The organism is Chryseobacterium viscerum (assembly GCF_002899945.2).
GTDB lineage: Bacteria > Bacteroidota > Bacteroidia > Flavobacteriales > Weeksellaceae > Chryseobacterium > Chryseobacterium viscerum.
The window spans coordinates 57,672-115,342 of sequence record NZ_PPEG02000008.1; the positions used below are offsets into that span (position 1 = coordinate 57,672).

Sequence of the window (57,671 nt, forward strand, 5' to 3'; positions counted from 1 at the left end):
GATTATCACAATAAAAATATAGCAGAGGTATTTTAAAAACTCTTTAAAACGAACTTTTTCATATACATACAGCAAAGCATACGCTAATGGAATTTTAACCAAAAAATACCCCAGCTCCAGAATAAGGGTATTCTGAAGTCTTATTTGCCATTTGAAATCCGGAAACTGATACCTGGACCAATAAAAGTCAAGGTAAACTTCCAGAATATAATACAATATCCAAAAAAGCAAATGAATGCGCAGCTTAGATCTAGGGTCTGATTTCAAGCTTATGATGATTTAATAGCACAAAGTACTGATTGTTCAATCAAATATAGAAATATAAGTCTACGAAATGAAGATAATGATATACAAACTCCCTTTTTAATGGTAAAAATTGAAGTTTTTATAGGAAGTCTAAACGTTCTTTTTATTCAGAAATTTTAAATCAACTTCAGGATACATAAGATTAAAAAAACTGAAGATCAGTAAGATATTGAAATCAATCCCATTAGTTCCTCCCCCTACTACAAACCAGCCGTTCTGCCAGTGTACATAATAGATTCCGAAAGCAAAAATGAGTATATTAAAAATAGCCACTGGTTTGATGCATCTATCGATCCAAATCAATGGAACTGAGAGAAGATGTATCAGTTTCAATGCCCAGGCTATATAAACCCCTGCAGGATAGAATCCTATACTGTCCAGATAGATACGTCCAAAATTATTGACATCTCCACTAAAAATAGAAATCACACTGTGCATCATCAAAATAACCGAAAGTGCCGAACGAAGGAAGAAATTCTTTTTCATAAGACCAAAATTAATGAATGAATAGAAAGCCCCTTTAATTTTGTATATCAACAACTTTGAAACAGATACGAAATTATATTCTTTGTGTATGAACTGCATTTTAATGAAATAGAGCTAATAATAAATAATTTTTAATATTTCATGTTTTGGTGATATAATTGAAATAATTTATTATATTTACAATCATAATAACCATATACATGAAAAATACACGATCATTTTTAATTACAGCTACTCATAGAACTTAAATAGACTATTTTATCAGATACAATGATTTATTCCCTCATGGTCATTGGTCTGTTTTCACAATGATGTTTTCAAATTATTTTGTACACAAGATTCTAATACACAAATACTTCTTTTCAACTAAAAAGAGCAGTAATTTATTTACTGCTCTTTTTAAATATCTATAAGATTTTATCTATTAATTCTGACTTAAACTTTTCTTTAAAAATTCATCCAGATCCTTACTATGAAGGTTTTTGGCAACAATAGTTCCCTGTCCATCGATGATGACATTAAAGGGAAGTTCATCAATCTCGTAAAGTTTAGCAACAGGACTTTTCCAGAATTTTAAATCACTTACCTGTATCCAGTTGATACCGAATCTATTGATGGCTTTCTGCCAGCTTTCTTTATTCTTATCTAAAGAAACCCCCAGAATTTCAAACGTGTTGTTTTTTATCTGCTCTGAATAGGTATCATAAATTGCTTTCAGTTGGGGCTGTTCTTCTACACAGGGAGCGCACCATGTAGCCCAGAAATCGATTAGAACCAGCTTCCCCTTTAACGTTGAAAGTGAAAATAAAACTCCGTCTGCCTTAGTCATTGTAATTTCAGGAGCCTTCTTTCCTATTTCTATTTTAGTTTGAGAAAAAATAGTTCCTGAGAAAATCGTTAAAAATAACACGATAAAACCGGTCTTCATATTAATCATTTGTAGGATAATCTTTGTCTAGCCAATCTGTTTTGATATTTTTCGGAAGATTTAATAGTTTCGCATTTTTGAATCCCATTTCCATCAGCAATGCAAAAGCAGGGCGTATATTAGGACATTTCACGAAAGGACAGCATCCACAATAGATGACAATTTCTTTGTCTTTAGAAACATTTTTAAGATAATTTCTTAGTTTTTCCAGATTTTCAGGCTCGTGGGTAGGCCCGATATCTACAGAACCTTTGATGATGGCTTCAGGTCCTACTGAAATGATGACCACCTCTTTTGTTTTATTTTTTAAAATTCTGGAAGCCAGCAGCGCGGGGTCCATCAGCTGGCTGTCTTTCCATGGATCCTGTTTTTGCTGTGCCTGGCTGAAAAAAGAACAGACAAAACAAGCAATGATAAACAAATACTTCATACTTCTATTTTTCACAAAGATAAAAATGTTTTATTGAGCGATCTGTACTGGATACAGGAAAATTAGGATCCACGGTAGATTTTGTAGAAATCAGAATTTTTTTGGAGTTACATGAATTACATTTGAAGCTCCCGGTTCTATGACAAATTGAGTCCCTCCTTCCCTTTCATTTTCCCTGCCTTGTATGGCTGATCCTGTAACCAGAGTTAATTTCCCCTGAAAAACTGGATGTGGTGGTGATAGTGGAATTTCAATTTCCTCTTCTTCGAGCTGTATAATAATAGATTCTGCGTCAATACGCTGGCGTGTTCCGTCCTTTGCAACAGCGAATGCTTGATATGTATGGGGTGTATTCATTTTTTGTTTTTAAAAGTGTTTATTTAAAACCTTAACAAATATAAAAATACGGTTCTTATTGATCAGGGATAAGAGTTTTTTGTATTTTAGTGGTAAGATTGATGAAAATCCTTTGTTGATCATGGTTTCCGAAAAAAATAATATTGTTTTATGAAAGTGAATTTTCCGGCTCATTGGGTTGAATTTATAAAAGTTTTTACAAAAAAATTTGAAAATGAGATCGTGTATGATATTGTGCGCGTATTTCGAAGCAAAGAAGATGTTCAGGAACGATATGATACGTATCAGTTTGAAGAGTTTCTTCCGGGTTATATTCCTGTTGCTGATGATTCGGGGGGACAGGTTGCTTTAATTTCCAAAAAAGAAAATGATACCAAGGTTTATATAAGCTCCTACGGTGTTTTGCAGGAAGAACTACTGAAAGTATTGGATCGTGATTTAATGCACTGGATGCAGCAAAGGTTTCCATTTGAGAGAAAACAGATTTCACTATCAACCGAAGATCTGGAGAAAAGAGCAATCGAAAATAAGAATCTGTTTCAACGGATTTCTTCCTATCCTGCTATTATACAATTTCTCAAAAAGGCAGTTGCCTCAGAAATTCTCCTATTCCCTGAAAACTACGCAGTGGCAGATCAAATCTATTATTTTCAGGATGGCTATCACTATAATTCCGTTGAAAATAAAGTGCATAGCAGTAATGCTTCCGGTGATTTTAAGCTTGATTGGGTTGTATTGGGAACCAATTATTTTGCAGATCCCTTCTTTATTGATCTAAATGAACATGCTATCGGTTTTCCAGTGTATTTTGCCTATCATGGGCAGGGTTTCTGGGAACCTATAAAAGTGGCTGAAAATTTAATTTCCTTTCAAAAAATGTTAGATGATGTGTATGCTGCAAGATTTGATAAAGAGGCACTGACAGAATATTTCAGTCAGTATGAGGATATTAATAATCCTTTCTGGGGAGAAGTTTGTGAAACCATAGAAAATATGGAAGAAACGGAAGAGGACACTGCGGAAGAGGAAACCACAACATCATACTGGCAGAAGGCCAATTTATACATTACTGATATCGGACCCAATAAAATGAAAATTATTGCTTTGCTGAAAAAAGAACACAAACTGTCTGGATCAGAAGCATTGGAGCGAAGTAAAAGCAATAGAATTCTATTCCGAACAGGATATTACCAATGGTTGCAGCATGATGGCAAAGACCTGGAGGATTTAGGAGCTCAGGTAGAATTTGAAATCTTAGAATAAAAGACCTACAAATGATATGCTATTGATAGTTCTTTTATCTCATTGGAGAACAAATATTTTATACATTTATATCAAAGTATCATTCAATAAAAATACCTGAAAAATGGAAGAAAAATTCCAGCCTGATGCCATTATCATAGGAACCGGACTGGCAGGGCTTACTGCTGCGATGGAAATTACCAATGCAGGAAAAAAAGTACTGCTTTTGGATCAGGAAACGGAGCAGAACATAGGTGGACAGGCTTTCTGGTCTTTTGGAGGCTTATTCCTGATTAATTCTCCGCAACAAAGGAAAGTGGGAATCAAAGATTCTTACGAACTGGCTTTGCAGGACTGGAAAGGGACTGCAGGCTTTGACCGCCCCGAAGATTACTGGCCCCGCCAATGGGCTGAAGCTTACCTGAAATTTGCTGCAGGTGAAAAATATGAATACATTTCTAAACTGGGAATCAAACTGATGTTTATGGTAGGCTGGGCAGAACGAGGTGACGGCTCTGCAACAGGTCATGGAAATTCTGTGCCCCGCTTTCATGTCAGCTGGGGAACTGGTACAGGTGTCGTAAAACCTTTTGTAGAAAAGGCGTACAAAGCTCAGGAAAAAGGATTGCTGCAAATGAAGTTCAGGCACAGAGTGACAGAATTATTGGTGGAAAATGGAAAAATAAAAGGTCTTAAAGGAGATATCCTTGAAAATGACACTCAGGAAAGAGGGGCTCCTACCAACAGAAACGTGATCTCGCAGTTTGAGTACACAGCACCGAATATTATTATAGCTTCCGGAGGTATTGGTGCCAACCATGATCTGGTCAGGAAAAACTGGCCCGAAAGATTGGGAAAAGCACCGGAAAATATGGTGTGCGGAGTGCCTGCCTATGTAGATGGGAAAATGATTGGTATTGCTGAAAATGCAGGGGCTCATATCATTAATCCTGACAGAATGTGGCATTATACGGAAGGTATACAGAACTGGAATCCCATCTGGCCCAAGCACGGAATCCGGATATTGCCGGGACCTTCTTCCTTGTGGTTTGATGCAAAAGGTAAACGTCTGCCCGCTCCTTTTCTTCCCGGATTTGATACGTTGGGTACATTAAAATATATCCAGGATACTGGTTTTTCTTATTCGTGGTTTATCCTGACCCAGAAAATTATCAAAAAGGAATTTGCCCTTTCCGGATCAGAACAGAATCCGGATATTACGAATAAAGACTATGTTCTTTTCCTAAAGAGGATTTTCGGTAAAAAGGCACCAGGACCGGTAGAAGCTTTTAAAGAGCATGGAAAAGACTTTATCGTATCGGATAATCTGGAAGGTTTGGTTAAAAGAATGAATGAATTAACGGGTAATAATCTTTTGGATTATGAAAAGATAAAAGCTCAAATTGAAGCCAGGGACAGAGAATTGAACAATACATTTTCAAAAGACACTCAGGTCAATTATATCCGGAATACCCGGAATTATTTAGGAGATAAACTGGGGCGTGTGGCCTCTCCTCATAAGATTCTCGCTCCTGAAAATGGACCTTTAATTGCGGTACGCCTTAATATTTTAACCCGTAAAACACTGGGCGGAATAAAAACCAATCTCAAAGGACAGGTATTAAGAGATGATGACAGTATCATTGAAGGATTGTATGCGGCCGGAGAAGTGGCTGGTTTTGGCGGTGGCGGAATGCATGGCTACCGGGCATTAGAAGGAACTTTTCTGGGAGGCTGTATTTTTTCAGGAATGAAAGCCGGAAAGTATATTGCCGGACTTCCATAAGATAATTAAGTAAAAATATGAGTAATTATTTTGACCATAAAGTCATTTGGATCACCGGAGCTTCATCAGGTATTGGAGAAGCGTTGGTGAAAGATCTGGCAAAGAACAGCAGTGCAAAAATCATCCTTTCTTCCAGGAAAGATGAACAGCTTCATTCAGTGGCTAAAAAAGCGGGATTGAACTCTGACCGATATGCTGTAATTGCTTTAGACCTGAAGAATTATAAGGAAATGCCGGATATGGCAGCGAAAGCAGCAGAACAGTTCGGAAAGATTGATATCCTGATTAATAATGCAGGGTTATCACAACGCTCTTTGGCTATGGAAACAGATATTGAGGTAGATAAACAGCTGATAGATATTGATTATATCGGAACTGTAGCCCTTACTAAAGCGGTTGTACCGTATATGATCAGAAACAAAGGAGGACAGATTGCAGTTGTATCGAGTCTGATGGGGATATTCGGGGCTCCTATGCGAAGCGGATACGCTGGTGCAAAACATGCACTGCATGGTTTTTTCGATGCGCTCCGGGCAGAATTATTTGATAAGAATATTAAAATCACCATTATTTGCCCAGGGTTTATTCAAACGGATATTTCTGTACATGCCGTTACCGGAGATGGTTCTGTGCAGGGAACAATGGATGATGCCACAATGAATGGAATGCCTGCAGATGTTTTCGCAAAAAAAATGCTATATGCCATTGAAAAGCAGAAAATACAAAAAGCTATAGGCGGTAAAGAAGTGATGGCTGTTTATCTGAAAAGATTTCTTCCCAATCTTCTGGCAAAAATAATCCGTAAAGCGAAAGTGGTTTGATAAAATATAAGATTAAAAAGCACGGTCCAGTCATGAAACGTGCTTTTTAATCAATAAAATAACAGGAGGAAGCTTTTATGGTAATACTAAAAGGTTTTCACCCATCCTATCCCCACGATTTTATTTTGGTAAAATGGCATTACCATGTTGGATGAAAATGTATTTTTACTTTTATTTTTTCCTCTCAGTAAATTGTCTATTCTTGGAAACAGCCAATATGCGAGTTCTGTAGAAAGAATTCCAAAACCGGCTCCTGCAACCACATCTCCCAGCCAGTGCTTGTCATTCAGCATTCTGTATACTCCTGTAAATACGGCAAAAGGATATCCCGAAAGACTCAGCCAGAAATTGGTGTCTTTATATTCCCGGAACATAAACTGCGCTGAGGAAAACGCTGTAGCAGCATGCCCTGAGGGAAAAGATAACGTATTGGAACCGTCAGGCCTTTCTTCCTTCACAAGATATTTTAATGGCATGGTAAACGCTGCTGCAATCAGTTGTGAAGAAGCATAGATAATAGTACGGTCTCTGAGGTTATGTTTCCCTTTTATTCCTACAGCATTCAGCCCATATACCATCACAGCAGGAGCATATTGGGTATAATTATCCAGGTTCATACGGGTAGGCTGATGTTCATTGATTTCAAATCTTGTGGATTGATTAAGCTTCTTCAGATTATTCATCGTTAAACCTGCCACTCCATAAGCAATGAATGCTCCAGGAATGATCAGACTTTTATAATTCAGCGTGTTTTTTTGCCTTCCGGAAGTCATCATACTGTCCTGTACAGGTGTCTGAACTGTTATCGTGTCATTGGTGTTCTGAGCATTGACTTTGCTGGCCAATGAACTCAAAACCATCATATAAATAAGTGTTTTTTGAAAGTGCTTTTTCATCCTAAATCACATTTATAATTTTTCAATTCTGTATTAAAATTTATAGCTGTATCCCAGTCGAACGACCTGAGTTTCATAATAATCATTGCTGGTATAAGCGAATCCATTTCCCTGGATAGATTTTTTTATGACCATTGTATTCAATACATCCGAAGCATTCAAAAACAATTCACCTTTCCCTTTCTGAATGGCTTTTTTCACTCCTACATCCATCGAAAATCTGGATTGTATCTTTCCCTGCGGAATAATATCCGGAGCCAGATAAACAAGGGTAAACTGAGCATCTAATCCTTTTGTAAAATGAAAAATATTATTCATCTTGATATTTCCTGAAATCGCAGTCTGCTGATCTGCAGAGAACGTATTGGGCTCGGGATACAGGTTTTGTACGGTAAATGCATTGATCTGATTGCGGTAAATATTTCCATTCACATTAAAGGAATAGACACCGGATATCTTTTGGTTCCATATGGTTTCGATTCCTGTATTATAGCTTTTTCCTGCATTCTGGAATAAGGCATAAATAAGATTGCTGTTCGGTACAATACTTGAGATTCTGGTGATTGTTCCATTAGCAAAACGATGGTATAATGCAGAATACAGATACCCATTATCCCAATTGTGTTTATATCCAAGTTCAACAGAATTTGTAAACTGGGGCCTTAATGCCGGATTCCCTACTTTAATGATTTCAGCATCATCATACTTTGGGAAAATCCTGATATCTACTTCATTGGGGCGGTCTACCCTTCTGTTGTAAAAGACAGAGAATTTATTGCGGTCATCCAGCTTGTAAGCCAGCCTGAAATTCGGGAAAGGCTGCGTATAATTATATCCATCACTTTGATAAGTAGGATGATTTGGATTGACGTCATATTGAATTCTTACGTATTCCAGCCTGAGTCCCAGTTCTGCTTCCCATTTCTCATTTTCGAAAATGTAGTTTCCATACACCGCAGGAATAAATTCTTTATAATCGGCTTTCCCTCCGGCATAAACATCCAAAACGGAATTGACCCCGGGAATAAAATTCATATTGGTAGGGATGCTTCTGCTTCTCAGCTTAATCCCTGTTTCTATTCTCCCGTATTTCAACGGTTTTACATAATCTACATTGAAATCATAAACCTGTTCGTCAGATAATAATTTAAAAGCATCTGCCCCTGTAGAAGCGGGAAGATAGTTATCATAAAAATATTTTTCATCCTCTCTGTGGAATGTATAATTGAAACCTACATTCAGGACATGCCCGGCATCTTTGAACTTATGCTGATAGGAAGCGGTTCCCATCACGGTTGTTTTCAGTTCGTCTTCCAAAAACTGCCACAGGCGGAGACGCTGGGAGAAATCTCCATTAAAAAAAGGCTGATCTCCTCTATCAATGATCTTTTCACTTCCATACATTCCTGAAAAAGTTATTGTATTTTGTGAATCAATGGTCCAGTCTATTCCGGCTTTGGTGGTAAAGAAATTGGTATTTCTGTTTCTTTTCAGCTGAGAATTAATAACAGTTCCATTATCATAAGTACGCGTTACAAATTCATTCTTGTTAAGTGTTTCAGTATATAGATTATCGGCTTGTAAAAATATATTGACTTTGTTTTTTCTATAATTGATAGATAATGAAGGATTAATCTTTGGTGTCAGCGTATACTGCGGTCTTATCGTGGGAAGATTTTCTTTTCTTACCCAAAGCGAACCTAAGCCCGTGGTAAATCCTGCTTTCCCATTCCATCCGTTCTGTTTATTCTTTTTCATGATAATATTGATGATCCCTGCATTCCCATTGGCATCGTATTTCGATGAAGGATTGTTGATAATTTCAATTCTATCAATTGCAGAAGCAGGAATATTATCCAATCCGGTCTGGCTTCCAAAACCTGTAAGAGCGGTCTGTTTCCCATCAATCAATACCGTTACCTTATCATTTCCCCTTAGCTGTACTTTACCATCCTGTACAGTTATTCCAGGAAGATTTTGCATGCTTTGTAATACGGATCCTCCACTTTGGCTGATGTTGTCTGCTACAGAATATGTTTTTTTGTCTAGCCGGCTGTCAATTTCATTCTTTTTGGAAGCACTAATGGTGATAGCTTCTATCGTAGTCTCACTATCCTGTTTCTGAACGAGTTCAATAGCAGGGATTTCAAGAAACTCAGAAAGGCTTCCGATGAAAACAGGCTGTACTTGTGAATGATATCCCGCAATGGAGGTTTCTAGAAGATAATGATCCGGCTTTATGCCTGTAAGAGAAAATCGTCCTTCTTCATTAGTAATCGTTCCCACTGTAAATGCGCTGTCTTTTTCTTTTTTTAAAATGATGTGGGCATAAGCTAATGCGGTCTTATCTTTATTGGCGACTTTTCCTGATAACGTTACAGAGGTTGTCTGTGCAGAAACTATGGAGGAAATTACCATGCAGGTTGGAAAAAATAACAATTTTGTTCTATTCATTTTACTCATCTTTATTTTCTTAATAATCTTCTTTGGTATAGGTGAATTATTCGTGCTGAAAAGGTAACTCCCTGTTGTGCTTTCTTTGAGAAATAATAATCAACAGAATCATCAATGTGAGGGATATCAGAGATGCATTGAGGGTTCCAAGGTCAAGTCCCCCTTTGGCTAAAGGCTTGGTTAAAAGATCCCCGAAGGTTGCACCAAATGGTCTTGTAAATACAAATGCAATCCAAAACAGGACAACGTGATTGATTTTCGTAAAGTAATGCATCACCACCACAACTAATATAATCAGTCCGGTTACCAAGGCTCCTGTCAGATATCCAAGTCCTAAATTATCGCTCAGAAAATCCCCAAATGCAGTTCCCAGACTATTGGAAAATAGTATAGCGGTCCAATAATAGAATTCTTTATTTCTTTCAAAAATCGGATATACTTCAAGGTTGCCGTACCTTTTGTACCATAAGAACAAGGAAATCAAAAGTCCTGAAAGAAGGATTAGGCTGCCTGCAAAATATCCGGTTTTTAAAGTTCTGTCGATACAATCTGAAATTTCGGTTCCTAATGTAGTTGTTCCTATAATCACCATCCAGTACACCGAGGGAATATATTTTTTCACCTGAAGCTGTATTGTTAGAATGATGATAAAAAATAGCAGGGTAACCAAAATTCCTATGACATATCCCAGATTAAGTGTCATGGATATAAAATCACCAAGCGTTTCTCCTAATGTAGTTGCTACAATTTTCATCAGCCAGAAAAGAAGGGTTACGGCTGCAACTTTATTTGCTGTTCTCATTCTGATTTACTTTTATATTGGATAAAGGATACTGTAGAATTAAAAGTATCTGCAACTGGAGGAAAAAAATCAGTGATTCGGGCAGCAGAATTTTCCCAACAGGAATTGGAATAAACACCGTTTTGTTTCCACAAATAGTGATGATTTGGCAGACAAAGGTCTTTTCCTGCGAATAAAAGGGCAATTTTTAAAATCATTTCTAAATAATATATATACCTCAGTATGTTTTCTATACAAAGGTGCAATCCGATTTAGAAGAAATTTAGAATTGTCTGAAGCAGGATATTTTTTAACTATAAATTAACAGTGAAAATATGTTGATTATTCTCAAATCTGTAACTGATATTCCAATGATGAAACTTACTTATTTCCTGTATAATGGAAAGCCCCAGCCCGCTTCCGCTGGTATCTATTGAAAGTTTTGAAAATCTTTTGAATAGTAAATCTGTTTTCAGTTTTTCCATCCCGGAATTAGAAATTTCAAAGGAAGAACTGTTCAGGTGGATATTGATGGTGCCTCCTGGAGAAGTATGACGAATCGCGTTGAGGATGAGATTATTGATCAGTATTTCAGTGAGAATGCTGTTTCCTCTAACCACTACATTATGGGAGATCTCTTTCTGAACAGAAATATTTTTTTGTTCAATATGTTCCCCGAGAATCTCAATACTTTGATGAAGCATATGATCAAAGGAAATAGTTTCTGAGCTGTCAAACTGGTTATTATCAATTTTAGCAAGAAGCAAAAGATTTTTATTGATGCGGGAACTTCTCGTAAGTGCTCTATTTATATCTTCTGCAATCCGATACTGTTTTTCAGTAAGATCCTGATCCTGAAGCAAAAGATCCAGCTTATTCTTGATAATGGCGAGCGGAGTTTGCAGCTCATGGGAAGCATTTTCTGTAAATTCTTTCTGAGTTTTATAAGTAGAAATATTACGTTCTATCAGCCTGTAAAGAGATTGATTAAGTTCTTCAAATTCAGTAGTATCAGAAATCGGAAATTTCAGTGTATTCTGACTGTTAAGTTTAAAAGTTTTCAGCTGATCCAATGTATCCCTGAACGGTTTCCAGATAGATGAAGAAAGTTTTCTGTTCAAATATAAAAGCCCAACTACAATGACTATAAAGAAAAATATGGTGATCATAGCAATCACAGCGATTGTCTCATGAGATTCTTCAATATTGGTCTGTATCGTAAAAAGATAAGGTTTGTGATGAAGATAAATTACCTTTTTAAGACATCTATAGCGCTCTTTTTTCTGCTCTGATATAAAAGGAAGGTGCTTTTCATACGTATATATCGTATCTCTTTTAATCTGGCTGGAAGAGATTTTCTCAATATTCGTTTCAGGCTGAATATGGTTCCATAGTTCAAGACTTTTTTCCAACGCTTCATCAGACAGCTTTAGTTGATTGAACTCATAAGCTGTTTTCTCAACAATAATCTGATTATGCTCATCCAGCTCACTTTTCCAGATCGTATCCACTACAAAATAATACACAGGAATACTTATCATCAGTACAATAAGTACGTAGATAAGAAAGGGTTTCGTGGTTTTGGTAAGTAGAGGCTTCACAGTAATGATGAATTATAAATGATGAGTTATGAGTTCTTTTTTTTTTGATTTATTTTTTGATGTAATGATAATGCTTCGGATTATTTTTAATATTTATATCTGTAAAGATTAATAATCCTAATAGCAAAACTAAAACTTTTCTCTTTCAGTACATTTTTCTTTTCACTCATAATTTATAATTCATAATTATTTAAACTTCCCACTTATACCCCGTTCCATACACCGTTTTTAGATAATGCCCGCATCCGGCATCATACAGCTTTTTCTTAAGGTTTTTTACGTGTGCATAAACAAAATCATGATTATCAAGCATATCTGCAAAATCTCCGGAAAGATGTTCAGCTAATGTACTTTTGGAAATTACTTTATTTTTGTTGCCGATAAAATAAATTAAGAGATCAAATTCTTTCTTAGTCAGTGAAATGACTTCATCATTTACCGATACTGTTTTTGCCAGCAAATCAATCTGAAGTTCATTTTGCGTTACCACATTAGAGCTGCTGAACTGTTTTCTCCTGATAATAGAATATACCCTCGCCATCAGCTCCGAAAGATGAAAAGGTTTGGTAAGATAATCATCAGCACCCAGTTTCAGCCCTTCAATTTTATCATCAAGCGCATTTTTGGCAGAAATAATAATGACACCGTCCTGTTTCTGCTGTTTTTTTAATTCTTCCAGAATCTTCAGACCATTCCCATCCGGAAGCATAATGTCCAATAAAATGCAATCATATACAAACGTTTCTATTTTGTTCATAGCCTCACCAAACGTACTGGCAGATTCACAGAGATAATGCTCTCCGGACAGATATTCGGAAATACTTTTGGCAAGCTCTGCTTCGTCTTCAACGATTAGAATTTTCATGCGATAAAACTATTATTAAAATTCGAAGAAATTTTGAACTCAAAATAAAAGTTAATCATAATATAGCAAAAAACACTGGAATCACGTTATAAAACATTGATTTACAACTTTAAATAAATATTACCTTTTTTAAGTTTAAGAAAGAATACCCACATTTTGGAAAGCCCTTTTTATGATTTTTTATTATATATTTCATAAATTTACGGTGCTGTATCAATCTGATGATAGTGTAAAATGTTTCGAAGGTGAAAATTCACAACAAAAAAAAATACCTAAGCTTCCTTAAATTTAAAAGAGATTTCCAGAAATACGGATTAGAAAAAGCACGCAGTTATGAGCTCATCCTGCATTGGCTGAATAACAGATTGAGCAGAAATCAATTTCTCGTTCTTTCAGGGATTTTGGTAGGCTGTACTGCAGGTCTTGCCGGAGTTATTCTGAAAACCCTGGTACACAATATTCATTATTTCATTACCAATAAAGTTCATTTTGAATATCAGATACTATTCTATATTGTTTTTCCTTTTTTAGGAATTGTTCTGACCACGATGATTGTTCTGACCTTGTTTAAAGGACAGGACCGTAAAGGTATTGGAGCCATTCTCTATGAGATTGCACAGAATTCCAGTATTGTAGCTTCTGTTAAAATGTATTCGCAGGTGATACAGAGTGCGGTGACTGTAGGCTTGGGAGGTTCTGCCGGACTAGAAAGTCCGATTGCGGTGACAGGAGCGGCTATTGGTTCAAACTATGCACAGACCTACAGATTGAGCTATAAAGAACGTACATTATTGCTGGCTGCTGGTGCTACAGCGGGAATTGCGTCCGCCTTCAACGCTCCCATTGCAGGGATTATGTTTGCGTTTGAAATTCTTTTGACCGGAGTGGTTTTTACAGATTTTATTCCTTTGGTGGTTGCTGCAGTTTGCGGAAGTCTTTTATCAAGGATTTTACTTCAGGAAGATGTTCTTTTCAGATTTTATACAAGAGATCCTTTCAACTATAAAAATGTTCCGTATTATCTTATTTTAGGAATATTTACAGGTTTGTATGCCCGTTACTTTGTGATCATTTCTCAAAAAGTGGAGCATTTTATTAAAGGGCTTCAGCTTTCGAGAATGCGTAAAGCGATGTTCGGAGGTGCGGTACTTTCGCTTTTATGTGTTCTTTTTCCTCCTTTATTCGGAGAAGGATATGAAACCGTAAAAGCCTTTACCAACGGAAATACCTACTCTATTATTGAAAACAGTTTTTTCAGATATTTTGAGATCGGAGACTGGACGATTATTATATTTTTAGTGCTTGTATTGCTTTTAAAAGCATTTGCAACTTCTTTCACCATATTTAGCGGTGGAAACGGAGGTAACTTTGCACCTTCCCTTTTTGCAGGTGGAACTCTGGGCTATCTGTTCGCCCTTATTTGTCAGCATTTAGGCTTTACAGATGTTCCGGTGACCAATCTTGTTTTGGTGGGAATGGCCGGAGCGATGAGCGGTGTTTTGTACGCTCCGCTTACCGCCATATTTCTGATTGCAGAATCTAGCTTTGGATATGATCTGTTTATCCCTCTGATGATTGTTTCTGTGATCTCTTATCTTATTGCAAAATGGTTCTCTCCAATTTCTCCGGAACTGGAATCTTTAGCAGATGAAGGAAAGATATTCACCAATAAGCACGATAAAAACCTTCTTTTTGCTTTAAGAACAGAAGATTTTATTGATAAATATTCGCAGACGATCAATGAAAATGCTTCTGTGACAGAATTATTTGAAATGGTAAAAAATGGTGATAAAAATATTTTTGCCGTTGTAGATGAAAACCGCAAATTAAAAGGAGTCCTTACATTGGATGATATCAGACCTTATCTTTTTAACAAAGAGATTGATACTTCCCAGATGGTAGTTCAGCTGATGAAGGCCCCACCGGCAATACTTCATCGTGAAAATAAGCCATTGGAAATTCTTCAGACTTTTGATGATACCGGAGTATGGAACCTGCCCGTAATCAGTGATAATAATGATTTTATAGGCTTTATTTCAAAATCTTCAATACTCATGAGCTACAGACAGCTATTGAAAGAATATTCTGATTAATAGTAAAAACCGGATATGATAACCGAAAACCTGAATTCCCTTCCTCTGGGGGGGGGCGAAAATTCAAAGAATTTTTGACGGGGTGGTTATCATCGTTGAATCATAAAAAAATCCGTTCAGCAATGAACGGATTTAATTTTAATCTATAATGAAGTCGAAAACTAGTTGCTCGCGTTATTCAGCAGCTCAATATCTTCCTGATCCAAAACAAGTTTAGGAGCATTGAATACCGTTTCAAGCTGTGATGCACTGGTTGCACTTACAATAGGAGCTGTGATCAAAGGATTGGATAGCAGCCATGCCAGAGAAACCGTTCCCTGAGTGGTATTATGCTTTGCACTTACCTTATCCAGCGCTTTCAATACTTCAAGTCCTTTTGGATTTAAATATTTTCTTACTCCTTCCCCTCTCGCACTTTTTGCAAGATCTGCTTCATCACGGTATTTACCTGTTAAGAAACCTGCTGCCAAAGACCAGTATGGAAAAACACTTAAATCAAACTGTTCTGCCAGAGGAGCATATTTTGTTTCAAAGCCTTCTCTTTCCATTAAGTTGTAATGAGGCTGTAAAGCAACATATTTAGGAAGATTATTCTTTTCAGCAGCTTCAAATGATGCTTTTAAACGTTCTGGTGATAAGTTGGAAGCGGCGATATAACGTACTTTTCCAGCTTTAATGATTTCATCATAAGCAGAAAGTGTCTCTTCCACCGGAGTGATATTGTCGTCAAAATGAGTATAATAAATATCAATATGATCCGTCTGAAGTCTTTGCAGGGACTCATCTACCGATTGTAAGATATGTTTTCTGCTGATATCATAACCATGCTCTTTGGTTTCAGAACCCACTTTCGTAGCCAAAACAATATGATCACGATTCGCACGGCTTTTTATCCATTTTCCGATGATTTCTTCAGACTGTCCACCTTTACCATTTACCCACCATGAATACGTATCTGCAGTATCCACAAAATTAAAACCAGCTTCTGCAAAGCGGTCCAGTATATCAAAAGATTGTTTCTCATCCAGCGTCCATCCAAAAACATTTCCCCCGAAATTGATTGGAGCAATCGTTAAATCGGTATTTTTGATCTTTCTTTTTTCCATAAAAATAATTTTACTAAGTGATGTCTAAGGTAAGGAATATTAAGCCCTGAGAATATTCAAAATAGCCATTCACTCCATAGTTATTATAAATAGAAATGCTGATGTTTCCTCAGTTTTTTTGATTATTGTTTTGTTGGAAAAACGCAAAGAAGCAAAGAAATATTACCTGTATTGTGTTATAAAGTGCAAAGATTTTATCTCCGGTAAAATTGAATACAGCATCGTTTATTTTTTATCTCACGCTGATTTTGCAGATTACGCAGATATTTATATTTAATCTGCATAATATGTTGTATCTGCGAGAAAATTTATAACAACATCACTTGCTGAAAATCTTTGATTTTCTCGCGCCTTAAAAAATATATATTGTAATAGAAACCTTGCGTCTTTGCGTTTTTCAAACAAAAAAACATATATATTTCATTTGTAACTAAAAAAATAAAAACAGCCCCATTTGAAAGCTGTTTTTATTATCTATCAATTAAAAAATACGGTTACTTTTCAACCTGAGGAACCTCAATAGCGATAAGCTGAAGTTTGTATTCCTGTAATTGCAGGTTGATGGTTGATAAACCGTTGCTGAAGTATAATGATGCTTTAAAAAGCTCATGATAATATTCTATCCCTTCAAGTATATTTTTCTTGAAAGCATTCCATTTTTTAGTTTGCGAGTGGGTAATCTGTGCTGATGATTCAGCGATTTCTTTTTTAAGATAATCAACATACATTTTCAGTTCGTTGATGAACATATTGGGGCGTTGATTATCAGCAAGAATATTGGTGTTTCCATAAATATGCTTCACCATTTCCGAAAGCGAAACTTCTTTATCAAAAAAAGCAATATTCGGTCCGGGACATATGACAACTCCTTGTTTTTCACCTTTGATCTCAAGATTCTGCTCCATATAGGCAGCATTTACAAGACCTACACACAGACAGGCTTTATCTGTAATTTCGGATTTCCTTTTATCAAATTCTTTCTCTGTGAATGTTTCCCTGTCAGCATACAATTCTTTCAGTTTGATATCCTGATATTTCTTAGAAGCGGTACAGGTGCCTTCCGGAGAGAACTCTTTACTCAATGCCAGAAGTTTTTTGGGGCATGAACTTCCATGTTTCCCCTTAGCCTCTTTTTCATGTTTCAATCTTTCGTTGGAGGTTCCTTTTACTGTATTGAAGGGAACTCCCAGTGGCGAAATATTACTCAGATAAAAATCCTGCTCTTTTGCTTTTACAAGAAGATTCCTGGTTTCGGTGTCTACAGAAGTCGCTTCGGGCACCAGTAAAAACGGTGAGCCCCATCCTACGCTGTCTACATTGTAATTGGCCAATAAAAATTCATGTTCTTCAGAAGTTCCCACTCCACCCTGAACGGTAATTTTCATTTCTAAAGGCTCGGAAACTATAACTTTTCCTTTTTGCTCTAAAGCTGCTGTCATTAAGTTGTGAGCAGATTGTATTAGATCATTTTTTTTCTGCTTAAATTCTTCCATAATGGGCCCGAGAAGCATTCCTTCGGTTGCAAATGCATGTCCCCCGCAATTCAGCCCGGATTCTATTCTATATTCTGAGACCCACAACCCTTTTTTAGCCAGAAAATTCCCTTGGATCATGGCAGAACGGAAGTCACTTACTTTAAGAATGATTTTCTTTTTAATCTTTCCGTTTTCATCAGGGAAAAAGTCTTCAAATTCTTCCATGTAGCTGTACAGACGAGGATTCATTCCTGCAGAAAGAACCATAGAAGACGATAGTTTACTTTTTGCAAATCCGCGCAGTGAAGCATGGGCATCATTATACATCACAGGAAGTTGTTCGTTATTTTGATAATTGTCTTTATCTACTTTCGTCATGATATTGACGTCGATACTTCCAGGTTTTAAGTTGGTTTCAATGAAGTTTTTTATAGAAGAACTCCAGTTATCCGTCTGATTAACCATGTTTTGAAGGCCGGATTTCAGATCTGAAGAATTCGGAAGCATCGCCATAAAGTCCTTTAAAGCCTCCTTGTTTTTACTGATTTCCTGTTTGAAAGATTCAAATTTTTCGTTCACGATATCATCCACCATATCCAGATAGGCAGTAATTCTTTTTGCTCTGTAATCTTCCGTTTTCGTTGAAATTCCCCAATAGTCAAGATTAAACTTTTTGTTGTAAAAGTTTTTCATCTTTTCAAGGATTTCATCATCAATAATAGAGACTACAGAAGAAATTCCATATTGGGCAACACGAATCGGGCTGTCTATTGTATAAGCCAGTCCCATTACCGGAATATGGAAGTTGTGCAAAGGTTTTTTTGTCATAAAGTTTTGATAAAAGTTCTTTTTATTATTCATATAAAAATCCTTTACAACTATTCACTTCTTAAAAATATTATTTTAAAATGAATTATGTATCAAATAGTATTTCTCAATATGTAAAACATGTCAAATGTCATGTTTTTAAGTTTTTTAATGTAAAATAAGAGTGATTCAAATGCTCATTTTGAGAGCGTGAAAAAGTGCGGCTTTGTCGCTGAAGAAGCTTTATCGTAAAACATTGAAGCCGTCTAAACTTCTATCTTGATTGTTTTTAACCACAAATCGAAGATTCAACGAAGTTAAAAGGCACAAAAGTTTAAACACTTAAGCATTTTAGAGCCTAGCTTTATGCATAATAAGTACACTAAAGTTGTTTAAAAATCTTTGATTTTTCTCTTGAGTGAATTTACTTATACAGGAGGATAGTAAAACTTTCTTAAGTAGACTAAAGTGTTTTAAAATTACAATGTCTAGATTCTATTTTAACCACAAAAGTCACAAAAGCTTTTAATACTTTAGTTATTTTAAGTTTCCTACTTTGTGTATATGAAGTACACCTAAGCTTTGAAAATCTTTGATTTTTATCTTAAGTGAACTTATTTATGCAAGAGGATAGTAAAACTTTCTTAAGTGTACTAAAGTGTTTTAAAATTACAATGTCTAGATTCCTATTTTAACTACAAAAGTCACAAAAGATTTTGAACACTTAAGTTTATTAAGTTCCTGCTTTGCGTATAATAAGTACACCTAAGTTTTGTGAAAATCTTTGATTTTCATTTTAGGTGAACTTTTCTTCAGAATAAATCTAACTAAACCTATTTGAGTGGATTAACATGTTTTTAAAATGAAAGTTTTTGTGACTTTTATAGTATACAACAAAAAAGATCAATCTTTCGACTGATCTTTTGATTGTACAATATGTATTTAAAAATTATTGTGCTTTGTTTTTAAGGATCATCAGAAGGCTGTAAGCACCTTTCTGTACAATTTTCTTATCTTTAAAAAAATCAGCTTTTAATACCTCTGTAAACTGGTCATCTGAAATTCCAACCACCACAGGAATCATTTTATAATTGGATTTTCCCAGGTCTTCAAAAACATAGTTTTTGTTTTCAAAAGAAACTATCGCTTCATTGGGAAGTCCCTGTGTATAATGGCTGCAGATATTGACTTCAGCGTTGATGTACATTCCTTTTACAAATTCAGAATGAGGAGAAGATAGTTTGGCTATTGCTGTTGCAGAACCTCCGTTTTCAATGCTCGGAACGACACTGACAATTTTAGCATTCGATTTTACATCCGGCTTCTGATTGTTATACACCAAGATATCTTGTCCCACTTTCACATCATTCACATCATTTTCAAAGATTTTTAATTCTAAAAGCAGTCCGGCTGGATTGATCAGCTCAAATAAAGTATCTGCCGGATTGATATATTGTCCATTATTCACAAGAATTTTGCTTACAAAACCGGTAAACGGAGCATAAATATTGATCTTACTTCTGATATTTCCGGTATGTAAACCTTTGGCATTAATTCCGATGATTCTTAGTTTTTCTTCAAGACCTTTTAAAGTTGCATTCAGGGTAGCATAGTCTGCCTGAGCGGTCTGCATCGTTTTATCACTACTGGCTTTGCTTGTATTAAGATCTTTCTGGCGGTTGAAATTTAGCCTTGCTGCTTCAAGCTGTGCTTTAGTTACCAGATAATCCTGTTGAAGCTGTATAAACTGAGGATCTTCCACTACAGCAAGAACCTGCCCTTTGCTGAAATGACTTCCATTCATCACATGGATAGACTTGATGTGCCCGCCCATAATGCTGGAAACTAAACTAATGTGGGAAGGGGCAATTTCGGCTTTCCCGTTCAGGCGTACCAGCTTTTCCATATTCCTGTTTTGGATGGCGGTTGTAGTAATTCCTACAGACTGAATCTGTTTTTCCGTAAGATGAACCGAATTTTGGTTGTTTTTAGTGAATTTTGTGTTTTCGTAAACTGTTTTTTCTTCCTCTTTTTTCCCTGAACATGAAGATAAAACAAGAAATAGAGAAAGGCTGTATATTGATATGTTTCTGAAGTGCATGACGTTGTTATTTTGAAATTAAGAATTGAAGTTCGGCTCCTATTTGATTCAGTTTTTCCAACTGATCAATATAATCTGCTTTGGTTTTTACGGCCTGATTCACTAGTATTACCCAATTCAGGTAATCAATTTCCCCTACTTCCATCTGTTTCTGGGCTGCTTTTAAGATGATATCAGATTTTGGAAGCTGTTTTTGTTCATAATTTTCAATGATTCGTTGTTGGTTTTTATAATTGCTCAATTGCTGGTTCAATCTGTTTCTAAGTTCAATTTCTTTTCGCTGATATTGATTTTCGCTGATCGCAATTTTTGCCTGTGCAGCCTTTGCCAAAGCTCTTTGCCCTTTCGTAAACAATGGAATTCCAACCCCCACCTGAACCGAATTGAAGCGGTTATTGTTGATGTTTTTCATGCTCTGATTGGTGTATCCTACAAGAAGATCAGGAAGCAGTCTGCTTTTTTCGAGTTGTACTTCGGCCTCTCCTATTTTGATCTGTTGCTGCAGGTATTGAAGCTCAGGATGTTGTTTTACCATTTCCTCGGAAATCTGAAGCCCAATATTCATCGTTGGTTGATTGGCAATGGGCTGGTAAGGAATCTCGGACTGAAGTAATAACTGAAGCTGAAGTTTTGTGATGTTCAGATCATTTTCAAGGGTTTTCAGCTGTACTTTTATCTGTTCTTTTTGAATTTCAGCCGTTGATTCTTCCAGAATATTAGCTTCTCCTTTTTTTAATCTTAAGCCTGCTTTCTCAGCAAAATTATTGTAGAGCTGGCTGATGTATTCCAATACTTTTTTCTTCTCCTGAAGCACCAGTATTCTGTAGAAAACGTCTGTCACTTCTTTGGTAAGCTGTGTTTTTGTCAGATTTTGATTGATGACACTTGCAGACCATTCAACATTCAGCATTTGTTTTCTTTTTGAATATACCGTAGGAAAACTGAACCTTTGTGAGATCCCGAATGAATTGTCGGTTTCTTCTCCCTGGATCTGTCCAAACCCTCCGGTCACTTCCAGCTGTGGAATATCCAGATAACTGGCTTTTAGTTTTTCCTGGTAATCGGATACCAATTTTGAGTTTTTAAGGATACCATTCTGTTGAAATGCTTTTTCCAAAGCCTGGTCGTAAGTAATGTTTTCCTGAGCCTTAAAGCTTCCAAAAGAGATCAGCAGTAAGAAAACAGACAATTTTTTATAGTTACGTTTTTTTGAGAATTTCATTTTATCTTTATTAATATGTTCAAACAGGACGTATAGAATAGGAAGTACAAAGAGGGTTAAAAGTGTAGCGAGCATCAGACCACCGATTACTACCGTTGCCAAAGGTCTCTGTACTTCAGCTCCCGCACCGTTGCTGATCGCCATGGGAAGAAATCCTAAAGAAGCTACAAAAGCTGTCATTAAAACCGGACGAAGCCTTATTTTTGTACCTATCAGTACAATTCTGCTGGTATTGGTTAATCCGTTATTTTTCAATCGGTTAAATTCTGATATCAAAACAATTCCATTAAGTACAGCAACTCCAAATAAAGCGATGAATCCTACCCCGGCACTGATACTAAAAGGCATTCCTCTCAAAGCCAGAAAATAGACGCCTCCTATCGCAGACAATGGAATGGCGGTGTAGATAAGTAAGCTGTGTTTTACAGAACCGAAAGCAAAAAACAATAACAGGAAAATCATGACTAATGAAATAGGCACAGCTAATCCCAGTCTTGCTTTGGCTTCATTTAAGTTTTCAAAAGCACCTCCATAAGAAACTGTATATCCTGGAGACAGTTTCAGGCTTTTGCCTGCTTTTTGCTGAAGCTCTTCCACAATACTCTGCACATCTCTTCCTCTTGCGTTAAACCCTACAATAATCCTTCTTTTGGTATCTTCTCTTTGAATCTGGTTTGGACTGTTTTTCAGTTCCACTTTCGCCAGCTGTGATAATGGGATCTGTTCTCCTGAAGCTGTAGGAACCAAAAGATTCCGGATGCTTGTAATGTCTTTTTTATGCTCATTATCCATTCGGACAACGATATCAAATTTTTTCTCTCCTTCATATAAAGCTCCGGCAGTCTGTCCTGCAAAAGCCATATTGATCACTCTGTTGATATCTGCTACCGAAATATTGTAGCGGGACAATTCTGAACGGTTATAATCAATCACCACCTGTGGCGCTCCAACGACAGGCTCAATATAAAGATCCTGAGCGCCTTTCACGGTATTGATGATACTTCCCATTTTTTTGGCATATGCAGCAAGACTATCCAGATCTTCACCATAAATTTTGCATACCACATCCTGTCTTGCTCCGGTCATCAGTTCATTGAAACGCATCTGTACAGGAAACTGAAAACTGGTTGTTAATCCTGGAATAACGCTTAATGCTTTACTCATTTTGTCAGAAAGCTCCGGAAATGATTTTGCAGAAGTCCATTCTTTTTTAGATTTCAAAACAATGATCATATCTCCGGCATCCATTGGCATTGGCTCCGTAGGAATTTCGGCACTTCCAATCTTCATCACTACCTTTTCTACTTCTGGAAACTGGGTTAAAAGGATATTGGCTGCCTGAGTGGTTGCTTTCTTGGTTTCACTGATATTACTTCCCTGAAGGATTCTCATTTCAACGGCAAAGTCACCTTCCTCCAAAGACGGAATAAATTCTCCTCCCATTCTGGAAAGGGTAAAAACAGCACCAGCAAACAGAATTAATACACTTACAATAATTGTTTTTCTGTATTTAAGGGCTTTCATCAGGAGCTTTTGGTGCCCTGCCTCCACTTTTCCCATTACCTTGTCCGAGATATTTTCTTTTTCTTTTTTCTTTCTGCTCAATACCAGAGAACTCATCATAGGAATGTAAGTCAGAGAAAGAATAAATGCTCCAATCAGGGCAAAAGCAACTGTCTGGGCCATTGGCTTGAACATTTTTCCTTCAATTCCCTGAAGCGTAAAAATCGGAAGATATACAATTAAGATAATGATCTGACCAAAGACTGCACTGCTAACCATTTTGGTTGCAGAACTAGACACCTGCTCATCCATTTCCTTTTTGCTCAAAATATTATCTTTCCCAAAATGTTTTTTGTGGGCAAGCTGATGCAATACGGCTTCAACAATGATAACCGCTCCATCTACAATAAGACCAAAATCAAGAGCTCCAAGACTCATCAGATTTCCTCCTACCCCGAAGATATTCATCATAATAATGGCAAAAAGCATGGCCAATGGAATCACAGAAGCAACCAGCAGCCCCGCTCTTAAATTTCCTAAAAATAAAACCAGAATAAAAACAACAATCAAAGCACCTTCCATCAGGTTTGTTTTTACCGTACTGATCGTATTGTTGACCATTTTAGCGCGGTCAAGGAAAGGTTCAATGACAACACCTTCGGGCAATGATTCCTGAATCTTTTCAAGCCTCTGTTTGATATTTCCAATCACCACATTGGCATTCTCGCCTTTCAGCATCAGTACAATAGCTCCGGAAACTTCTCCCGTATCATTATAAGTCATCGCTCCGTATCGTGTTGCAAAGCCAACCTTCACAGAGGCAACGTCTTTAATATGTACTGGAATACCTTCTTTGGTTTCTGCTACCTGAATGCTTCCGATGTCTTCCGTAGTTCCCAGAAGTCCTTCACTTCGGATAAACAGAACCGTTTCTTTCTTTTCAATATAAGCCCCACCGGTATTTTGGTTATTTTTCTCCAGAGCCGCAAAAACATCGTTGATATTGATATTAAATGCCTGAAGTTTATTAGGATTAATGGCTATTTCATATTGCTTCAATTTCCCTCCAAAACTGCTGACATCAGCCACTCCTTTAGTCCCGAGAAGCTGTCTTCTAACCACCCAATCCTGAATGGTTCTGAGCTCAGTTTCATCATATACATTTTCGTATCCTTTTTTGACCCTCACCACATATTGGAAAATCTCTCCCAAGCCGGTTGAGATAGGTCCCAATTCCGGTTTGCCAATTCCGGCCGGAATATTATCCTGAACAAGCTGTAAACGTTCCTGAACCTGCTGACGGGCCCAATATACATCGGTATTGTCATCAAAAACAACGGTTACTAACGAAAGCCCGAAACGTGAGAAACTCCGAAGCTCAGTAATTCCGCTGATATTGCTGGTAGCCTGCTCAATAGGAAATGTAACAAGACGTTCTATATCTGCTGCACCATAGGAAGGAGCGGTTGTAATAATCTGAACCTGATTATTCGTGATGTCCGGCTGCGCATCAATAGGAAGCTGTGTGGTTTCATAGACTCCCAAAAGGATAAGCCCCGCTGTAAACAGAGCGATGATGAGTTTATTCTTTACAGAAAACTCAATAATTTTATTTAACATGGAAAAAACTATTAATTGATAACCCGGAATGCTTTATAAAAGTTGGATGGCTTGAAGAAGTATCGTACAACCACTTTGCCAGATCATTGATTTACTACCTCTTATTCTCAGTCTTTAAATTCTGATATTCGGAGACAAAGTTTAAATGTTCAAGACAAGGTTTTGTAACTTCCTTAGAGTTTACGCACAGTTATAATGCATTACGAATTAATGGATATGTAACAAGAATTGACTACTTTAAGTAAAAAACGTAAAGTATTAATTTTCAATTTAAAGTCAATTAAGAAAGCCGTGGAGGCTGGAAAATTTGGGAAAGATAATGGTTGGAAAAGTCTTTTTCCTTATAAATACTGTTTTTCTTTGAAACAGTAATTTCTTTAGGTTTTTTTATTTCAAATGTAAGTTCCGGAAGCTGGGCGTGTACTGTCAATACAATTGGAGGATTGATAAAGGGTAGTTTTTGATCAGTATCCCAATCAGAGTCTTGCTTATGGTTATCATAGTGCTCCATTACAAATTCTGAAAGACTTCCGTGATATTCCATATAATGTTCTACAAACATAGGTACCTTCAGTACTTCCCCCGCATTGGTGGTAGCCAGCACATACATCATCGAGCATAATATGGAGAACCATTTTAACATGAATGCAAATATAAGGTTTAAATTTTTCCTGAAAAGGATCTAGTATTAATTTTCTTTTAATTTCTCTAGCTTACATCAGGCTTACAAGCTATTCGCTGGTTAAGAATTTTTAAAAATAATTCCATAGCAGGACTGATCCATTTATTGGAGTGGTGAGCCGTAATCATCGTAATAGTACGCTGAAATGCTTTGATCTTAATTTCTGTAATTTCTCCTCTTTTCAGTTCTTCTTCCACCACAAAATGTGGAAGACAGGCGATCCCAAGATTATTCATTATACTTTTTTTGATGGCTTCTATACTCCAGAGTTCAATGCTTTGTCCGGTTCGGATGTTCTTTTTCTCAAGATAGCCTTCGAAGTATTGCTGATAGACCCCATTCGGATCATTATTGATAATAGAGCATGCTTTTACCTGATCTTTTCTGTCAAAATTCTTTTCCTTTTCTAAAAATGCAGGCGATGCCATGACTCCCACTGTGAAAGAAGAAAGTTCTGTTACCTTGATTTGATCATCATATCCATGTACTTGATAGTGAATTCCCAGATCAATATCATTCCGGATAATCTCTTTCTGGACTTCGTAGCAGTTTCTCACTTTTAATTTAAGTTTTACATCAGGAGCCGTTTCCACAAACTCCTTAAGCACAGGTTGAAGAATATAAGTTAACAAACTGTCAGAAACTGAAATGGTAAGATTTCCTTCTATTTTTCTGTCTTTTGAATTCAATTGTTTGATCTGTTCTATTTCTTCTTCTATTTTTTTGATATGAGGAATCAGCTTCAGAGATTGTTCTGTAGGGAGCATTCTCCTACCTATCTTTTCAAATAACGGAAATTTCACTTCATTTTCAAGCTGTTGAATCTGGTAACTGATAGCAGATAATGAATAATTAAGTTCTTTGGCTGCATCCTGAAAATTACCTTTTTCCACTATCGTTTTGAAGCTTCTGAGCTGATGAATATCCATACTTTAAATTTTTCGAAGTAAAAGTATAAATAATTCCGATTGTTTGAAGTATTTACACTCGTTAATTTTGTCAAAAAAAAATATGTGGTTTTCATTTTTTATTTACAGCGTTTTGACAGCTCTTCTTCCCGGTCCTAATAATATCCTGGCGCTTAACAGCAGTATGAAGTCAGGTTATAAAAATAGTAAGACATTGCTTTTTGGAATTTATTCAGGATTTACAGCAGTAATGATTCTCGCTGCCTTTTTCACGGAATTTATATTGAATTCCTATAGCTTTCTTCTCGATTACCTGAAATATCTGGGAGCTGTTTATCTGCTCTATCTGGCATGGTCTGTGATGTCTGGGAAACCTTCGGAATTGCATGTTGAAAAAGAGGAATCTGTTTCTAAAGCAACGGCAGATTTCTGGAAAGGATTTTTCTTACAGTTCGTGAATGTTAAGATCATTATTTATGGAATAACTGCATTCAGTAGTTTTATTTTCCCACAATTCCAGGAGCTTTGGATCATTCTTATTTTTGCTCTTTTCCTTTCTCTTATCGGAAATTCTGCGACATGGATTTGGGCCATTACCGGAGAAAGACTTCATCTGTTTCTCAATAAACATTACAAAATAATCAATATAGTAATGGGTATCTTATTGTTATACTGTGCTGTAAGCTTGTTCCTGTAATTTTGTAGTATGATCTGTTATTTAAAGTTTGGATTTCAGCCTGCTTAGTGTTTCCTGAGAGATATTGAGGTAGGAAGCCACCATTTTATTAGAAAGCCTTCTTACCACAACAGGATTTTCATCCAGCAGCTGACGGTATTTTTCAAGAGCATCCTGAACAAGGAAAGACATCAGCCTTTTCGTATTGTTAACATAAGCGGTTTCCAGATAGATCCTGTAAAACTTTTCCCATTGCGGAATAATATCCAGAAGATGATAGAAATTTGTATGGGTAATATAATATACTTCTGAATCCTCCACGGCCTGAATAAATTCCTCGGAGGGTTCAGAAGTAATAAAACTGGTGAGTGCTGTTGCAAACTGGTTTTCAAATGCAAAATATCGCGTGGAGTCCTGCCCTTCTTCATTGATGAAAAATATGCGGAGACAGCCATTCACTACAAAAAAAGTTCGTTGGCTCTTTTGTCCATTGGCAAGAAGCATTTCATTCTTTTTTAATGGAATAGCTCTGAAATAGGAAAGAATAGTTTCCAATTCCTTATCTGTTACTGATATTCTATTCTTGATATATGAAGCTAAAAGTTCCTGCATGTAAGCAAAAATAGTGATAAATGGCTTTGCTTACTACTTTTATTCTATAGCAATCTATCTATTTTCTGCTTGTCCGGCTTTCCAGTACGAGCCAATATATAAACCATGAGGATCCCAATCTAAGGTTGTTTTGAAGTAAGTTCTAAGCTCATGCACTGTTCTATATTCTGCCGCGATATAAACATATTCTTTTAGTATTCCTGGAGGAAATGGAACAGATTTTACCGCTTCTGTAAGCTGGCTTCCCTTTTCAGGATGAGGGTTATGAAGCCATTCAACCGAAATATCTGCTGCAGAGCACAGAATAAGTTCATCTTCCTCACCCGCTACCTCCAATACTATTTTTGCTGACACATAAGGCGGAAACTGTTCTGCAATAGCACAAATAACGGGTAACGCTGTTGCATCGCCTGCCAGAAGGTAAAAATCTGCATCAGGAACTAGTGGTTTTGTACTTTCTTTCATTCCTATTTCCAATATATCACCGGTATTGGCTTTTAATGCCCAGGCAGAAGCAGGACCGTTATCACCATGGGCTACAAAATCTATAGTCAATTCTCGTTTTTCAAGATCAATTTTCCTGTTGGTATAGGTTCTTATTAACGGATCACTTCCCTCTTCAGCCGGGATAAAGATTTTATTATTAGACCCTGATTTCACATGGGCTAGCAGCTCAGATTGGTTTTCATCAATCTGAAATATGACCCGGATAAGATGGGGTGTAAGCTCTTTTTTATTTTTAACGGTAAATACTGAACGTATTTTTTTAGTTTCTTTTACAGAAGTTATTATAGAATTTTCCATTTTATTTCTTATTACATAGTAAAACAATCATTGAGATAATGCAGCCTATTCCTCCGAACAGATATACCGATTGATAATCAAACCAGCCGGCAATCAATCCTGCTAACGGTCCGGCCACACATAATGAAAGATCAACAAAAGCGACATAAGCGCCCAATGCAGTTCCTCTCATCTGTGGTTTTACTTTTTGAATTGCGAGAACACCCAAAGCAGGAAAAATCAATGAAAACCCAATGCCTGTCAGCCCACATCCGATGATAGCCAGTGTTTTGGAAGCAGCGGTCCAGATTAATACCTGACCTGCGGCTTCAATGATTAAAGAGATCAATGCAATCTTAAAACCTCCGTATTTATCAGGAAAAGAAGCAAAGAAAACTCGGGTCAGGACATAGCATGCTCCAAAGATGATAAAGGCAAGTGAAGCATCACCCCAATTTTTTTCAGAGAAAAATAAAGCAATAAAAGAGGCAATACATCCAAAAGCCATTGATGAAAAGGCAAGGCTCAACCCTTGTCCGGATACTGCTCCGATGACTTTATAAAAAGGAGTTCTTACGTGATCTTTATCTACAGGAATAGAAGGGAGTTTTGCGGTAGAAAGCCAGCTTACAAGCGGAAGTAAGGCAATAAGGATAAAGGCAGGCAGAATAGTATATTCTTTACTTATCCAGATGCTGATAGGTGCCCCGATGGCAATCCCGGCATACATCGCAATCCCGTTCCAGGTCATTACTTTACCCGAATTGGAATGTCTTACAAGACCTATTCCCCATGTTAAAGCTCCGGTAACCAGAAAGCTTTCCCCAACGCCATGAATAATTCTCGCCACGAACAGCAATGCCAGCGCAAGCAATGGATGAGTCTGAAATAATACGGCCAATACATATATAATTCCGGCAATAACGGCTAGTACCACGCCGGACATCTTACTTTTCTTAGCGCCTTTTGTATCTGTAATTTTCCCTGAATAAGCCCGGGTCAAAAGTGTTGACAGTGATTGCAGACCAATGACAAGCCCTACAATAATACTGTCAAATCCTAAGCTATTCTGAACAAACCTGGGAAGTACTCCCAAGGCAATTCCTATAGTAAGATAAACTCCGAATACCGAAATAATAATCGGAGTGATCGCCTGATAAAAATGAATGGTCTGTCCTTTTGTTAATGTTGTACTCATAAATTTTGTTTAAAATATTCGGGTGCAAATGTCCCTGTACAACACATACAAAACTTTGATCTAGATCAAAAAAGGAATATCATGTCTAGTCAATATCCAAAAGACCATCAGTGAGCTGTTTCCATTGAACTTTTGAAATACCTGTCATTCCTCCGACTGCAATGGCAAGATTTCTCATCGTGTCAAGAAATTGTGCATTGAAATTCGGGGTTTCATTACGTCCGTAGATTGCCGCTTTCAAATGAGCGGGATTTCGGGAGATCATAAAGGTAGAACTTGCTCCAGAGCTATAAAAATGAGCGATATGGCTGCTTTTTTTATTTTCCGGATTGATGGATGGACTGCATATCATGGATATGCTTTCAGAAAAACTATCCTCATAGAAACACATATCTGTAATTTCTACCCAATCATAGCCTTTGGCTTCGGATTCTCCCGGTCCCGGAATATCGATTCTGATAAAATCTCCTTTTTGGGGTTCACGATCTACCGGATCTCCATTGAGATTATAGAGTTTAAATGCTGCAAATGGCTCTCCGCAATAACTTTTCCATTTATTGATTGAGAAAAATCTTTCTTTCAACATCTCAAACTTCAATGGAATCATATCCTGCTTAAATAGTTTTCTGCTTTCAGTGTCATGAAAGCCTCCAAATTTTTGTGTAGGAACTCCCTTGAATGTCTTTGGACTCATTTAATATAGTTTTTGAACAAATTAATACAAAAACCGTACTGAACTTTATGAGTAGACTCACAAAAAAGTTAAACGCTCGTTTATATTAGAGTTTAAAAAGGGTTTGTATTCAATATAATTCACCATTTGGAATTCCTTATTATATTGAAAAAAACAGCACACAATTCATCAGAGCGCGAATTATCTTCGATAGTATATGTTTTGAGGCTGCCAATTTCAGAATCCTAAAGAAATACAAAATCATTTAGAGAATAATTGTTTTTACTTAAAATAAATAATATTTAAAAAAAATGACCTTATAGTGTTTTGGGTAACACAATTTTTGCTTATATTTGTGAATCGAAATAATTTTTTTTCATCATTTGTGTTTTTTTAAGGTCTCCATTCGTGGAGACCTTTTTGTTTTCAATCATCTCATAATTGAATATTAGCTATTGAAGTGGAAAATCTCACAAAATGGGAAATATTCTTTTTTTCAATTCGATCAATTGCTTTTATACAAAGGAATACTTAGTATTTTAATAGGTTGATAATTCCCTTTTTGAGCATTTTTCAACTTGCTCTCTAAGTGCTTTAAACGGCTATTGAATAGTTTTAATAAAATCTGTAGGTCTGAACTGCATTACAGAAAAAAAACTTCTGGTATAAGCCTGCACACTCTTGTACCCTACTTCATAAGCTGTTTCAGAAATTGTTAAATTTCCTGCACTCAAAAACTCCAGACTCTTGATGATACGAAGCATCTGCTGGTATTTGCTTAAAGTAAGCCCCGTTTCTTTTTTGAAGATTCGCTCCAGCGTACGGAAAGACAAGAGGACTGCGTCACTGAGATCTTCCATTTTAATTTCTTTATGGTAATGATTGTGAAGGTGCTCAATCACTTTGGTAAGGCGTTTGTCTTTTGGAAGACTGACATGAATTGTCAGTGAGTGTTCTACAAACCGTGGAAGTTCATTAAACAAGGCTTTCAAAAATATATTTTCATCATGGTCTGCCGTCATCAATTTGGACCATTTTTCTGCGTATTTTATCATTTCTTTTAAAACCGGAGGCACAGAAAATACATTGATCTCATGATAAAAAGGATTTTCTGTACTGACATCAGCAAACATAATCATCAGTTTTATCTTTTCAGAATGGGAATTGGTTTTATGAACAGCATTGGGAGGAATCCACACCGCATGATTTTGTGGAAGAAGATAAATTTTATCCTCAATGGTAATGTACTGGAATCCGCTTTCAACATAGACCAGCTGACCTTTCTGATGGTGATGGAGAACATTATCATGAACCCAGTTTTCTTCAAACCATACAAAGTAAGGCTTCTTTAAGTCGTCTATTTTTATGCTGTCATTGGCATTCATGTCGTTTTGGGTTAAAACTTTGGCAAAATTAAACAAAATTACTGCACTAATTTTGCACAAAAGTTTTTATTATGATGAAGAATGAAGTAAAAAAGAATGCTTCGTATGTTTTATTAATTATAAATGTTCTGATAGTTATATTAATTTCCAGCAATCTTCGTTCACCAATTGTAGCGGTTGCTCCTGTACTCGGAGACATACGAGATGCATTGAAACTGGATAATTTCCAGGTGAGCCTGCTTACCTCTATTCCACTGTTTATGTTTGCGACCTGCTCTGTGCTGGTGAGTAAATTTTCAAATAAGTTTGGAATCAGTAAACTTTTGATGTATTCCTTGATTATTTTAAGTTTCGGATTGTTTCTGCGAATTAGCGGATCTCTTTGGCTGCTATTTTTAGGCTCTATATTCATTGGCCTAGGAATATGCATCGGAAATGTAGTCACTCCGGGATATGTTAAAAATAATTTTCCAAAGCAGATTGGCCTTATGACAGGGATTTTTGCTGTATCAATGAATCTTACTGCAGCTTTGGCTTCCGGTTTTAGTGTAAAAATCGGAGAATGGACAGGATTTGGATGGAAAGGTTCTTTAGGAATCTGGCTGGTGATTGCAGCATTGGGTTTCCTCGTTTTAATGGTGGAATTTATTTTTAATAAAAGAAATCCGAATCAGCCTAAGACAGCACTGAGCACGTCTGATTTTAATATGTTCAAATCTGCCCAGGCATGGAACATCAGTGTTTTTATGGGACTGCAGTCTTTATTTTATTATTGTCTGGTAGCGTGGCTTCCTTCATTTCTTTCAGATTTTCATATGCAGGGTGAAAGCTCCGGCTGGGTGTTCTTTGTGATTCAGATTACGATGATTCCTGTGACCTTCTGCTGCCCTATTATTGCCAGCAAAATGAAAGATCAGAGGCTGATGATTCTTTTTATATGCACTCTGATGTTCGGAAGTACCATGATGTTTGTATTCCTGAAATCCCAATGGATCTATCTGAATGCTGTTATTATAGGAATTTCCAACGGTTTGTCTTTCAGTCTGTCTATCCTGTTCTTTTCTACAAGAACGAAAAGCAGCATCAATGCAGTCAAAATCTCTGGGATGGCGCAGTCTGTAGGCTATCTGATTGCCGCATTTGGACCTCCGTTATTTGGAAAACTTCATGATTGGGATATTTCCTGGAACAGTTCCTTCTATCTATTAAGCTGTGCGGTGTTTCTGATGCTTTATTTTGGATTGAAAGCAGCGAGAAATAAGTGTGTAGAAGATTAAAATTACCGTTTGATACATGATAAAGGGTAGAAATGAATTCTACCCTTTTTTTTGTTTCTGTATTAATTCTTTTTGAATACTCTTTATATTCAAAAATTAAAAATGAAGGTCAACTTCTTCTCCATCATCCAGCACAAAACACCTTTTCTCCAATCCATTTTCACGGATCTTTTCCTTAATATATTTCCGGTCTTCTCTGCAATGGCTTACGGCTTCCAGATGCGTCACCCACACAGTGGATTTTGGAGCGTATTCACAGACTTTGATAATGTCCTCGCTGGTCATAATAATAGGATTTCCCACGGAAAAAGTAGCTGCCCCTCCGGCAGCAATGATATGTTGTGGCTGATGTTGAGCAATTTCCTGGGCAATTTCGTCATACCAAATGGTATCTCCTGCGATATAGACTGATTCATTTTGTGTTTTAAAAACAAAACCATTTACGATTCCCATTTTTTCTCCGATTTCTCCGGTTCCGTGTTGTCCTTTGGTGGTTGATATTTCAATGTTTCTCCATTGAAGTTGACCATTTACTGCCATAATATTTGTAAATCCCTGCTCTGCAATGTGACCTGAGATGACATCTGAACAGATAATCGGAATATTTTTATCAAGCAGTTCGATAGCCTTAGCATCCCAATGATCAGGATGAAGATGGGTTACAGCAACAGCATCTACTTTTTCCAGTTTTTGGTTTAATTCTTCTTTACCAAAAGGTAGATCCGCCAGGGGATTCAGTAATTCGCTGTCTGTCATCGGGATTTTCCCCATAGAACCTTTTTCTCCGAGCATAGGGTCTACGAGGATGGAAACCCCATCAATATTCAATAGCAATGTTGCATTGCGCCATAATTGTAATTTCATTTTGCCTAAGTTTGTACCGCAAAGCTATTGCCCGATGAGGGTAAAACAATCGAAGGTTACCAAAAGGTTAACCACATATATTCAATTGATTTATGAATTTTGAAGAATTTAAAAACTGTGGATTAAGACGAAGCCTGAATATCCTTTCGGGTAAGTGGAAGCCATTGATCCTTCATAACCTTTTTGAAGAAGATCAGGTACGTTTTGTAGAACTGTGGAGGAATATGCCCAGAGTTTCAAAGAAAGTCCTTGCAGAGCAATTGAAACAGCTGGAAGAAGATCTAATTATCGAGCGGATTGAAGTCTATAATTTCCCTCCGGAAGTGTATTATAAATTAACGGAAAAAGGGCAAAAATTGGGACCTATTCTTTCTGAACTTCATTCATGGGGCAATGAGCTGGGATAAAGCAATGGTTTTATAGCTTCTTTGAAAAATATTTTGTTTTTCCTATAATTTCCTATAGTACTGCCCCTTTCTCTTTCCTTTTTTAAAATTTTATTATACATTTGGGAACACAAACAAAAATATATCTATGTAGGGTTACATATATAACCTCAAATTTTTATTAAAAAAACCAAACAATGAAAAAACAATTATTATTTGTGCTTACTCTCGTAGCACAAACTTCTTTTGCACAAATTATTTCCAAAGATCCTATGTTTGCTTCGAACGGGATTTACAATCTTCCAGCAGGAAGTTCTTATCTAGGAGAACTAACAGAAGCAACCAATACTGTATTTTATCAATCCTTTGACTCCAATACTAATCAGTTAATTATCTCTAAGGCGACAAGTTACAATGGCTCTTTGGATTTGGCTTTTGGAGCTAATGGTAAAATTGCATTGAATTACGCATCAGATGCTCTGGTTGGGTTTATAAGGCATAACAATGATAAATTAACCGTACTGTTAAGACGATATGATTCTGCAAATAATATTAATTATTTAGATGTAGTTCGGCTGCTTTCCAATGGACAATTAGATCCTTCGTTTTCAAATGGAGGAATAAAAGCATTAGCCAATTTCTATCAGGACAATTTCAATATAAAGAATAACCTTATAGAACAAGGAAACAAAATTATTGTTTCAGGAACCGGAATAGATACTAATGGATTTTTTGATGGATATACTCATACATTTAGATTAAATTCTGATGGTACATCAGATAATAGCTTTGGGAGTAATGCAGAGCTGTTAACGAATGGAATTCCCCGCATCATTTTAGATAATCAGTTCAATCTTATTTTTTTAGAGCATAATACCATAAAAAAGTATAGTTATGATGGACAGCTTATGACTGGTTTTGGCAACAACGGAGTGGCCGTGTTCAATGGCGTGAATGTTAACGTTATAAAAACGGATTCGAATAATAGAATTATATATGCACAGCTTGCATCATTAAACCCTGCCACCATAGGAAGACTGAATGCTGATGGAACGCCGGATACCACATTCAGCTATAGTGGTACTCTTGGTCTTGAATTTTGGGATATTTATGAAAAAAACAATTCTTATTATATCGCTGGCTATGCTGATCTTAATAATGCACCCGCTTATTATATCGCTAAACTCAATCAAAATGGAGCTATTGATCAGGTATTTGGAGAATATGTAGAAAACGATTCTAATTTACTCTATCACTTTATGCACGCAATCAAAGTTTTTGATAATAATGTAATTGTTTATGGAGAGGGGACTACAAAAGAAATTGTTAAATATCTTTTAAGCGGTACAGCTACATTATCAACAGCAGAAACTCTCAAAAATACTACTGAAATTACCTTTGAAAGTCCTATAAAACAAGAGTTAGTTTATCATTCAAAAGAAAAAATCGACAAAATAGAAATCTATTCAGCTGATGGAAGACTATTAAAAACTGTAAACAAAAATAATTCCGACGTTTCTGAACTTTCTAAAGGAGTTTATTTCGCAAAAGCCATTTTTGGAAATGGAAAAGTTTTCACAAAAAAACTTATTAAGAATTAGTAAATTTACATTTCAAAAACTAATAACAATCCTACAAATGAAAAGAATCATTATTTTGATTTCCTGTGCATTAAGTACATGGACCACTGCACAGATCGCCCCACCCCCAACTATTCAAAGATCTAACACGACATCCCGCGGACTTACCGTCAATTCAAGAAAAGGGACATTAATTGAGAAAAAAATCTCCAATCTGGGCAAGTTTAAAAACCTGAATATTCAAAAAATTGTAACGAAAGATATCTCGGACAGTTCATCAGAATCTCTTCTGGGAATCATGTATGAGTATGAAACATTTGACGAAATATCCAAAAAGACACTCACCGTTGATAAAAATGAATTGGGAAAACTGATTCAGGCACTTCAGACTGTAGAACAGAAAGAAAACGAAAAAACGACTCAGGAAACCAAGTATAAATTTGTGACGATGAGCAATATAGAATTTGGAAGTATTTATCGTGAAAAGCTTTCATCGTGGGTTAATTATATAAAAATTCCTTCCCATTATTTGAATCAGAATTTACTGGAATTCAATAAAGATGAATTGAAAGAATTAATTGGTGTTTTGAAAAAGGCAGAACAGGAACTTTAAAGATACCTGAGCATTAATCTTCTGAACATAAAAACCTTATAGGTTTTAGAAACCTATAAGGTACATTTAAAAAAATTAAAAATAATTATTACCAGAAGGGACCGTTTACTGTTTAAACTGATCCAAAACTTCCATAATATTCTGATATACAAAGTCTAATTCTTCAGATGTAATACAATATGGCGGAACCAGATAGATTACATTTCCCAACGGCCTCATAATAATCCCTCTCTGGAGGAATTCATTGTAAAGCTTCTTCCCTATTTCATTGAAATAAGAAGTACTATTCCCGGTTTTAAAATCGAAAGCTAAAATAGTTCCGATCTGACGAACCTTTTCTACATGAGGATGAAAAGCAAGTGCTTTCACAAACTCTGAATGCTGATGAGTGATGCGGTTGATATTCATTTGAGTTTCGGTTGTAAGTAGTAGTTCCATACTCGCAAGAGCCGCTGTACAGGCCAAAGGATTGGCTGTAAACGAATGCCCGTGAAATAGAGTTTTATAACGGTCATCTGAAAGAAAAGCATTGTAGATTTCATTGGAACAGGTAGTAATTCCCATTGGCATGGTTCCTCCTGTAAGTCCTTTTGAAAAACACATGATGTCCGGTTTCTCCGTAAGATAGTCTGCTGCGAAAAGCTTACCCGTTCTTCCAAATCCTGTAAAAACTTCATCCTGAATCATAAGAACGCCTTCTTCCCTGCAGAATTTCATCAGCTGGCTAAGATCTTCGGCTTTGTACATCAACATTCCGGCAGCACCCTGAACTAAAGGTTCATAGATAAAACAAGCGACTTCATCAGCATATTCTTTAATCTGCGACTGAAGGCTATCCAGATTTTCGGCATTGGGGGTATCAATAAAAACAACTTCAAAAAGCATGCTTTCAAAAGGTCTTGTCCAGAAGCTTTTTCCACTTACAGACATGGCTCCGAAGGTATCTCCGTGATAAGCATTTTTAAAAGCTAAAATCTTCGTTTTCTTTTTATCCTGATTGTATGCATATTGAATACACATTTTTAAAGCAACTTCTACTGCTGTAGAGCCATTATCAGAGTAAAAAACTTTTTCCTGACCATCCGGAAGAAGCTTCAGTAAATTTTCTGAAAGCTTTACAGCCGGTTCATGTGTAAATCCTGCAAAAATAACCTGTTCCAGTGTATTCAACTGTTCAAAAACACGTTGTGCAATGTAAGGATGTGAATGCCCATGCAACGTTACCCACCATGATGAAACGACATCCAGATATTTTTTTCCTTCATTATCATACAGATAAATTCCTTTTCCCTTTACAATAGGAATAATATCGTCAGCTGTTTTCATCTGAGTATAAGGATGCCAGTTGACTGCTTTATCTCTCTTTTGCAGACTGAGTTGTTCTGTTATTGTATTCATATATTGATGTAAAAAGTAATAATGAGTGATGAAATTGGATCTAACAATAATTTAGTTGAATATGTGGTTGTAAATGTTGGATGAATCGCAAAGTCGCAAAGTTTTATTATAGATTGCGAATATTTTAAAGCGCAAGAAAATCAAAGATTTTCAGCAAGTGAGGTGTCATTTCTTTTTAGATTTAGGGGACTTTGCAGATTCTTTTTAATTTCATCTGCTTAATTTCCATAATCTGCGAGAGAATAAAATTTACAATATCTAATTTTATAGGAGATAAAATCCTTGCGCCTTAAAAATTACTTACTACAAAAGCTTTTGCGCCTTTGCGTTTTCCAACTTGTACAGCAGTTTATAAAGATTCAAAAACCAATTTTATAATAAGTGCCATAATAACAGTAATCCAGCTCATCACTCATCATTTATCATTTATCATTCATAATTTTCTAGCAGCATGTTTCTTTTTTCATCATAGGTTTTAATCCTAAGGTCTGCAGCATCTGCATATCTTCAGAAACTCCCGGATTAGGAGTTACCAATAAGGTTTCTCTTTCTCCTGTGAAAATAGAATTAGCTCCAGCCATAAAGCACCAAGCCTGCTCTGTTTCTGACATTTCTATACGTCCGGCACTTAATCTTACCATAGAAGATGGCATTACGATTCTTGCTGTAGCGATCATTCTTACCATTTCCCAGGTATCTACTTTTTCATTATCTTCTAATGGAGTTCCTGCTACTCTGGCTAATGCATTGATAGGAACAGATTCCGGATGTTTTGGCATCGTTGCCAACGTCAGAAGCATTGAAATTCTGTCTCTATGCGTTTCACCCAGTCCGATAATTCCTCCGGAACATACTGTAATCCCTGCATTTCTGACATTGTTGATGGTATTGATTCTGTTATCAAATGTTCTGGTAGAAATGATCTCTTCATAATACTGTTCTGAAGTATCAAGATTATGGTTATAAGCATATAATCCTGCTTCCTGCAACCTTACAGCCTGCTCTTCCGTAAGCATTCCTAAAGTACAGCACACTTCAAGCCCAAGTTCGTTTACTCCTTTTACCATATCAATTACCCTGTCAAAATCACGGTTGTTACGAACTTCTCGCCATGCTGCAGCCATACAGAATCTTGAAGATCCTGAATCTTTTGCTTTTTGAGCGTGTGCAATCACTGTTTCTGTAGGTAGTAAAGCCTGTACTTTAATATTGGTGTGATAACGGGCTGCCTGTCCGCAGTAGGAACAATCCTCCGGGCAACCACCGGTTTTGATGGACAATAATGTAGAAATCTGTACTTCAGAAGGATCATGCCATTCACGATGTACAGTGGCAGCTTTATAGATCAGTTCCATCAGGGGAAGGTGATAAATTTCTTCGATTTCTTCTTTCGTCCAGTTGTTTCTCAATGTTGTTTTTGTATCCATTATCCTATTTTTGTTATTGTTAATTGCTTTGCAACATGTTGTATAGATTCCTTATCCGTAGTGTTGATTTCGGGAATCCTTATAATTTTTGTTTCTTTTTCTATAAAACTGCAGATCACTCTTTCCGTATCTTCGGGGAAATCTCCGTTAAGAATTAAATATTCCAGTTGTAGGTCTCTTTGTTGTAAAGCCATGATTGAGAGCAAGCTATGATTAATGCAGCCCAGATAATTTCTGACTATCAGTGCTGTTGGAAGATTTAATTCTTCAATCAGATCAATCATGAAAGTAGTATCGGAGATCGGTACCATAAGTCCTCCGGCTCCTTCTACAATTAATGGGTTATCAGTTTTGGGTAATTGAAAATCATCCAGATCTATTGTGATGTTTTCTTCCCTCGCAGACTGGTGTGGGGATGCTGCCAGCTGTAAACGGTAAGCTTCCGGATGGCAGGTGGTATGATCAGTCCATGATTCAATTTTATGGCTGTCTGTATGATGTAGGTCACCAGATTGTATGGGCTTCCAATATTCTGCTTTAAAATGTTGAACCAAAACAGCCGAACAAACTGTTTTTCCTATTTCGGTTCCTATTCCTGTTATAAATAATTTCATGGGTTCGGGATTCTGGATTCGTGTTCCGGGGTTTGAAAATTTGTTTCTTTTTTCCTTTTTGCTTATTTATATCTTTGTTTTAAACAAATTCTTTAATAATTCCTGTCAGCCTTACAATTTCCTCTTCAGTATTAAAGCTGTGAAGACATATTCGCAGTCTTTCGCTTCCTGGCTTTACAGTCGGACTGTATATCGCATACGTTAAAAATCCTTCCTCAAGTAAAGTGCCTTGTAATAACTTCAGTTTCTGATTGTCCGGAATTACAATAGCTTGAATCGGACTTGTTTCTGACGACGGAGATTGTAGATTTCTTCTTCTGAAAACTCTAATATTGTCCTGAAGTTTTTGGGACAGTTCCTGATGCTGATCCAAGAATTCATATCCTGTTTTTATACTCATCCACTGAAAATCCTGTGCAGAAGTGGTATAAATAAAAGGGCTTGCAAAATTGATCAGATAAGATTGTATGGTTTCATTACAGAGAATTGCCGCTCCATGGGCTCCAAGAGCTTTTCCATAGGTCACTACTGCCGCTGATACCTGATTCTGTAATTGATATTTTTCAACCAATCCATAGCCAAAAACACCAAAAGCATGAGCTTCATCAACAATCAGATACGCTTTATATTGATCAGCAAGCACAGCTATTTCCTGAATGGGAGCAAAATCACCCTCCATGGAGTATAAACTTTCTATCGCGATATAACAGTGTCCCTGTTGCCTCTTTAAAATATTATCAAGATCCTCGAGGTCATTATGCTTAAATTTTAGTTTTTTAGCATTCGATAACTGACACGCATCATGCACAGACCGATGAATCTGCTCGTCTACAATAACTACATCATGACGGCTCGGAAGCGTAGAAAATAAGGCCAGATTAGCATTATATCCCGACGGAAAAAGCAATGCTGATTCAAACTGATGTTTTTGTGCAATATAATTTTCTACCGAAGTTACAATACTGCTGTTTCCACTGATCAAACGGGAACCCGTGCTTCCTGAAAGCAGCTGAGGGTTATCTGTAACCTTTTGCAACAGTCTATTTTGAAGTTCATTACTTCTGGCGAGACCGAGATAATCATTGGAATAAAAATCAATTCCTTCCTGCCTAGATTTTAAACTTCTTATTATTCCATCCTCTTTTCTTTTGTCAAGAGATTCCTGAAAACGAAAGACATTGCTAAGCATAATTCAACTGAGCTACTTCCTGCGTTATAGCATTAATCCATTGTTCATGCAGTTCTTTTTCAATGGTCAGAATATGATCTGCATGTTGTCTCCAGTCTGGTGAAAACTCATTGAGCTGGTTGATCATTTCTTCCAGATGTCCTTCTTCTTCAAGAATAATAGATTTTACCATGATTTTAGAAGATGTTTCCGTAAGAACCTGCTGGTAAACCGTATAAAGCTCATCGGCACGAACCTCAATAGCGTAGGTTACAAAAAGATAGGCTGCATATTTAATATCTATAGTATTAAGATTGAAAGCTTTCTGAAGATAACGGCAGGCTTTAATATCCAATGAGTGAAGATATTGGCTTGTTGCTATAGGGGCCAGAAGTTCTGTGCTTTCGTAGGTTTTGCAGAGTTCAGGATTTATTTTCCCGATCTGCTTTTTTAAATAATAAGCATGACGGTGTTCTTCAGCAGCATGTTTCAGCTGGATCTGAGAAACTAAAGTTGGATGTTCACATTTTGATATTTTTCTTGCACCGGCATTTTCCATAAAAGAAAGAGTATTCAGCCATTTAGCATGGGTACTTCCTTCCTGTACAATTCTTTTTAACAGATTATGAAATTCCATAGATTTTTATTTTGATGTCAAAAGTAGTATATTGCCGGATGGTTGCGTGGTGCCAGTTTTTATATTATGGATAGTCCGGTTAAGATTCCTTATGAAAGTTTTATAAAAATAGATAGAAAATCAGAGACTTCTATCTATTTACAAATTGCGAATCAGTTGATCAATGCGATTCAGAGAGGAGTTTTGCCTTTCGGAACCAAGCTTCCCGGAACCAGAACTTTCAGTGAAATGCTGGAAATCCATAGAAATACAGCCGTTGCAGTGTATGATGAGCTGTCGGCTCAAGGCTGGACAGAGAGTTTTCCCAATAAAGGAACGTTTGTGATTGGGAAAGATCAGGAAAAACCTGTAAAAGTGAACGATTTTGAGCAGAATAACCTTCAAAACTATCCAATAACGACCGGTTTTTCATTCAAAACATCTAATATCCTGGATAATCCTTTTGAACATTCAGACTGTGAATATGTCTTTAATGATGGGGTGCCGGATATTCGTTTAACCCAAATCGGACAGCATTCCCGGTTTTACAGTTCTATTCTGAAGCGTAAATCCAATCAGAAAGCTTTAGGACATTACAACCATGACGGGAGTGAATTTTTTAAAGAACATTTGTCTGAATATCTGAATCTTTCCCGTGGACTCCCTATTTCCAAGAACAATTTGCTGATTACCCGAAGTACGGAAATGAGTATCTATATTGTTTCCGAAATTCTTCTTTCTGCTGGCGACACCGTATTGGTGGGAGCTCTGAGCTATTTCTCCGTCAATATGATCTTTATGAAAGCGGGAGTTGATATTGTTTCTATTCCCATCGATGAAGAAGGAATTATCGTAGAAAGTGTACGGGAAGCCTGCAAAAAGCAGAAAATACGAATGCTTTACCTCACTCCGCATCACCACTATCCTACTACCGTTGCACTGAGTGCCCAGAGGAGATTTGAGTTACTGGAACTGGCCAATGAATATGGATTCATTATTCTGGAAGACGATTATGATTATGAATTTCATTACGACAAAAGTCCTATTCTTCCGCTGGCTAGCGCCGATACGAATGGGATGGTGATCTATATTGGTTCTTTTGGGAAGTCTTTGGCACCAGGCTTCAGAACAGGATTTATTGTTGCTCCTGAAAATCTGATGATAGAAATGCGGAAGTATCTGGGAATTATCGACCGTCAGGGTGATATTTTGATGGAAAGAGCTCTTGGAGATATGATTGCTGAAGGGGAAATTAACCGTTATCTGAAGAAATCTTTAAAAGTATATCAGGAAAGACGGGATCATTTTGCTTTGTTGCTCGATGAAAATCTGGGTGACCTCATCACCTTTCAAAAACCGTCCGGTGGCCTCGCCATCTGGCTGGAATGGAATATTCCGATCAATCTTATGCAGCTGAGCCGCAATTGTATGAAGGACAATCTTTTCATTCCTAAAACATTGTTGTATCAAAATAAAGGACTTACGGCAATGCGATTGGGGTTTGGAGATTTGAATGTTGAAGAGATGAACAAAGGGATTGAAGTTTTTTCAAAAAATGTGAAGGGATTGGTTGGGTGATTGAATCTCTCGCAGATTTAGAGGATTCTGCAGATTTTTTAATAAATACTTATAAAATTTGTGAAAAATTATATCATATTGCTTGCTGAAAATCTCTGATTTTCTTGCGTCTAAAAAAGTATAGAGATAAAAAAAATTGCGCCTTTGCGATTTCCAAAAAAACTTCAACAAAAAGAGATTACATTAGTTTTAAAACGCAAAGGCGCAAATATGCTGAAAAATAAGTTTTAATAAGGCGCAAGGATTTTATCTGCGATAAAATTGATACTGGATATTTAAAATAAGAAGTTGCCTAATCTTTTATATTGATTATTTTTCATAACAAAAGACACAAAAGTTTTTAGCACTTAAGTTTTTTAGAGCCAAGCTTTATGTATAATAAGTACACTTAAGCGTGGTTAAAATCTTTGATTTTCATCTTATGTGAACTATTCTGCGCATCATTTTAAACTTACTTAAGTGGCTAAAGTGTTTTAAAATAAAAACTTTTGTGACTTTTGTGGTTTTAAAAAGAGTAAAAGCCCCTTTACAGAGGCTTGTATTAATGATCAGGAGGAAAAACGATTTTGTTTTTCTTGTGTTTTGGTTTCTTCTTTTTCTTATTGAGATAGATAATAAAACCGGTAATTGGGAGCGATGCTGCAATGATGGCAGCCAGAAAATAAATAATTCTGGTAGTAAGTCCCAGGATGCTTCCGGTGTGGAGATCATAATTTCTTTCTCTTAATGCGGTTCCATATCCGATATTTTTGTTTTTATAAGACTGAGATTTTAAAACATCTCCTGAATATTGATCAAAATTAAATTGTTCATTACGATATTGTCTGCCGTCATGCGTCAATTCAGCATAATAAGTTCCTTCTTCCGATCTTGGGAAATTGACAAGTGCAGATTTTTTATCTGTCAGTCCTTTTTCCATTCTATTTCCAATTAAATCGAGAATATTTCCACGGTTTGAAAATTCTTCGGAAGGGATTGTACTTTTGGCTTTCTTTTCTGTCGGAGTATTGCCGTTCAGTGTGTTCTTTACCCATTTGTCTACATCTTCGAAGCTCCATATCAATGCGGAATAAGAGATCAGAAGTAAAGGAATCACGGCATAAAAACCCAATACATTATGAGCATCATAGTTGATTCTTTTCCAATTGGCAGATGTTTTAATGAAAAACATTCCTTTCAGCATGGCTTTACTCATTTTACGGGGATACCATATCACAAGCCCCGATAAAAGGATAACAGCAAATATCAATGTGGAATATCCTGTAATAGTTTTTCCTATTTTCTCACCAAGCAGAAGTCTTCTGTGAAGATCCAGAACAATTTCAAAAAAATCTTGTTTTGCATTTTCTACTTCCTGTATTTTTCCGGTATAAGGGTCTACATAAACCCGGTAATAATAAAGATAGGTTCCCCAATAGGTCCACGCTTCATCATCCATCTTCAGCGTACGGAATACATACGTTTTTGAAGGATCAGAAGACATTATGACTCTCTTCATCTTCAATCCTTCAGGTAAAGCCTGTTCTGCTTTTCCGGTAAGCTCGGATAGTGAAAGTTTTTTTCTGCCGATATTTTCAACGAAATATCTGTTGGGATGAACAATATGTTTTAATTCTTCTTCAAAAGCCAGGATACATCCTGTAGCTGCCATAATAACAACTATAAGCCCGGACGTTAGTCCGAGCCATAGGTGTAATTGATATGCAATTTTTCTAAATTTTAACTTCATCCTTAAAACTTAAAGCTAACCTCAGCAACAAAATTACGTGGCATCTGAGCGACTACAACTCCCTGCCCTGCAAAATATTGTACATTACCCAGATTATTCATTTTAAATCCTAATCTGTATCTTTCTTTTTCAAGGGAAATGGAAGCATTCACTAAAGTATAGGCAGGGAATTCAAACTGCCCCGTTTTCACTTTATTTCCGGTAATCTGTTTTCCTACACGGTTTACTCCAAAACCTATTCCCAGTCCTTGAAGTCCTCTAATAGGAAGAATATAGCTGATCCATGAATTGAATACATTCGCAGGACCTGCAGATTCCGGACGGCGCCCTTCTACATCAGCATCTGCTTTTTCGTATCTGCTATGGTTGTAAGAATACCCGGCCATAATATTCAATCCCTGAACAGGATTCATGATGGTCTCGATTTCAATACCTTTACTTCTCTGCGTTCCGTCCTGAACTACAATATTATATTCTTTTCCGTCACGGATAACTCCGCTTCCTCTCTGTATATTGTCCACTAAAATATCATAGTAGCTCACCGTGAAATTAACTTTGTTTCTCCAAAGATTTCCTTTGACCCCTACTTCCCATTGATTCGCCATCTGCGGTTTCATCTCTCCGCTATAGTCTGGCAACTGCTGCGAAACAGGTGCTGTATAACTGAAACCATTCATATAGTTCCCATAGGCAGATAACTGATCTTTAAGGATCTGGTACACGATTCCTACTTTTGGAGACCATGCAGTCTGCTTGAAATCACCAACACGTTTGTTATCACTCATATTAAGTTGCCCTTTACTTTCATAATGATCCATACGCAAACTTATAAGGGTGATCAAACGATCGGTAATATAAGTTACGTTTGAAATATAGGCTCCATAAAGGTTCGCTGAAGAGGTATTTCTCACTAAATTGGCTGGAGAGGCTTGAATCTTTTTTAGTGCCAAATCTTTGGATATATTACCATATACACCTGTTACTGGTAATACCACTGGTCCTGTAGGATTTTTACCATCAATGTAATCAAACACCACAATTGGAGAATGGTTATTGTTAATAGACTGGTTTAAATAATCTACCCCAATAAGGACCTTATTTTTAACTTTTCCAATGTTGAATTCTCCATTAAAGTTCTGCTGAACACTTGTAGAAGAAGCTTCAGAATTTTGCCACTGTACATTACGTTCCAGTATGGCATCACTTGTATTTCCTCTGATAAACTGATATTGATATAATCCTTCCGTTTTTCTGAAGTTTCTTGAAAGCAACGTTTGTGAAGTCCATTTATCTGAAATCTTGTAATTAGCCTCAGCTTTTACGTTGATAGATGGCGCTTTCAAAGTCATGTCATTGTTTGAATATGATCTTTTCCAGTCGAAGCCTAGCTCATCCGGGTTGTGAGCGAAATAAGCTCTTGTTCTTGGAAGGAAGATAATCGGAGTATTGGTTCCTTCATAGTTGTAGATCTGAGCTCCTAAGTTAAATTTTAGTTTCTCATTAACCTGATAGCTTATAGTAGGGGCTACAAAGAATGATTTTCTGAATTCAGAATCTCTGAATCCGTTCTGATACTGATAAGCGGCATTTAAACGGAATAACATATTTCTGGATTCTGTAATCGGGCCGTAAACATCAGCCGTTACACGGTTTAGATTATAGCTTCCCATAAGATAAGAAGCTTCTCCTCCGAAATAGTCTTTCGGTTTTTTGGTTACAGCATTGATTAAACCTCCAAAAGAAGTTACAGCACCTCCATACAATGTTCCGGAAGGACCTTTGATCACTTCCAGACGTTCAATATCGGCAGGGTCTATCTCTCCGTTCGTTGTTGCAGGAATACCGTCTACCATCGATACTTTGGTAGGAAAACCTCTAAGGCTGTAATAGAAGCTTCCGTCTCCTGAACCTCTTCCCGGACTTCCCTGCATCTTTACCATACCCGGAACATTTTTCAATACCTCCGAAATATCGTAAGTAAGCTGCTCTTTCATGATCTGCTGGTTGATGCTCGTATAAGCCTGCGGATTTTCAAGAACTTTCAAAGGCATTTTAGCCACTGAAGTACTGTCTCTATCCAAAAATTTATTTCTGCTCACTGCATATACTGTAATTCCCTCAATCACATTATTGTGTAACGGGGCATAGATAGCAGGAATTTCATGGACATCTTTCTGAATGTGGATAGACTCCCTCATCAGTTCGATATCATTTAAAACCACCTGAAGGGTATATTCTCCAGGTGGTACATTTTCAAAGTAATATTCTCCTAAATTATTGGTTTTTGCCTGATAAGACGTGTTGACAAGTCTTAAAATAGCGTTTTTTACTGGTGCCTGTTCAGTCAGCATGATCTTGCCATGAATTCTATCGCCCTGTTGCGCAGAAAGCGAGTTTGAAGATAAAGCAAGACCAAGAAGTAATATAAGGGTTTTAGATGTTTTCATGCTGTAAGTTTTGTAACAGGGGATAGTTTATTTTACCGTTTTGTGATAATGGGAATGATTCTATAAGTTCGGTGCGTACATATTGTGGGTTGATACGCAGTTTATTTTTAATGGTTTCGGTGATGATTTGAGGATCTACATCCTGATTGTCATACAGTACAACGATCTTTTTATCGTTGGCATTCAGACATACAAACGTATTGCCTTGCATTTCATTTTTAAGAATAAATTCTACCTCATCCAGATTGAGACGTATTCCGAAAAGTTTCATAATACGTTTTATTCTTCCTGTGATATAATAAATTCCGTTTTCACCTTTTCTGGCAGTATCTCCTGTATGGAGTACAGAAGGCTGTTCATAAGTGGCCAGATCTTCCAGCTTATTAGCATATCCTCCAAAAATACTGGAGTGTGAAAAGAGAAGTTCATCCGTTTCAGGATGAATTTGGAAGCTTCCGCTATCTACGGGAGTTCCGATAGAAGTTTCTTCTTCCAGCAATCCTTCTGTAGGCAGATAAGCCATTCTTCCTCCTGCTTCTGTCTGACCATATTGAGCAAAGAATTCTTTTTTGAATTCATGACAGTAAGAGAAAATTGTTTTTCTTAGCTCCGCATTGATCACGCCTCCGGTGTGGGTAAAATACCTCAGGCTTGGAGAATCTTTTCTGAAAAACCCTATTCTATTCAGATTTTCATAGAGAAAAGGAACTCCTCCCAGTGTACTGTAACCATATTCTTCTAATTCTTCCCAGAATGCTTTCTGCATAATGTCTTTATCTGTACAGACTATTCTTCTGGCACGCATACAGTTGGTCGTGAAAATAGAGAATCCGTATACGAAGTTGATCGGAACGTTTAAAGGAACCACATCAGATTTCAGAACAGGCATATATTTAAGAATACTTAAAGCATTCTTATAAAGACCTTCATCCGATAATTTGACGAGTTTAGGAACTCCTGTTGTCCCTGAAGTGCTCAGAAGAATCTTGATTTCAGGATGGATGGTAACTTCATTCTTATAATCATCCTTTGCAAAAATTCTGATACTGTCTGAGAATTCTTTTAGGCTGTAACCAGGAATATCTTCTCTTTGTGGATCGAAGATATACTTAGGATGGTATTCTGCTTCGATACGTTCTTTGAACTCCGAATGCAGTTTTTGTCCCAATACCGCAATCGCATGTGCTGTTCCATAAAAATTGAGGAGAACCTCAACACTGGGCAGCTGATTGTCATTGTACAAAAAAAGTAATCCTTTTTCTACAGGGTTTAAGCCTAAAGACCGGTACAGCGTTCCCACCGGTATTGTTTTACCGGTGGAAGCATCTGTAAACTCCAAGTTCTTATTGGCAATTACATTTTCTAAAATTTTCATATGCTTAGTTTTCTACGAGTACATCGTATTTTTTCATTTTTTCCCGAATTTTTCCGACAGTTCCCATCTCCAGAATATCGTTAAAATCAAATTTAATCTGATAAAACTGTTCAAGTGCTTCTACGATAAGAAGGTGGGACATAGAATCCCATTCCGGGATTTCCTGATACGTCAATTTTTCATCTACCAATTCTTTCTTTATGGCGATGGCAGAGGCGATAATTTCATAAAATTCTTCTGTAGTGTTCATTTTAAATTTTTATAGTTTTCCATTTTCCATTTCTAAAAATCATTAGGAATAATACTGCCAATACAATTTCCGAAGAAACGATAGCGGTAAATATTCCTCTCAGTTCCCAATGAAGCCTTACTCCGAGGAGATAAGCCAGAGGAAGCTGAATTACATAAAACATCACGAGGTACAACAGTGTAACCTGCAAGATGTTTCCAGCCGCATTCAAAGCACGGCTGATTACCATTGTGAATCCTAAGAGCAGATAAGCCATAGATACCACATGAATATACTGCACTGCATATCTTGCGACTTCCGGTTCGGTTGTGAAAAATTTCACCACATATTCAGCGGCAATCTGCCAGAATAAAGCTACTATTACCAGATAAGTCATGTTGATGGTTCCTGCTCTCCAGACTGTTTTCTCTGCACGGTCAGGCTCTCCTGCTCCCAGGTTCTGTCCCGTAAGAACTCCAGCCGCATTTCCTATTCCCCAGGCAGGCATCGTAGCTACCGAAGCAATACGCTGGGCAATGATATATCCGGCAAGAGCAGTTGTTCCGAAAGTGGAGATGATCTTCACCATAATCAGCCAGCTGGATGTCGGAATGATATATTGAACCAATCCTCCAAAGGCTATTTTCAGAATTTTCTGCAGTAATGGGATGTCCAGATGAAAAGGAACTCTGATGCTGATGCTGGTTTTCCCGCTTATCAATATAAAAGCCTGGTATAAAACCCCTAACAATCTTGATAAAACGGTAGCATAAGCCAGTCCCATCAATCCGAAAGCAGGAATAAAACCTAGTCCGAAAACAAGGATCACAGCAAATATGATATTGGAAATATGACAGATCCAAAGTGATTTCATGGCAATATCTGCATCACCGGCACCTCTGAAAAGTCCATTTACCGAAAGTCTTAGAATCACAAGTCCTATACTCAGGAAGACCAATCTTGAGAATGATATTCCATCAACTACTGCACTGGCGTTTACTCCAAGGAAATCGACAATTTCTGATGCGAAAACACACGAGATCCCGCCAATAAATAAAGCAAAGAATAAGGCAAGAAGGATAATGTATTGAGCAGTTCTTCCCATTCCTTCTGTATCTTTCTCTCCAGCTCTTCTGGCGATAAGAGTGGCTGCCGCAATACCAAGACCTACTGCTATGGCATAAGCAAAGTTGATGTAGTTATCCGTGATTCCCACAAGACCAAGAACTTTATCTCCTAATTTTGCAATAATCAACAGGTTGACACTCACAAAGACAGACTCCATCACAAGCTCCATCACCATAGGAATGGCCAGACTAAAGATGGAACGGTTGATGCTTCCCGATGTCAGCTCGACTTTTTTTCCAGCTATCGCTCCATAGGCAAAAACCGTCCCTTCTTTTAGTATATGCAGGAATTTCCTCATACTGCTGCTACTGAATTTTTATTGGCAATTTGATACAAAGGATTGGGCAGTGCTCCATCTTTTCTAGGGATGGCAAATGCTTTATTTTCACTGTAGCCATTATTTTTCAGACGCAGACTGTTGATATAAAATCTTTTGAATGCCGGCACGTAAAGGTCATACTTTTCGTATCGTTCCTGAAGATGGGTATTCTCAGCTTTATAATTTTCGATACAGTTGTGAACCAGTTCCCAGAATGTCTCTTCTTTAAAATCAGAATACGTATGCAAGGCATTTGACATATATCTGAAGAATGCATCGAAAACTCCCAGGAGAATAAACAACGGAATATTTTCTTTATTGGAAGACTGGATCAAACCATCTGCAAGATGTGCAGGAAGTTTTTCTCTCGCTTCTACGGTAAGTACAATATCATCTACAAAGTCTTTGATCACAATTCTCTGTGGAACTCCATTTTTCAACACAACCATAATGTTTTCTCCATGTGGAGTTACACATAATGAATGGGTGTAATAGATATGCAATAAAGGAGTAAGATAGGCATCAAGATAGCTTTCAACCCATTCTTTGATACTCATCCCTGCCTTTTCTGCAAATGCCTGAACCAATGGAACTCCATTTTCATCTACATACAGCAGAGAAGCCATAGTTACCATTTGTTCACCCTCTGTCAGATAATTTTCAGCACTTTCTCTCCATAGCGCACCAAGGAATTCATTATATTGATAGGGAACACTGGCAATCGCTCCGTATTGTGGATGCAAATAAGCTATGGAAGCCTCTTCACCTAAGAAAATGGTTCCTTTGTTTTCAAGATACGCATCATCTTTGATTAAGCCTTTTACCCAATCGGTAATAGCCGGAGCAATTTTCATCTGTTTAGGAGACAATCCTCTGATATTTCCGGTGCTCAAAATAGAAACAGCCGTTTTCAGATATCTTTTTTCAGGATGATCTACATTGAATAAAGTACGAATACTTTGCTGCGCGCTGTAGGTATCACTTCCCTCTCCCATTTGGATTAAAAGCCCTGAAGCAATATCTCCGGCAAAATGAATCTGAAGCTTATGCTCCCACTGCCAAGGATGTACAGGGATAAAATGATAATCTTCAACATCTTTACGGGCATTGACCAGCTTTTGTTGAAAATCATGATACAATTCCTCTCCTATTTCAGAACGATAAAACTCTTCTCTGTTGATATGTTCCAAAGATTGGAATGCTGATCTGCTCTTATGGGAAGCCAGCCAGATTACTTTTAGGTTTTCATCCGCTTCAGGAGCAAATGTTTTAAGATCTCTTGGAGAAAAACCAAGTCTGCTTTTGTTCACAATAACCCATGGATGTCCGGTCATATTATGCTCAACAGTTTGATAATCTGAATGGGCAAGGTCTTTTGAAGACATGATCCCTTTAGATAAAATCAATGCATCACAATATAAAGTATGCAGCAATTCTTCTGTATATCTTGCAATGGTATAAGGATCTAAATCAAACACGGACTGCATTTCCAGAAAGAAAGCCGCTACATCTACCGCAGATAGATCTTCCCCGTTTTCTGTCTTTGTAATACTGTCTTTATCAATATGCCAGTAATCCATCATTCTCTCTTGTCCACGGAAGCTGTACACGACATTTTCAAACCCGGTTTCAAGTTTAAAAACAGTAAATCCTTCTTTATTTTCAAACGTTACCGTTGGTTTTAGAAGCTCTTCATGCATGAGTTCTGCAATGGTTTTGGCCATCAGATTTCTGTTAGCCTGCTGCCAGTTTTCCTGGCTTATTGTATTTTTTAAGTTGGTGTTCATTGTATGATTAAATTTTGGCAGTTGGTAAATCAGCATATTTTTCCACATCAAAATCCTGGAAAGCAATCTTCTTTTCGATTTTATAATGTTCTCTTCCAAGAATATCATTGATGATATAAGAATTGCGGTAAGCAGCCATTCCCAGGTCTGTAGAAATATAACTGTGGGTGTGTACTTCTGCATGAAGCACATAAATTTCCCCTCCGTTATGATCTATTGAATAATTTCTATTAACATCAAATAGCCCGCTTGAATCTCTTTTTATTCTTGACTGAATATTCTTCAAGAAGGCAGGCTCATGATAACGATATCCGGTTCCAAGGATGACATAGTCGGCTTCCTGATCATAAGGCACATCCTGCTCCAGTTGTGTAAATTCAAGGTTGATGAAATCAGGATTGCTGTTATCAACAGTATTCAGCTGGCTGTTAGGAATAATTTTAAGATTAGGATCTGCATTATCGATATTAAGATCATAAATAAAATCATAGATATCATTGATCAAATCATAATTGATTCCTTTAAACTGAGCTTGCTGCTTGCTTAAAATACTTTTCCTTGCCGATTCACTTCTGTTGTAAAAATATTCAACGTAATCCGGGGATGTCAGCTCCAGGGTCAGCTTAGAATATTCCATAGGGAAAAATCTGTCCGGACGGGAATACCAGCCCAGCTGAGTTTTTTCATTTCTGCTCTGAAGCAAATCATAGAATACCTCTGCTGCACTTTGACCAGAACCGATGATGGCAATTTTCTTCCCTTCACTTAAAAGTTCCTCCTTTCGGTATAGATAAGAGCTTGTGTGAATGATTCGCGAATCATCTTTAGGAATAAAAGAAGGAATATGAGGTTGTGTTCCTGTTCCTAAAATCAATCTTTCTGTTTTAAAAACAGTAGTTTCTTTGGTTTTTGTATGAACCGTAGTCACCTGATATAAACCCTCTTCATAGGTAATATCTACCACCTGAGTTGAAAAACGACACTGTGGAAGCTGCTCAATGACCCATTGGCAATAGCGGTTGTATTCTTTTCTTGGAATAAAGAAGCTCTCGCGGATAAAAAATTTATACAATCTTCCGGTTTCCTTCAGATAGTTCAGAAGGCTCAAAGGATTGGTAGGATCAGCCATAGATACGCAGTCACATAAAAATGGAGTCTGCAGGGTTACATGGTCAATCATCAATCCCGGATGCCAGTCGAAACCATCTCTTTGGTCTAGAAAAAGAGTCTTCAGTTCCGGAATTGGGTTAGATAATGCGGCAAGTCCCAGATTAAAAGGGCCTATACCTATGCCTATTACATTGTATACGGCTTCGTTAGTCATTTTTTGTGATGTTTGTGGTGATTTGTACCCCTCTATTCTGTGGAAACTTTTCCCAGTACCATTCTCTGTAGCAGAAATTCAGATTGGCCTTTTTATGAGGCATCTCAATTACTTTGTCTACTTTGAACCCTACGTGGGCTTTATTCATCATAGATGCCAGTGAATCTACAGAACCTTCTCCTACCATTTTACCTACCTGAGGCTGTGCAAAAACATAATCTACCATAGATTGTGTAGAGGGAGATACATTTTTCTTTTTAGGATCAGTAGGTGCTATGAATTGGTGTGTTCCGTAATCGGTAGGCAGTACTTCATAGTAATCTCCTACGATATCTCTACATGCCCAGTAAACCTCGATATTACAAGATGGCTCATCATTACCTGCAACGATGTAGCTGTGAGCTTCATCACTTGGAAGCATCAGTCTATAATAGGTTTCCAGCTCATCAATAGGCCAGTTCATCTGCCATATTTTTACAGCATGTTCTCTGTTGAACCATTCATGAAGCATTTCAAGGTCATTGTCAAGATCGATAGGGCGCATACTCATGGTCACATCTTCTTTCTGAAAATATCTTTTAAAGAAAACTTCTGTCCCTTGCGGATGAATCAGCTGATCTGAGAAAAAATGCTTGTGAAGAATATTCGGAACTTTAGCATAAGAAATAGCTGCTGCGCTTACCCCTCCATCTACATCAGAAACGGCCGACTGAAGGTTTGATTTTACGGCCCAGTATCTTTGATTCAGAGCATAATCTGTCAAAAATGATGGTTCAGATTCATGAAGCTGATCAAATTCTCTGTATAGAATATGGATAAGTTTTCTTTCCTTAACCAATCCGGTTTTTCCTATGGAAGAGATCAAAGCACTCAGATTACTTACCAAAAGATGGTGTGAAACGATATCCAGAAGACGCTCATCTCTGATAAAAAGATCTTCAACTTCAGGATAGTCTTTCATCAGGTTTTGATATTTTTCTTTAAAGCTTCCTTTAATCAGATACCCTTGCCCGTCTCTTACACAGATCGATTGCGGCAGAAGCTGATTATCCAGCTGAATAAGAAGATTCTGCTGGTGCACTTCCGGAGCCATCCCTAATTGATTGAATAATCTGTTTAAAGGTGACAATAGAAGGTTTACATATTTTTCAAACCAAATGATGGTTGCTTTCTCAGCATCAAGGCCAAGATGATTGGCAACATTTTTAAAGAAATGTGCTGTAAAATTAAAACCATCTGTAGATTCATCCTGACAAAGTCTTGCCAATAAAAGAACCTTATCATCCGTTGAAAAAGGATTTTCACGGATCAGAATATTCAGGCTTTCTACATTCTTTTCTTTATAATGAACACTTAATGTAGAGGGTTCCATCAACAGTTTAAAATTGGGGAAGCTTTCTTCAAAAGAAGCTTTTTCATGCTGCCACCAAATGGCTGAAGCATATCCTCTGTTAAGATCCTTTAAACTGTTGGTTCTCACAGATCCCGTCATCAAAACATGCAGAGAAAACTTCAGCATCCAGCTGAAATCAGGATTATATAAGGTTCTTATAGAAGATGTTGCATAGAAATCTTCTCCCAAAGGCCCGATATGAATGATTTTACCGGATCCGAGCATTTCGGGATATTCTTCTGTAGACAAAAGATATTGTGCTTCCCAAGGATGGCATGGAACAATATAGAAATCATTTGTGTTTTCAAAATCGTAACTTTCTGGTATTGCCACCCACTTTTCGAATATTTCTTTTGCTGAAATTCCGGGAAGAGATTTTTCAGTGATGCAATCTTTATGAATCAGGAAATAATCCAGTTGGAATCCTTTTCCAAATTCGGGACCATATAAGAACTGCTCAGATTCAGAAAAGCCCATTCTTGATTTGGTAAAAGGATGCAGATTGTGCCCTGCCGGGAGCATCTGTTCAGATTCCAGAAATGAGTAAGTTAAAAGTTGATCATCCTGCAAACATGCCTCTGTAGTCAGTTCCAGATTTTTCAGACTGCTCTGAATTCTTTCTGCAAATTGTTTGAAGCCTTTCTCATTGGTCGTCTCAGAAAACTCCTGATAAACGAGTTCAATCAGTTTTTCAGTATTTACTTCAAAAACGGTCTGATTCTGATGATCAACAGCCCACAAAGTCGGTTCATATTCATGAAAAAGAGTCTCAGAACGATAAGAAACCGGAGCAAATAAAAACAATCCGCTTTTCTTCATCTCAAACCTCATATGCAATGGGTATTCGCTATTCTGAAGAGCTTTTGCTGTAAGAAGATCATATTTTGGAACGCCCTGATAGAATTTTCCATTTCCAAGCTCTCTTAACATTCCGTTGAGGAGAATCCTGAAAGTAATTTCCCGGGATTTTTCTCCTGTTTTATTTTTCTGTATTAAAGTCTTTTCCATGGCTTTTGATTGTCGTAAGAATTTGATGAACGTCTTCAGTTGTTGTGATCGGGTTCAGGAAAGTAAACTTCAGATAGAAGTTTCCATCCACCTTGGTACTTGCTACAAGGATTTCTCCGCTGTAGAAAAGTTTCATCTTGATATATTGGTTCAGGGCATTCAGATCGCTGATTTCCGGTCTTATATATCTGAAAACAAGAACACTTAGATCTGAATCTGAAAGCAATTCAAAATCAGCATCTTCAGTAATCATTGAGGCAACATCTTTTGTAAGATCAATAACGGTATCTGTATATTCTGCCAGCTGTTCTTTACCCATCATTCTTAGGGTAAACCAAAGCTTTAAGGCATCAAACCTACGGGTACTCTGGGTAATCGATTTATTGATCTGTGCCGGGATTTCTTCTTCATCCATTTCTTTAGGATTCAGATAATCTGCATGATGTTTAAGAATCAGCAATTCTTTTTTGTTTTTAACAATGAAAGCACTGCTGCTGATAGGCTGGAAGAAAGATTTGTGGTAATCAATCGTTACAGAGTCTGCTCTTTCGATTCCGCTAAGCAGATTACGATATTTCTCACTCAATAGTAATGCACAGCCATAAGCCGCATCTACATGCATCCAGATATTATAATGTTCTGAAATATTCGCAATATCTTCTAGTGGGTCAACATTTCCGAAGTCTGTAGTTCCTGCTGTTGCTACGATACCAATAGGGATATTGCCTAGCTGCTCTTCCCTTTTGATGTATTTTTTCAAAAGAGAAATATCCATACAGAATCTTTCATCGGTAGGAACTTTCACTATGCTTTTCTCACCCAATCCCATAATGGAAGCATTTTTCAGATTGCTGAAGTGAGATTTGTCTGAAACAAAGATTCTGAAGCGGCTTGCCTCTGGTGGCAGACCATCCATTTTTATATTATGATTGTATCTCTTCTGGGAGAAGCAGTCACGCATCATTACCAGCCCCATTAAGTTACTCTGTGAGCCTCCCGCCGTGAAAACACCATCGCTTTCATTCGTATTATATCCAATCTGATCCGCGGTCCAGTCGATCAGTTTTCTCTCCATAAAAGTTCCTCCAGCACTCTGATCATAAGTATCCTGTGAAGAATTGATAGCACTCACAAGAATTTCTCCTGCCAACGCCGGAATGACAACCGGGCAGTTAAGGTGCGCTACATATTGTGGAAGATGAAAAGCTGTCGCATGTTTTACGTAGATATCATCTACTTCATCTAAAAGTTCGTTATAATTGGAAAGTTTTTGATTAAGGTCTATCTGTTGTACCATTCCTTTCATTTCCTTGGCTTCTATACCGCTGAAAGGTTTGTCATTTCTGTAAAGAAATTCCTTTACGAGGTCTAATGTACTATCGACTGCATTACGATAATGATCGTAATTATCTGGATGAAAAATATTCCCAAAATTCCCCGAATTGTGAGGCAAGGTAGCATTTGAAAGCGCTCCTAGGGATATTATTTTATTGTTCATATAAGTATTTGTAAGGTGATTTTTAAAATCAGTGATTGTTGTTAATTTTCAGATATATGCATTTATATATTTGAAAATCAGGTTTTTAATTTTGTCATTTTTTTTAAGTTTTTGTT

Annotated in this window: 46 protein-coding genes (1 of these 46 only partly in view); 10 read left to right on the forward strand and 36 right to left on the reverse strand. The window is 37.0% G+C overall.

Going from position 1 to position 57,671, the window contains the following annotated elements; all coding sequences use genetic code 11:
* The 5 genes from C1634_RS18360 to C1634_RS18380 form a co-directional block, all read right to left on the reverse strand.
* Window positions 1–267 carry the beginning of a sensor histidine kinase gene (locus C1634_RS18360; RefSeq protein ID WP_109738902.1) on the reverse strand. It extends 807 nt beyond the left edge of the window, so 267 of the gene's 1,074 nt are visible here — the first part of the coding sequence; the start codon lies at window positions 265–267; its stop codon lies beyond the left edge, outside the window.
* A 129-nt stretch (window positions 268–396) separates the two neighbouring features.
* A complete protein-coding gene (locus C1634_RS18365) occupies window positions 397–792 on the reverse strand; it encodes a DoxX family protein (protein WP_103235347.1) in 396 nt (131 codons plus the stop codon).
* 424 nt (window positions 793–1,216) lie between these two features.
* Window positions 1,217–1,720 (reverse strand): TlpA family protein disulfide reductase, encoded by a 504-nt coding sequence (locus C1634_RS18370; protein WP_228410107.1) that lies wholly within the window; start codon window positions 1,718–1,720, stop codon window positions 1,217–1,219.
* A 1-nt stretch (window position 1,721) separates the two neighbouring features.
* Window positions 1,722–2,150, reverse strand: a complete 429-nt coding sequence (locus tag C1634_RS18375; protein ID WP_103235345.1) for a rhodanese-like domain-containing protein — start codon at window positions 2,148–2,150, stop codon at window positions 1,722–1,724.
* A 90-nt stretch (window positions 2,151–2,240) separates the two neighbouring features.
* Window positions 2,241–2,507 (reverse strand): hypothetical protein, encoded by a 267-nt coding sequence (locus tag C1634_RS18380; RefSeq protein WP_109738904.1) that lies wholly within the window; start codon window positions 2,505–2,507, stop codon window positions 2,241–2,243.
* Between the two features lie 150 nt (window positions 2,508–2,657).
* Here C1634_RS18380 and C1634_RS18385 point away from each other — a divergent pair, with 150 nt between their 5' ends.
* From C1634_RS18385 to C1634_RS18395, 3 genes are all read left to right on the forward strand, one after another.
* Window positions 2,658–3,770 carry a hypothetical protein gene (locus tag C1634_RS18385; protein ID WP_109738905.1) on the forward strand — a complete coding sequence of 371 codons (1,113 nt, stop codon included), beginning with the start codon at window positions 2,658–2,660 and terminating at the stop codon, window positions 3,768–3,770.
* A gap of 103 nt (window positions 3,771–3,873) precedes the next feature.
* Window positions 3,874–5,535, forward strand: a complete 1,662-nt coding sequence (locus C1634_RS18390; protein WP_109738906.1) for an FAD-binding dehydrogenase — start codon at window positions 3,874–3,876, stop codon at window positions 5,533–5,535.
* 17 nt (window positions 5,536–5,552) lie between these two features.
* Complete coding sequence (locus tag C1634_RS18395) at window positions 5,553–6,356, forward strand: SDR family oxidoreductase (RefSeq protein ID WP_103234516.1); 804 nt, start codon at window positions 5,553–5,555, stop codon at window positions 6,354–6,356.
* Between the two features lie 86 nt (window positions 6,357–6,442).
* Here C1634_RS18395 and C1634_RS18400 read toward each other — a convergent pair whose 3' ends face one another.
* The 5 genes from C1634_RS18400 to C1634_RS18425 all read right to left on the reverse strand — a co-directional run bounded on the left by C1634_RS18400 (window position 6,443) and on the right by C1634_RS18425 (window position 12,953).
* Window positions 6,443–7,252 carry a phosphatase PAP2 family protein gene (locus tag C1634_RS18400; RefSeq protein WP_103234515.1) on the reverse strand — a complete coding sequence of 270 codons (810 nt, stop codon included), beginning with the start codon at window positions 7,250–7,252 and terminating at the stop codon, window positions 6,443–6,445.
* 33 nt (window positions 7,253–7,285) lie between these two features.
* On the reverse strand, window positions 7,286–9,706 hold the full coding sequence (locus tag C1634_RS18405; RefSeq protein WP_103234518.1) for a TonB-dependent receptor: 2,421 nt from the start codon (window positions 9,704–9,706) through the stop codon (window positions 7,286–7,288).
* A 46-nt stretch (window positions 9,707–9,752) separates the two neighbouring features.
* Window positions 9,753–10,508 carry a COG4705 family protein gene (locus C1634_RS18410; RefSeq protein ID WP_103234514.1) on the reverse strand — a complete coding sequence of 252 codons (756 nt, stop codon included), beginning with the start codon at window positions 10,506–10,508 and terminating at the stop codon, window positions 9,753–9,755.
* Between the two features lie 293 nt (window positions 10,509–10,801).
* Window positions 10,802–12,088, reverse strand: a complete 1,287-nt coding sequence (locus tag C1634_RS18420; RefSeq protein WP_103234512.1) for a sensor histidine kinase — start codon at window positions 12,086–12,088, stop codon at window positions 10,802–10,804.
* 190 nt (window positions 12,089–12,278) lie between these two features.
* On the reverse strand, window positions 12,279–12,953 hold the full coding sequence (locus C1634_RS18425; protein ID WP_109738907.1) for a response regulator transcription factor: 675 nt from the start codon (window positions 12,951–12,953) through the stop codon (window positions 12,279–12,281).
* A gap of 245 nt (window positions 12,954–13,198) precedes the next feature.
* On the opposite strand from C1634_RS18425, the gene C1634_RS18430 reads away from it, so the two are divergent.
* Window positions 13,199–15,046 carry a chloride channel protein gene (locus C1634_RS18430; protein ID WP_109738908.1) on the forward strand — a complete coding sequence of 616 codons (1,848 nt, stop codon included), beginning with the start codon at window positions 13,199–13,201 and terminating at the stop codon, window positions 15,044–15,046.
* A 161-nt stretch (window positions 15,047–15,207) separates the two neighbouring features.
* Here the strand turns inward: C1634_RS18430 and C1634_RS18435 are convergent, their stop codons facing one another.
* The 6 genes from C1634_RS18435 to C1634_RS18460 form a co-directional block, all read right to left on the reverse strand.
* Entirely contained in the window at window positions 15,208–16,152 is a 945-nt protein-coding gene (locus C1634_RS18435; protein ID WP_103234868.1) for an aldo/keto reductase, read from the reverse strand.
* A gap of 494 nt (window positions 16,153–16,646) precedes the next feature.
* Window positions 16,647–18,455, reverse strand: a complete 1,809-nt coding sequence (locus tag C1634_RS18440; protein WP_103234871.1) for a hypothetical protein — start codon at window positions 18,453–18,455, stop codon at window positions 16,647–16,649.
* Window positions 18,456–19,383: 928 nt separating this feature from the next.
* Window positions 19,384–20,535, reverse strand: coding sequence for an efflux RND transporter periplasmic adaptor subunit (locus tag C1634_RS18445; RefSeq protein WP_109738909.1), 1,152 nt, complete (start codon window positions 20,533–20,535; stop codon window positions 19,384–19,386).
* A 7-nt stretch (window positions 20,536–20,542) separates the two neighbouring features.
* Window positions 20,543–24,880, reverse strand: coding sequence for a CusA/CzcA family heavy metal efflux RND transporter (locus C1634_RS18450; protein WP_109738910.1), 4,338 nt, complete (start codon window positions 24,878–24,880; stop codon window positions 20,543–20,545).
* A gap of 280 nt (window positions 24,881–25,160) precedes the next feature.
* Complete coding sequence (locus tag C1634_RS18455) at window positions 25,161–25,523, reverse strand: hypothetical protein (RefSeq protein WP_123921510.1); 363 nt, start codon at window positions 25,521–25,523, stop codon at window positions 25,161–25,163.
* A 65-nt stretch (window positions 25,524–25,588) separates the two neighbouring features.
* On the reverse strand, window positions 25,589–26,491 hold the full coding sequence (locus C1634_RS18460) for a LysR family transcriptional regulator (RefSeq protein WP_109738911.1): 903 nt from the start codon (window positions 26,489–26,491) through the stop codon (window positions 25,589–25,591).
* 82 nt (window positions 26,492–26,573) lie between these two features.
* Between C1634_RS18460 and C1634_RS18465 the strand changes: the two genes are divergently transcribed.
* Window positions 26,574–27,167 carry a LysE family transporter gene (locus tag C1634_RS18465; protein WP_103235208.1) on the forward strand — a complete coding sequence of 198 codons (594 nt, stop codon included), beginning with the start codon at window positions 26,574–26,576 and terminating at the stop codon, window positions 27,165–27,167.
* Window positions 27,168–27,188: 21 nt separating this feature from the next.
* Here C1634_RS18465 and C1634_RS18470 read toward each other — a convergent pair whose 3' ends face one another.
* The 5 genes from C1634_RS18470 to C1634_RS18490 form a co-directional block, all read right to left on the reverse strand.
* Window positions 27,189–27,758 (reverse strand): Crp/Fnr family transcriptional regulator, encoded by a 570-nt coding sequence (locus tag C1634_RS18470; protein ID WP_109738912.1) that lies wholly within the window; start codon window positions 27,756–27,758, stop codon window positions 27,189–27,191.
* A 54-nt stretch (window positions 27,759–27,812) separates the two neighbouring features.
* A complete protein-coding gene (locus C1634_RS18475) occupies window positions 27,813–28,562 on the reverse strand; it encodes a siderophore-interacting protein (RefSeq protein WP_109738913.1) in 750 nt (249 codons plus the stop codon).
* A gap of 1 nt (window position 28,563) precedes the next feature.
* On the reverse strand, window positions 28,564–29,739 hold the full coding sequence (locus tag C1634_RS18480; RefSeq protein WP_109738914.1) for an MFS transporter: 1,176 nt from the start codon (window positions 29,737–29,739) through the stop codon (window positions 28,564–28,566).
* 85 nt (window positions 29,740–29,824) lie between these two features.
* Complete coding sequence (locus C1634_RS18485; protein ID WP_103235358.1) at window positions 29,825–30,433, reverse strand: hypothetical protein; 609 nt, start codon at window positions 30,431–30,433, stop codon at window positions 29,825–29,827.
* 581 nt (window positions 30,434–31,014) lie between these two features.
* A complete protein-coding gene (locus C1634_RS18490) occupies window positions 31,015–31,797 on the reverse strand; it encodes a helix-turn-helix domain-containing protein (RefSeq protein ID WP_103235359.1) in 783 nt (260 codons plus the stop codon).
* Between the two features lie 71 nt (window positions 31,798–31,868).
* On the opposite strand from C1634_RS18490, the gene C1634_RS18495 reads away from it, so the two are divergent.
* Window positions 31,869–33,074: a CynX/NimT family MFS transporter gene (locus tag C1634_RS18495; RefSeq protein WP_228410108.1), complete on the forward strand. Its 1,206-nt coding sequence runs from the start codon at window positions 31,869–31,871 to the stop codon at window positions 33,072–33,074.
* 96 nt (window positions 33,075–33,170) lie between these two features.
* Here the strand turns inward: C1634_RS18495 and C1634_RS18500 are convergent, their stop codons facing one another.
* The gene (locus C1634_RS18500) at window positions 33,171–33,938 is read right to left on the reverse strand and encodes an MBL fold metallo-hydrolase (protein ID WP_103235367.1); all 768 of its coding nucleotides are present in this window, start codon (window positions 33,936–33,938) and stop codon (window positions 33,171–33,173) included.
* 92 nt (window positions 33,939–34,030) lie between these two features.
* Between C1634_RS18500 and C1634_RS18505 the strand changes: the two genes are divergently transcribed.
* The 3 genes from C1634_RS18505 to C1634_RS18515 all read left to right on the forward strand — a co-directional run bounded on the left by C1634_RS18505 (window position 34,031) and on the right by C1634_RS18515 (window position 36,517).
* Window positions 34,031–34,345: a winged helix-turn-helix transcriptional regulator gene (locus C1634_RS18505; RefSeq protein ID WP_109738916.1), complete on the forward strand. Its 315-nt coding sequence runs from the start codon at window positions 34,031–34,033 to the stop codon at window positions 34,343–34,345.
* A 176-nt stretch (window positions 34,346–34,521) separates the two neighbouring features.
* Window positions 34,522–35,925 carry a T9SS type A sorting domain-containing protein gene (locus C1634_RS18510; RefSeq protein WP_109738917.1) on the forward strand — a complete coding sequence of 468 codons (1,404 nt, stop codon included), beginning with the start codon at window positions 34,522–34,524 and terminating at the stop codon, window positions 35,923–35,925.
* Window positions 35,926–35,962: 37 nt separating this feature from the next.
* Entirely contained in the window at window positions 35,963–36,517 is a 555-nt protein-coding gene (locus tag C1634_RS18515) for a hypothetical protein (protein WP_103234775.1), read from the forward strand.
* 105 nt (window positions 36,518–36,622) lie between these two features.
* Here the strand turns inward: C1634_RS18515 and bioA are convergent, their stop codons facing one another.
* The 5 genes from bioA to C1634_RS18540 form a co-directional block, all read right to left on the reverse strand.
* The gene (gene bioA, locus C1634_RS18520; RefSeq protein WP_103234776.1) at window positions 36,623–37,915 is read right to left on the reverse strand and encodes an adenosylmethionine--8-amino-7-oxononanoate transaminase; all 1,293 of its coding nucleotides are present in this window, start codon (window positions 37,913–37,915) and stop codon (window positions 36,623–36,625) included.
* 443 nt (window positions 37,916–38,358) lie between these two features.
* Window positions 38,359–39,342 carry a biotin synthase BioB gene (gene bioB, locus C1634_RS18525; protein ID WP_103234777.1) on the reverse strand — a complete coding sequence of 328 codons (984 nt, stop codon included), beginning with the start codon at window positions 39,340–39,342 and terminating at the stop codon, window positions 38,359–38,361.
* Window positions 39,342–39,956, reverse strand: coding sequence for a dethiobiotin synthase (gene bioD / locus C1634_RS18530; protein WP_109738918.1), 615 nt, complete (start codon window positions 39,954–39,956; stop codon window positions 39,342–39,344). The genes bioB and bioD overlap by 1 nt, the downstream gene beginning before the upstream one ends.
* A 79-nt stretch (window positions 39,957–40,035) precedes the next feature.
* A complete protein-coding gene (locus C1634_RS18535) occupies window positions 40,036–41,145 on the reverse strand; it encodes an aminotransferase class I/II-fold pyridoxal phosphate-dependent enzyme (RefSeq protein WP_103234779.1) in 1,110 nt (369 codons plus the stop codon).
* Entirely contained in the window at window positions 41,138–41,761 is a 624-nt protein-coding gene (locus C1634_RS18540) for a hypothetical protein (RefSeq protein ID WP_103234780.1), read from the reverse strand. Before C1634_RS18540 ends, C1634_RS18535 begins: the two co-directional genes overlap by 8 nt.
* Before the next feature lie 66 nt (window positions 41,762–41,827).
* Here C1634_RS18540 and C1634_RS18545 point away from each other — a divergent pair, with 66 nt between their 5' ends.
* Entirely contained in the window at window positions 41,828–43,318 is a 1,491-nt protein-coding gene (locus C1634_RS18545) for an aminotransferase-like domain-containing protein (protein WP_109738919.1), read from the forward strand.
* Window positions 43,319–43,859: 541 nt separating this feature from the next.
* Here the strand turns inward: C1634_RS18545 and C1634_RS18550 are convergent.
* From C1634_RS18550 to C1634_RS18590, 9 genes are read right to left on the reverse strand one after another with little or no spacing between them, the layout of a single operon-like run.
* On the reverse strand, window positions 43,860–45,047 hold the full coding sequence (locus C1634_RS18550; RefSeq protein WP_103232500.1) for a PepSY-associated TM helix domain-containing protein: 1,188 nt from the start codon (window positions 45,045–45,047) through the stop codon (window positions 43,860–43,862).
* Between the two features lie 2 nt (window positions 45,048–45,049).
* Window positions 45,050–47,494, reverse strand: coding sequence for a TonB-dependent receptor (locus C1634_RS18555; RefSeq protein WP_109738920.1), 2,445 nt, complete (start codon window positions 47,492–47,494; stop codon window positions 45,050–45,052).
* Window positions 47,481–48,869 carry an AMP-binding protein gene (locus C1634_RS18560; protein ID WP_103232498.1) on the reverse strand — a complete coding sequence of 463 codons (1,389 nt, stop codon included), beginning with the start codon at window positions 48,867–48,869 and terminating at the stop codon, window positions 47,481–47,483. Before C1634_RS18560 ends, C1634_RS18555 begins: the two co-directional genes overlap by 14 nt.
* Before the next feature lie 4 nt (window positions 48,870–48,873).
* Complete coding sequence (locus C1634_RS18565) at window positions 48,874–49,119, reverse strand: acyl carrier protein (protein WP_103232497.1); 246 nt, start codon at window positions 49,117–49,119, stop codon at window positions 48,874–48,876.
* A gap of 1 nt (window position 49,120) precedes the next feature.
* Window positions 49,121–50,524, reverse strand: a complete 1,404-nt coding sequence (locus C1634_RS18570) for an MATE family efflux transporter (protein ID WP_109738921.1) — start codon at window positions 50,522–50,524, stop codon at window positions 49,121–49,123.
* Window positions 50,521–52,332, reverse strand: coding sequence for an IucA/IucC family protein (locus C1634_RS18575; protein WP_103232502.1), 1,812 nt, complete (start codon window positions 52,330–52,332; stop codon window positions 50,521–50,523). The genes C1634_RS18570 and C1634_RS18575 overlap by 4 nt, the downstream gene beginning before the upstream one ends.
* Window positions 52,333–52,339: 7 nt before the next feature.
* Window positions 52,340–53,656 carry a lysine N(6)-hydroxylase/L-ornithine N(5)-oxygenase family protein gene (locus C1634_RS18580; RefSeq protein ID WP_109738922.1) on the reverse strand — a complete coding sequence of 439 codons (1,317 nt, stop codon included), beginning with the start codon at window positions 53,654–53,656 and terminating at the stop codon, window positions 52,340–52,342.
* On the reverse strand, window positions 53,649–56,057 hold the full coding sequence (locus C1634_RS18585; RefSeq protein WP_109738923.1) for a GNAT family N-acetyltransferase: 2,409 nt from the start codon (window positions 56,055–56,057) through the stop codon (window positions 53,649–53,651). Before C1634_RS18585 ends, C1634_RS18580 begins: the two co-directional genes overlap by 8 nt.
* Window positions 56,029–57,555 (reverse strand): pyridoxal phosphate-dependent decarboxylase family protein, encoded by a 1,527-nt coding sequence (locus C1634_RS18590; RefSeq protein WP_109738924.1) that lies wholly within the window; start codon window positions 57,553–57,555, stop codon window positions 56,029–56,031. Before C1634_RS18590 ends, C1634_RS18585 begins: the two co-directional genes overlap by 29 nt.
* Window positions 57,556–57,671: the final 116 nt, after the last annotated feature.

What these genes read in the sequence shown, in the direction of transcription:
- C1634_RS18365 (WP_103235347.1), bottom strand. Translation starts at nt 792, where the DNA reads ATGAAAAAGAATTTCTTCCTTCGTTCGGCACTTTCGGTTATTTTGATG.
- C1634_RS18370 (WP_228410107.1), bottom strand. Translation starts at nt 1,720, where the DNA reads ATGAAGACCGGTTTTATCGTGTTATTTTTAACGATTTTCTCAGGAACT.
- C1634_RS18375 (WP_103235345.1), bottom strand. Translation starts at nt 2,150, where the DNA reads ATGAAGTATTTGTTTATCATTGCTTGTTTTGTCTGTTCTTTTTTCAGC.
- C1634_RS18380 (WP_109738904.1), bottom strand. Translation starts at nt 2,507, where the DNA reads ATGAATACACCCCATACATATCAAGCATTCGCTGTTGCAAAGGACGGA.
- C1634_RS18385 (WP_109738905.1), top strand. Translation starts at nt 2,658, where the DNA reads ATGAAAGTGAATTTTCCGGCTCATTGGGTTGAATTTATAAAAGTTTTT.
- C1634_RS18390 (WP_109738906.1), top strand. Translation starts at nt 3,874, where the DNA reads ATGGAAGAAAAATTCCAGCCTGATGCCATTATCATAGGAACCGGACTG.
- C1634_RS18395 (WP_103234516.1), top strand. Translation starts at nt 5,553, where the DNA reads ATGAGTAATTATTTTGACCATAAAGTCATTTGGATCACCGGAGCTTCA.
- C1634_RS18400 (WP_103234515.1), bottom strand. Translation starts at nt 7,252, where the DNA reads ATGAAAAAGCACTTTCAAAAAACACTTATTTATATGATGGTTTTGAGT.
- C1634_RS18405 (WP_103234518.1), bottom strand. Translation starts at nt 9,706, where the DNA reads ATGAATAGAACAAAATTGTTATTTTTTCCAACCTGCATGGTAATTTCC.
- C1634_RS18410 (WP_103234514.1), bottom strand. Translation starts at nt 10,508, where the DNA reads ATGAGAACAGCAAATAAAGTTGCAGCCGTAACCCTTCTTTTCTGGCTG.
- C1634_RS18425 (WP_109738907.1), bottom strand. Translation starts at nt 12,953, where the DNA reads ATGAAAATTCTAATCGTTGAAGACGAAGCAGAGCTTGCCAAAAGTATT.
- C1634_RS18435 (WP_103234868.1), bottom strand. Translation starts at nt 16,152, where the DNA reads ATGGAAAAAAGAAAGATCAAAAATACCGATTTAACGATTGCTCCAATC.
- C1634_RS18440 (WP_103234871.1), bottom strand. Translation starts at nt 18,455, where the DNA reads ATGACAAAAAAACCTTTGCACAACTTCCATATTCCGGTAATGGGACTG.
- C1634_RS18445 (WP_109738909.1), bottom strand. Translation starts at nt 20,535, where the DNA reads ATGCACTTCAGAAACATATCAATATACAGCCTTTCTCTATTTCTTGTT.
- C1634_RS18450 (WP_109738910.1), bottom strand. Translation starts at nt 24,880, where the DNA reads ATGTTAAATAAAATTATTGAGTTTTCTGTAAAGAATAAACTCATCATC.
- C1634_RS18455 (WP_123921510.1), bottom strand. Translation starts at nt 25,523, where the DNA reads ATGTTAAAATGGTTCTCCATATTATGCTCGATGATGTATGTGCTGGCT.
- C1634_RS18460 (WP_109738911.1), bottom strand. Translation starts at nt 26,491, where the DNA reads ATGGATATTCATCAGCTCAGAAGCTTCAAAACGATAGTGGAAAAAGGT.
- C1634_RS18465 (WP_103235208.1), top strand. Translation starts at nt 26,574, where the DNA reads ATGTGGTTTTCATTTTTTATTTACAGCGTTTTGACAGCTCTTCTTCCC.
- C1634_RS18470 (WP_109738912.1), bottom strand. Translation starts at nt 27,758, where the DNA reads ATGCAGGAACTTTTAGCTTCATATATCAAGAATAGAATATCAGTAACA.
- C1634_RS18475 (WP_109738913.1), bottom strand. Translation starts at nt 28,562, where the DNA reads ATGGAAAATTCTATAATAACTTCTGTAAAAGAAACTAAAAAAATACGT.
- C1634_RS18480 (WP_109738914.1), bottom strand. Translation starts at nt 29,739, where the DNA reads ATGAGTACAACATTAACAAAAGGACAGACCATTCATTTTTATCAGGCG.
- C1634_RS18485 (WP_103235358.1), bottom strand. Translation starts at nt 30,433, where the DNA reads ATGAGTCCAAAGACATTCAAGGGAGTTCCTACACAAAAATTTGGAGGC.
- C1634_RS18490 (WP_103235359.1), bottom strand. Translation starts at nt 31,797, where the DNA reads ATGAATGCCAATGACAGCATAAAAATAGACGACTTAAAGAAGCCTTAC.
- C1634_RS18495 (WP_228410108.1), top strand. Translation starts at nt 31,869, where the DNA reads ATGATGAAGAATGAAGTAAAAAAGAATGCTTCGTATGTTTTATTAATT.
- C1634_RS18500 (WP_103235367.1), bottom strand. Translation starts at nt 33,938, where the DNA reads ATGAAATTACAATTATGGCGCAATGCAACATTGCTATTGAATATTGAT.
- C1634_RS18505 (WP_109738916.1), top strand. Translation starts at nt 34,031, where the DNA reads ATGAATTTTGAAGAATTTAAAAACTGTGGATTAAGACGAAGCCTGAAT.
- C1634_RS18510 (WP_109738917.1), top strand. Translation starts at nt 34,522, where the DNA reads ATGAAAAAACAATTATTATTTGTGCTTACTCTCGTAGCACAAACTTCT.
- C1634_RS18515 (WP_103234775.1), top strand. Translation starts at nt 35,963, where the DNA reads ATGAAAAGAATCATTATTTTGATTTCCTGTGCATTAAGTACATGGACC.
- bioA (WP_103234776.1), bottom strand. Translation starts at nt 37,915, where the DNA reads ATGAATACAATAACAGAACAACTCAGTCTGCAAAAGAGAGATAAAGCA.
- bioB (WP_103234777.1), bottom strand. Translation starts at nt 39,342, where the DNA reads ATGGATACAAAAACAACATTGAGAAACAACTGGACGAAAGAAGAAATC.
- bioD (WP_109738918.1), bottom strand. Translation starts at nt 39,956, where the DNA reads ATGAAATTATTTATAACAGGAATAGGAACCGAAATAGGAAAAACAGTT.
- C1634_RS18535 (WP_103234779.1), bottom strand. Translation starts at nt 41,145, where the DNA reads ATGCTTAGCAATGTCTTTCGTTTTCAGGAATCTCTTGACAAAAGAAAA.
- C1634_RS18540 (WP_103234780.1), bottom strand. Translation starts at nt 41,761, where the DNA reads ATGGAATTTCATAATCTGTTAAAAAGAATTGTACAGGAAGGAAGTACC.
- C1634_RS18545 (WP_109738919.1), top strand. Translation starts at nt 41,828, where the DNA reads ATGGATAGTCCGGTTAAGATTCCTTATGAAAGTTTTATAAAAATAGAT.
- C1634_RS18550 (WP_103232500.1), bottom strand. Translation starts at nt 45,047, where the DNA reads ATGAAGTTAAAATTTAGAAAAATTGCATATCAATTACACCTATGGCTC.
- C1634_RS18555 (WP_109738920.1), bottom strand. Translation starts at nt 47,494, where the DNA reads ATGAAAACATCTAAAACCCTTATATTACTTCTTGGTCTTGCTTTATCT.
- C1634_RS18560 (WP_103232498.1), bottom strand. Translation starts at nt 48,869, where the DNA reads ATGAAAATTTTAGAAAATGTAATTGCCAATAAGAACTTGGAGTTTACA.
- C1634_RS18565 (WP_103232497.1), bottom strand. Translation starts at nt 49,119, where the DNA reads ATGAACACTACAGAAGAATTTTATGAAATTATCGCCTCTGCCATCGCC.
- C1634_RS18570 (WP_109738921.1), bottom strand. Translation starts at nt 50,524, where the DNA reads ATGAGGAAATTCCTGCATATACTAAAAGAAGGGACGGTTTTTGCCTAT.
- C1634_RS18575 (WP_103232502.1), bottom strand. Translation starts at nt 52,332, where the DNA reads ATGAACACCAACTTAAAAAATACAATAAGCCAGGAAAACTGGCAGCAG.
- C1634_RS18580 (WP_109738922.1), bottom strand. Translation starts at nt 53,656, where the DNA reads ATGACTAACGAAGCCGTATACAATGTAATAGGCATAGGTATAGGCCCT.
- C1634_RS18585 (WP_109738923.1), bottom strand. Translation starts at nt 56,057, where the DNA reads ATGGAAAAGACTTTAATACAGAAAAATAAAACAGGAGAAAAATCCCGG.
- C1634_RS18590 (WP_109738924.1), bottom strand. Translation starts at nt 57,555, where the DNA reads ATGAACAATAAAATAATATCCCTAGGAGCGCTTTCAAATGCTACCTTG.